The organism is Mycobacterium sp. (assembly GCF_004298145.1).
Classification (GTDB): domain Bacteria; phylum Actinomycetota; class Actinomycetes; order Mycobacteriales; family Mycobacteriaceae; genus Mycobacterium.
In genome coordinates, this window is record NZ_SCRH01000033.1 from 1 (window position 1) to 57,671 (window position 57,671).

42 protein-coding genes and 1 pseudogene are annotated in these 57,671 nt (G+C 67.7%); 25 read left to right on the forward strand and 18 right to left on the reverse strand.

Annotation, left to right across the window (positions count from 1 at the left end; genetic code table 11):
* Positions 1–150 precede the first annotated feature (150 nt).
* The 12 genes from EPN51_RS12510 to EPN51_RS12565 all read left to right on the forward strand — a co-directional run bounded on the left by EPN51_RS12510 (position 151) and on the right by EPN51_RS12565 (position 18,065).
* Complete coding sequence (locus tag EPN51_RS12510) at positions 151–1,557, forward strand: HNH endonuclease signature motif containing protein (protein WP_293042751.1); 1,407 nt, start codon at positions 151–153, stop codon at positions 1,555–1,557.
* A 92-nt stretch (positions 1,558–1,649) separates the two neighbouring features.
* Positions 1,650–2,129, forward strand: a complete 480-nt coding sequence (locus EPN51_RS12515; RefSeq protein ID WP_293042753.1) for a GreA/GreB family elongation factor — start codon at positions 1,650–1,652, stop codon at positions 2,127–2,129.
* 41 nt (positions 2,130–2,170) lie between these two features.
* Complete coding sequence (locus EPN51_RS12520) at positions 2,171–2,593, forward strand: GtrA family protein (protein WP_293042754.1); 423 nt, start codon at positions 2,171–2,173, stop codon at positions 2,591–2,593.
* Positions 2,594–2,625: 32 nt separating this feature from the next.
* Entirely contained in the window at positions 2,626–4,008 is a 1,383-nt protein-coding gene (locus EPN51_RS12525; RefSeq protein ID WP_293042755.1) for an FAD-binding oxidoreductase, read from the forward strand.
* Positions 4,009–4,773: a decaprenylphospho-beta-D-erythro-pentofuranosid-2-ulose 2-reductase gene (locus tag EPN51_RS12530; RefSeq protein WP_293042756.1), complete on the forward strand. Its 765-nt coding sequence runs from the start codon at positions 4,009–4,011 to the stop codon at positions 4,771–4,773.
* Between the two features lie 2 nt (positions 4,774–4,775).
* On the forward strand, positions 4,776–6,674 hold the full coding sequence (locus EPN51_RS12535) for a galactan 5-O-arabinofuranosyltransferase (RefSeq protein ID WP_293042757.1): 1,899 nt from the start codon (positions 4,776–4,778) through the stop codon (positions 6,672–6,674).
* Between the two features lie 6 nt (positions 6,675–6,680).
* A complete protein-coding gene (locus tag EPN51_RS12540; RefSeq protein WP_293042758.1) occupies positions 6,681–9,983 on the forward strand; it encodes an arabinosyltransferase domain-containing protein in 3,303 nt (1,100 codons plus the stop codon).
* 46 nt (positions 9,984–10,029) lie between these two features.
* Complete coding sequence (locus tag EPN51_RS12545) at positions 10,030–10,353, forward strand: metalloregulator ArsR/SmtB family transcription factor (protein WP_293042759.1); 324 nt, start codon at positions 10,030–10,032, stop codon at positions 10,351–10,353.
* Positions 10,350–10,838 carry an SRPBCC family protein gene (locus EPN51_RS12550; RefSeq protein ID WP_293042761.1) on the forward strand — a complete coding sequence of 163 codons (489 nt, stop codon included), beginning with the start codon at positions 10,350–10,352 and terminating at the stop codon, positions 10,836–10,838. Before EPN51_RS12545 ends, EPN51_RS12550 begins: the two co-directional genes overlap by 4 nt.
* Complete coding sequence (locus tag EPN51_RS12555) at positions 10,835–11,458, forward strand: maleylpyruvate isomerase family mycothiol-dependent enzyme (RefSeq protein WP_293042763.1); 624 nt, start codon at positions 10,835–10,837, stop codon at positions 11,456–11,458. The genes EPN51_RS12550 and EPN51_RS12555 overlap by 4 nt, the downstream gene beginning before the upstream one ends.
* Before the next feature lie 74 nt (positions 11,459–11,532).
* Positions 11,533–14,859 (forward strand): arabinosyltransferase domain-containing protein, encoded by a 3,327-nt coding sequence (locus EPN51_RS12560; protein WP_293042765.1) that lies wholly within the window; start codon positions 11,533–11,535, stop codon positions 14,857–14,859.
* Complete coding sequence (locus EPN51_RS12565) at positions 14,856–18,065, forward strand: arabinosyltransferase domain-containing protein (RefSeq protein ID WP_293042767.1); 3,210 nt, start codon at positions 14,856–14,858, stop codon at positions 18,063–18,065. The genes EPN51_RS12560 and EPN51_RS12565 overlap by 4 nt, the downstream gene beginning before the upstream one ends.
* Positions 18,066–18,156: 91 nt before the next feature.
* Here EPN51_RS12565 and EPN51_RS12570 read toward each other — a convergent pair whose 3' ends face one another.
* The gene (locus EPN51_RS12570; protein WP_293042769.1) at positions 18,157–19,278 is read right to left on the reverse strand and encodes an NAD(P)/FAD-dependent oxidoreductase; all 1,122 of its coding nucleotides are present in this window, start codon (positions 19,276–19,278) and stop codon (positions 18,157–18,159) included.
* Positions 19,279–19,468: 190 nt separating this feature from the next.
* Between EPN51_RS12570 and EPN51_RS12575 the strand changes: the two genes are divergently transcribed.
* From EPN51_RS12575 to EPN51_RS12615, 9 genes are all read left to right on the forward strand, one after another.
* Positions 19,469–22,090 carry a LuxR C-terminal-related transcriptional regulator gene (locus EPN51_RS12575; protein ID WP_366509428.1) on the forward strand — a complete coding sequence of 874 codons (2,622 nt, stop codon included), beginning with the start codon at positions 19,469–19,471 and terminating at the stop codon, positions 22,088–22,090.
* 97 nt (positions 22,091–22,187) lie between these two features.
* Positions 22,188–22,394 carry a hypothetical protein gene (locus tag EPN51_RS12580; RefSeq protein WP_293042773.1) on the forward strand — a complete coding sequence of 69 codons (207 nt, stop codon included), beginning with the start codon at positions 22,188–22,190 and terminating at the stop codon, positions 22,392–22,394.
* Positions 22,395–22,576: 182 nt separating this feature from the next.
* The gene (locus EPN51_RS12585) at positions 22,577–22,882 is read left to right on the forward strand and encodes a hypothetical protein (RefSeq protein ID WP_293042775.1); all 306 of its coding nucleotides are present in this window, start codon (positions 22,577–22,579) and stop codon (positions 22,880–22,882) included.
* Complete coding sequence (locus EPN51_RS12590) at positions 22,879–24,147, forward strand: cytochrome P450 (RefSeq protein ID WP_293042776.1); 1,269 nt, start codon at positions 22,879–22,881, stop codon at positions 24,145–24,147. Before EPN51_RS12585 ends, EPN51_RS12590 begins: the two co-directional genes overlap by 4 nt.
* 123 nt (positions 24,148–24,270) lie before the next feature.
* On the forward strand, positions 24,271–24,786 hold the full coding sequence (locus EPN51_RS12595) for a hypothetical protein (RefSeq protein ID WP_293042778.1): 516 nt from the start codon (positions 24,271–24,273) through the stop codon (positions 24,784–24,786).
* Positions 24,787–24,868: 82 nt separating this feature from the next.
* Entirely contained in the window at positions 24,869–25,312 is a 444-nt protein-coding gene (locus EPN51_RS12600; protein ID WP_293042780.1) for an FHA domain-containing protein, read from the forward strand.
* A gap of 7 nt (positions 25,313–25,319) precedes the next feature.
* A complete protein-coding gene (locus EPN51_RS12605) occupies positions 25,320–25,622 on the forward strand; it encodes a cyclic nucleotide-binding domain-containing protein (protein ID WP_293042782.1) in 303 nt (100 codons plus the stop codon).
* Positions 25,567–25,818: a helix-turn-helix domain-containing protein gene (locus tag EPN51_RS28995; protein WP_366509429.1), complete on the forward strand. Its 252-nt coding sequence runs from the start codon at positions 25,567–25,569 to the stop codon at positions 25,816–25,818. Before EPN51_RS12605 ends, EPN51_RS28995 begins: the two co-directional genes overlap by 56 nt.
* A 10-nt stretch (positions 25,819–25,828) precedes the next feature.
* Positions 25,829–27,607, forward strand: a complete 1,779-nt coding sequence (locus EPN51_RS12615; RefSeq protein WP_293042786.1) for an acyl-CoA dehydrogenase family protein — start codon at positions 25,829–25,831, stop codon at positions 27,605–27,607.
* Here EPN51_RS12615 and EPN51_RS12620 read toward each other — a convergent pair.
* The 11 genes from EPN51_RS12620 to glf form a co-directional block, all read right to left on the reverse strand.
* Complete coding sequence (locus EPN51_RS12620) at positions 27,604–29,178, reverse strand: acyl-CoA carboxylase subunit beta (protein WP_293043236.1); 1,575 nt, start codon at positions 29,176–29,178, stop codon at positions 27,604–27,606. The two genes, EPN51_RS12615 and EPN51_RS12620, sit on opposite strands and share 4 nt — an antisense overlap.
* Positions 29,179–29,189: 11 nt before the next feature.
* The gene (pks13, locus tag EPN51_RS12625) at positions 29,190–34,565 is read right to left on the reverse strand and encodes a polyketide synthase Pks13 (RefSeq protein WP_293042788.1); all 5,376 of its coding nucleotides are present in this window, start codon (positions 34,563–34,565) and stop codon (positions 29,190–29,192) included.
* Between the two features lie 13 nt (positions 34,566–34,578).
* Complete coding sequence (fadD32, locus tag EPN51_RS12630; protein WP_293042789.1) at positions 34,579–36,477, reverse strand: long-chain-fatty-acid--AMP ligase FadD32; 1,899 nt, start codon at positions 36,475–36,477, stop codon at positions 34,579–34,581.
* Between the two features lie 305 nt (positions 36,478–36,782).
* On the reverse strand, positions 36,783–37,793 hold the full coding sequence (locus EPN51_RS12635) for a cutinase family protein (protein ID WP_293042790.1): 1,011 nt from the start codon (positions 37,791–37,793) through the stop codon (positions 36,783–36,785).
* 110 nt (positions 37,794–37,903) lie between these two features.
* Entirely contained in the window at positions 37,904–38,815 is a 912-nt protein-coding gene (locus EPN51_RS12640; protein ID WP_293042791.1) for an alpha/beta hydrolase family protein, read from the reverse strand.
* A gap of 153 nt (positions 38,816–38,968) precedes the next feature.
* A complete protein-coding gene (gene ag85A, locus EPN51_RS12645; protein ID WP_293042792.1) occupies positions 38,969–40,012 on the reverse strand; it encodes a diacylglycerol acyltransferase/mycolyltransferase Ag85A in 1,044 nt (347 codons plus the stop codon).
* Between the two features lie 339 nt (positions 40,013–40,351).
* Positions 40,352–42,343 (reverse strand): terminal beta-(1->2)-arabinofuranosyltransferase, encoded by a 1,992-nt coding sequence (gene aftB, locus EPN51_RS12650; RefSeq protein WP_293042793.1) that lies wholly within the window; start codon positions 42,341–42,343, stop codon positions 40,352–40,354.
* The gene (locus EPN51_RS12655) at positions 42,330–43,247 is read right to left on the reverse strand and encodes a decaprenyl-phosphate phosphoribosyltransferase (protein ID WP_293042795.1); all 918 of its coding nucleotides are present in this window, start codon (positions 43,245–43,247) and stop codon (positions 42,330–42,332) included. The genes aftB and EPN51_RS12655 overlap by 14 nt, the downstream gene beginning before the upstream one ends.
* Positions 43,231–43,791, reverse strand: coding sequence for a phosphatase PAP2 family protein (locus EPN51_RS12660; RefSeq protein WP_293042797.1), 561 nt, complete (start codon positions 43,789–43,791; stop codon positions 43,231–43,233). Before EPN51_RS12660 ends, EPN51_RS12655 begins: the two co-directional genes overlap by 17 nt.
* Complete coding sequence (locus EPN51_RS12665) at positions 43,784–45,670, reverse strand: glycosyltransferase (RefSeq protein WP_293042799.1); 1,887 nt, start codon at positions 45,668–45,670, stop codon at positions 43,784–43,786. The genes EPN51_RS12660 and EPN51_RS12665 overlap by 8 nt, the downstream gene beginning before the upstream one ends.
* Positions 45,667–46,875: a UDP-galactopyranose mutase gene (gene glf, locus EPN51_RS12670; protein ID WP_293042801.1), complete on the reverse strand. Its 1,209-nt coding sequence runs from the start codon at positions 46,873–46,875 to the stop codon at positions 45,667–45,669. Before glf ends, EPN51_RS12665 begins: the two co-directional genes overlap by 4 nt.
* Positions 46,876–47,127: 252 nt before the next feature.
* Between glf and EPN51_RS12675 the strand changes: the two genes are divergently transcribed.
* Both EPN51_RS12675 and EPN51_RS12680 read left to right on the forward strand, forming a co-directional pair.
* Entirely contained in the window at positions 47,128–48,093 is a 966-nt protein-coding gene (locus EPN51_RS12675; RefSeq protein ID WP_293042803.1) for a PirG, read from the forward strand.
* Between the two features lie 129 nt (positions 48,094–48,222).
* Positions 48,223–49,872, forward strand: a complete 1,650-nt coding sequence (locus EPN51_RS12680) for an LGFP repeat-containing protein (RefSeq protein WP_293043239.1) — start codon at positions 48,223–48,225, stop codon at positions 49,870–49,872.
* Positions 49,873–49,993: 121 nt separating this feature from the next.
* Here the strand turns inward: EPN51_RS12680 and EPN51_RS12685 are convergent, their stop codons facing one another.
* The 4 genes and pseudogenes from EPN51_RS12685 to EPN51_RS12700 all read right to left on the reverse strand — a co-directional run bounded on the left by EPN51_RS12685 (position 49,994) and on the right by EPN51_RS12700 (position 53,168).
* The gene (locus tag EPN51_RS12685) at positions 49,994–50,806 is read right to left on the reverse strand and encodes an HAD family hydrolase (protein WP_293043242.1); all 813 of its coding nucleotides are present in this window, start codon (positions 50,804–50,806) and stop codon (positions 49,994–49,996) included.
* Between the two features lie 19 nt (positions 50,807–50,825).
* On the reverse strand, positions 50,826–51,611 hold the full coding sequence (locus EPN51_RS12690) for a 1-acyl-sn-glycerol-3-phosphate acyltransferase (protein ID WP_293042805.1): 786 nt from the start codon (positions 51,609–51,611) through the stop codon (positions 50,826–50,828).
* 14 nt (positions 51,612–51,625) lie between these two features.
* A pseudogene (locus EPN51_RS12695) lies at positions 51,626–52,394 on the reverse strand (lysophospholipid acyltransferase family protein).
* Positions 52,395–52,400: 6 nt separating this feature from the next.
* Positions 52,401–53,168, reverse strand: coding sequence for a 1-acyl-sn-glycerol-3-phosphate acyltransferase (locus EPN51_RS12700; RefSeq protein WP_293042806.1), 768 nt, complete (start codon positions 53,166–53,168; stop codon positions 52,401–52,403).
* A 189-nt stretch (positions 53,169–53,357) separates the two neighbouring features.
* On the opposite strand from EPN51_RS12700, the gene EPN51_RS12705 reads away from it, so the two are divergent.
* On the forward strand, positions 53,358–54,908 hold the full coding sequence (locus tag EPN51_RS12705) for an MBL fold metallo-hydrolase (protein ID WP_293042807.1): 1,551 nt from the start codon (positions 53,358–53,360) through the stop codon (positions 54,906–54,908).
* Complete coding sequence (locus EPN51_RS12710) at positions 54,905–55,246, forward strand: hypothetical protein (protein WP_293042809.1); 342 nt, start codon at positions 54,905–54,907, stop codon at positions 55,244–55,246. Before EPN51_RS12705 ends, EPN51_RS12710 begins: the two co-directional genes overlap by 4 nt.
* A 130-nt stretch (positions 55,247–55,376) precedes the next feature.
* On the opposite strand, the gene EPN51_RS12715 is transcribed toward EPN51_RS12710, so the two are convergent.
* Positions 55,377–56,933 (reverse strand): NAD(P)/FAD-dependent oxidoreductase, encoded by a 1,557-nt coding sequence (locus EPN51_RS12715; protein WP_293042810.1) that lies wholly within the window; start codon positions 56,931–56,933, stop codon positions 55,377–55,379.
* 48 nt (positions 56,934–56,981) lie between these two features.
* Entirely contained in the window at positions 56,982–57,629 is a 648-nt protein-coding gene (locus EPN51_RS12720) for a TetR/AcrR family transcriptional regulator (RefSeq protein WP_293042811.1), read from the reverse strand.
* Between the last annotated feature and the right edge of the window lie 42 nt (positions 57,630–57,671).

Below are 57,671 nucleotides of genomic sequence, written 5' to 3' on the forward strand. Positions count from 1 at the left end.
CGATGGGTTCATTAACAGCCACCACCCGAACCCTGGGGCAGAAGTGTCACCACCAAAACCGCCCAAACTATCACCGATGTCCTGACACAGAACTGTCACCGATGTCTTGGTAGATGACAACTCGCGTTTCACGGTGTCGACGACGCCAGCGTGGTGGATCTGGTCACCGCGGCGGCCCGGGCGCAAAACGCGCAGTGCGCGCGGGAGTTGGCGGCGATCGGGGAGTTGTATGCGCGCCGGGCCCCGGCCGACGACGCCGACCGCTTCAATTGGGCCGTCGACGGACACGAGAACGTGGTCGCTGAGGTGGCGGCCGCACTGGGCATCAGTCGCGGCCGAGCGGCCGGGCGGCTGCACCATGCGATCGCGTTGCGTGAGCGGCTGCCCCGGGTCGCTGAGGTCTTTGCTCAGGGAGGCATCGATTTCCGGCTGATGGCGGCCGTGGTGTACCGCACCGAGCTGATCGAGGACCCCGGGTTGATCTCCCGGCTGGACGCCGCCGTGGCCCGGCATGCGCCGAAGTGGATGCGGCTGTCGGGTCCGAAAACGGCTGAGCGTATCGACATGTGGGTGGCGCGGTTCGATCCCGCGGGCGTGCGCGTGCCGGGGATGCGCAGTAAAGATCGCTGTGTCGAGATCGGGCCCATCAGCCCGGGGCTGGCCGGGATCTCGGCAACGCTGCATTCCACCGATGCGGCCGCGGTGGACTGCGCGCTTGACGCGTTGGCCGACTCGGTGTGCCGAGATGATTCACGCACCAAGGCTCAGCGCCGCGCCGACGCGTTCGGCGCGCTGGCCGCCGGGTTGACCGTGTTGCGCTGCGACTGCGGCGGGCCGGATTGCCCGGCGGCGCAGCGGCACCCGGGCACCAATGTCGTGGTCCATGTGCTGGCCGAACCGGCCGCGGTCACCGGCCAGGCGCGCGCGCCGGCGTATCTACCGGGGTTCGGTGCATTGCCGACGGCGTCGCTGCACGACCTGGCCGGTGTCGCGAAGACCAAGCCGCTGTCGCTACCGCCGGACCGCGCGGAAACCGGCTATCGGCCGTCGACCGCGCTGGCCGAATTCATCCGTTTTCGCGATCTGACATGCCGATTCCCCGGTTGCGACACCCCCGCCGACGTCTGCGATATCGACCACACCGTGCCGTTTCCACTCGGCCCCACGCATCCGTCGAACCTCAAGCTGCTCTGCCGCCACCATCACCTGCTCAAGACGTTCCATACGGGCTCCGACGGCTGGCGGGATCGCCAGCAGCCGGATGGCACAGTGGTGTGGACGTCGCCGACGGGACATGCGTACACCACCAAACCTGGTGGCAGCCTCTACTTTCCGGCGCTGGCGGTCCCGACCGGAACGCTGACACTGCCGACCTTGCTGCCCGCACCGCGGCAGAACCGCGGTGTGATGATGCCGGTCCGGCGACGAACCCGGGCCGAGGATCACGCCGCCCGGGTCCGCTGGGAGCGCGGCATCAACGAGGCACGCATCAGCGCCGAGGCGGCACGCCACGCCGAGCGCTCGGCGCCCAACATCAGCGACCCGCCGCCCTTCTGATTTCCGGTTCGCCCGCCGATGGTGGCGGGCTGCCTCATCGTGGTGTCACACTGGTACGCCATCTGAGCACACTGGGCGAAAGGTCCACGGATGTGAGCAAGAAAGTCCAATCGGCAGCCGACGCCGCGCGGAAGAACCTCGAAGCGGAGCTGGACCGGCTACGGCAGCGGCGCGATCGCCTCGAGGCCGAAGTCAAGAACGACCGCGGGATGGTGGGCGATCACGGCGACGCGGCCGAAGCGATCCAGCGCGCTGACGAACTGGTTGTGCTTTCCGACCGGATCAACGAATTGGACCGGCGTCTGCTGGCCGGGCCGCCGGACACCGACGCGTCCGAGACGCTGCCCGGCGGCACCGAGGTGACCCTGCGCTTCGCCGACGGTGAGGTGGTCACGATGCACGTGATCTCCATCGTGGAGGAGACGCCCGTCGGCCGGGAAGGTGAGACGTTGACCGCGCGCAGCCCGCTGGCCCGGGCGCTCGCCGGGCACCAACCGGGCGACACGGTGACCTACTCCACGCCGCAGGGCGAGAAGCAGGTCGAGTTGATCGCGGTCAAGCCGCCCCGCTGACGCTGCCCGGGAGCGCCCGACGGCCCCGTTAGACTCCCCCAATGCTTCCCCCCGAGTCCCCAACCGCGCCGGCGCGCCTGGGCCTGAAGACACAGGTCACGCGTTTCGTCGTCACCGGCGGCCTGGCGGGGATCGTGGACTTCGGCCTCTACCTGGTGCTGCTCAAAGCGGGGCACCTACAGGTCGACCTGGCCAAATCCATCAGCTTCATCGCCGGCACCGTCACCGCCTACCTGATCAACCGCCGGTGGACCTTCCAGGCGGCGCCCAGCACCGCCCGGTTCGTCGCGGTCATGGTTCTCTACGCCATCACCTTCGCCGTACAGGTCGGACTCAACCATCTGTGCCTGGCGTTTCTGCACTACCAAGCGTGGGCGATCCCGGTGGCGTTCGTGATCGCGCAGGGGACCGCGACGGTAATCAACTTCGTCGTACAGCGGGCCGTGATCTTCCGCATCCACTGAGCCGCCACCGGCAGGCGGTACCCTCTTTGACGATGTCGAGCACTGATCCCCTGACCAAGTCCGCCCGGTTGATGGGTTTCGGGCGCACCGCACCGTCGGTGGCCCGGGTGCTCTCCACCCGCGATCCCGAGGTGATCGCCAAGGCGGTGGCCCGGGTGGCCGACTCGGGGGGCCGGGGGGTGATCGCCCGCGGGCTGGGCCGGTCCTATGGCGACAACGCGCAAAACGGCGGCGGCCTGGTGATCGACATGACCGGGCTCAATCGCATCCACTCGATCAGCGCCGACACCCAGCTGGTCGATGTCGACGCCGGCGTCAGCCTGGACCAATTGATGAAGGCGGCGCTCCCGTTCGGGCTCTGGGTTCCGGTGCTGCCGGGCACGCGCCAGGTGACCGTCGGCGGCGCGATCGCCTGCGACATCCACGGCAAGAACCATCACAGCGCGGGCAGCTTCGGCAACCACGTGCGGTCGATGGACCTGCTCATGGCCGACGGCTCCGTCCGCACCATCACCCCCGACGGGGACGATGCCGAGCTGTTCTGGGCCACCGTCGGGGGCAACGGCCTGACCGGGATCGTGTTGCGCGCCACCATCGCCATGACACCGACGGAGACGGCGTACTTCATCGCCGACGGCGTGGCCACCAGGGATCTCGACGAGACGGTCGCCGTTCACCTCGACGGCAGCGAATCCGACTACACCTACTCCAGCGCCTGGTTCGACCTGATCAGCCCCCCACCGAAACTCGGCCGGGCCGCGGTCAGCCGGGGCAGCCTGGCGAAGCTGGATCAGTTGCCGAAAAAGCTCGGCAAGAACCCACTGAAATTCGATGCGCCACAGCTGTTGACTGTGCCGGACGTGTTTCCGATCAGCGCGATGAACAAGCTGTCGTTCATGGCCATCGGGGAGGTGTACTACCGGCTGGGCGGAACCTACTCCGGCAAGATCCAGAATCTGTCGCAGTTCTACCACATGCTGGATCTGGTCAGCGGCTGGAACAATGCTTACGGCCCAAGGGGTTTCGCCCAGCATCAGTTCTTGGTTCCGCCGGACGCGATGGACGAATTCAAGGCCATCATCCGCTGGGTCCAAACCACCGGTCACTACTCGGCGCTGAACGTGTTCAAGCTTTTCGGTCCCGGCAACCGCGCACCACTGAGTTTCCCCATGGCCGGTTGGAACGTCGCGATGGACTTCCCCAACAAGCCCGGGATCAACGAGTTCCTCAACGAACTCGACCGGCGCGCACTGGAATTCGGCGGCAGGGTGTACACCGCCAAGGACTCCCGTGTCAGCGCCGAAACCTTTCACGCCATGTATCCGCGCATCGACGAATGGATCGCGATCCGCCGCAAGGTCGATCCCTTGCGGGTGTTCGCCTCGGACATGGCCCGACGTTTGGAGCTGCTCTAAATGGTGCTCGATGCCGTGGGAAATCCGCAGACCATCCTGCTGCTCGGTGGTACCTCCGAGATCGGGTTGGCCATCTGCGAACGCTACCTGCAGAACGCGCACGCGCGAATCGTGCTGGCCGCCATGCCCAACGATCCGGGCCGCGACGCCGCCGTGGCGCAGATGAAGGCCGCCGGCGCGCGCTCGGTGGAGCTGATCGATTTCGAAGCCACCGACCCCGACACCCACCCGAAGATGATCGAGGCGGCATTCGCGGCCGGCGACGTCGACGTGGCCATCGTCGCCTTCGGCATCCTCGGGGACGCCGAGGAACTGTGGCAAAACCAGCACAAGGCCGTGCAGGCCGTCGAAATCAACTACACCGCCGCAGTTTCGGTGGGCGTTTTGCTGGCCGAGAAGATGCGCGCGCAGGGCTTCGGCCAGATCATCGCGATGAGTTCGGCGGCCGGCGAGCGGGTGCGGCGGTCCAACTTCGTCTACGGCTCTACCAAGGCGGGTTTGGACGGCTTCTATCTGGGACTGGGAGAGGCGTTGCGCGAGTTCGGGGTTCGCGTCCTGGTGATTCGCCCCGGCCAGGTGCGGACCCGGATGAGCGCGCACGTCAAGGAAGCGCCGCTGACCGTCGACAAGGAGTACGTCGCCAACCTCGCGGTGACCGCGGCCGCAAAAGGTAAGGAATTGGTTTGGGCACCAGCGGCATTCCGTTACGTGATGATGGTGTTGCGCCACGTCCCGCGTCCCATCTTCCGCAAACTGCCAATCTGAGTATGCGTAACGCGCTGGCCACCCTCGGCCAGATGGCCTTGGCGGTGCTGGTCGCGGTGGCCGTCGCGGTGGTCTCGCTGACCGCCATCTCCCGCGTGCAATGGCCGGCCTTTCCGTCGTCCAACCAACTGCACGCGCTGACCACCGTCGGGCAGGTCGGCTGCCTGGCCGGTCTTCTCGCCGTCGGCTGGCTGTGGCAGCGCTGCTCGAGTCGGCCCAGGGGCCGGCTGCTCGCCCAATTGGGGGGGCTGGTCTTCGTGTCCGCGTTCACCGTCGTGACGCTGGGCATGCCGCTGGGGGCGACCAAGCTGTATCTGTTCGGCATCTCCGTCGACCAGCAGTTCCGCACCGAATACGTGACCCGGCTCGCCGACAGCCCCGCCCTGCGCGACATGACCTATCTCGGGCTGCCGCCGTTCTACCCGCCGGGCTGGTTCTGGATCGGCGGGCGCGCGGCGGCGCTCAGCGGGACACCGGCCTGGGAGATCTTCAAGCCGTGGGCCATCACCTCGATCGCGATCGCCGTCGCGGTCGCGCTGGTGTTGTGGTGGCGGATGGTCCGGTTCGAGTACGCGCTGATCGTCACCACCGCGACGGCGGCGGTCACGCTGGCCTACAGCTCGCCCGAGCCCTACTCGGCGATGATCACCGTGCTGTTGCCGCCCATGCTGGTGCTGACCTGGTCGGGTCTGCGCTCCGGCGAGCGGTGCGGCGGGTGGGGCGCGGTGCTGGGCGCCGGGATATTCCTGGGCTTCGCGGCCACCTGGTACACGCTGCTGTTCGGATTCAGCGCGTTCGCGGTGGGACTGATGGCGCTGTGGCTGACCGCCGTGCGCTGGCACCGGGACGGGCTCAAAGCCGCCCTCGATCCGCTGCGGCGTCTGGCCGTCATCGCGGGCATCGCCGTGTCGATCGGCAGCACCACGTGGTTGCCGTTCCTGTTGCGGGCGGCCCGCAACCCGATCAGCAACACCGGCAGCGCCCAGCACTACCTGCCGGCCGACGGGGCCGAGCTGACCTTCCCAATGCTGCAGTTCACGCTGCTGGGGGTCGTCTGCATGCTGGGCACCCTGTGGCTGGTGGTGCGGGCCCGATCCTCGGTGCGAGCGGGCGCGCTGGCCATCGGCGTCCTGGCCGTCTACCTGTGGTCGCTGCTGTCGATGCTCACCACGCTGGCGCGCACCACGCTGTTGTCGTTTCGGCTGCAGCCGACCCTGAGCGTGCTGCTGGTCGCCGCCGGGGCATTCGGGTTCGTCGAACTCGCCGCGGCGCTGGCCGCCGCGGGCCGCGATCGAAGCTGGGGCCGCGCGGTCGCCCCGGTGGCCGGCGCCATCGGGCTGGCCGCCGCGATCGCGTTCAGCCAGGACATCCCCGACGTGCTGCGCCCGGACCTGACCATCGCCTACACCGACACCGACGGCAACGGGCAGCGCGGTGACCGGCGACCGCCCAGCGCCGAAAAGTTCTACGCGACAATCGATCACGCCATCACGCAGGTGACCGGCAAGCCCCGTGACCAGACCGTGGTGATGACGGCCGACTACAGCTTCCTGTCCTTCTACCCCTACTGGGGATTCCAGGGGCTCACCTCGCACTACGCCAACCCGCTCGCGCAATTCGACCTGCGGGCCGCGCAGATCAACAAGTGGTCCGAACTCAAGACCGCCGACGAGCTGATCCACGCGCTGGACACCTGCCCCTGGCCGCCGCCGACGGTGTTCCTGATGCGGCGCGGCGCGAACGGTAACTACACGCTGCGGCTGGCCGAGGACGTCTACCCCAATCAGCCCAACGTGCGGCGCTACACGGTCGATCTGCGCGGCGCCCTGTTCGACAGCCCGCGCTTCGTCGTGCGCAGCGTCGGCCCCTTCGTGCTCGCCATCCGCAAGCCGGCGGCGTAACGGCCGATGAGCACCGAGACCGCGCCTCAAACGGGGCCTCAAACGGAGCAAGAACTAGCATCTAGCACCGTGAAAGACAGGGAAGGCAATCACCGGATCGCCCGGCTGGTTGCTTCCGTCGCCGGCCTGCTCGGCGTGCTGCTGGCGATCGCCACCCCGCTGCTGCCGGTCGACCAGACCACCGCCCAGCTCAATTGGCCCCAAAACGGCACCTTCGGCAGCGTCGACGCGCCCCTGATCGGCTACGTCGCCACCGATTTGAACATCACCGTCCCCTGTCAGGCCGCCGCCGGGCTGACCGGGGGAGGCAACGCCGGCAGGACGGTGTTGTTGTCGACGGTGCCCAAGCAGGCGCCGAAGGCCGTCGACCGGGGACTGCTGATCGTGCGCGCCAACGACGAGCTGGTGCTGGTGGTGCGCAACGTCCCGGTGGTGAGCGCTCCGCTGAGCCAGGTGCTCAGCCCGGCGTGTGAGCGGCTGACCTTCACCGCACACGCCGATCGGGTCACCGCCGAGTTCGTGGGGCTGACCCAGGGACCCAACGCCGGGCACCCCGGCTCGCCACTGCGCGGCGAGAAAAGCGGCTACGACTTCCGGCCGCAGATCGTCGGCGTCTTCACCGATCTGAGCGGCGCCATCCCTTCTTACAAGCCGCCGGGGCTGAGGTTCTCGGCGACCATCGACACCCGGTACAGCAGCAGCCCCACCCCGCTCAAGATGGCCGCGATGATCCTGGGCCTGGCGCTGACCGCCGCCTCCCTGGTCGCGCTGCACCGGCTCGACACCGCCGACGGAACCCGGCACCGCCGCTTCCTGCCCGCGCGCTGGTGGTCGATCGGCGGCCTGGACGCCTTGGTCATCGCCGTGCTGGTGTGGTGGCATTTCGTCGGCGCCAACACCTCCGACGACGGCTACATCCTGACCATGGCCCGGGTGTCGGAGCACGCCGGCTACATGGCCAACTACTACCGCTGGTTCGGCACGCCCGAGGCCCCCTTCGGGTGGTACTACGACCTGCTGGCGCTGTGGGCCCATGTGAGCACCACCAGCATCTGGATGCGGTTGCCCACCCTGGTGATGGCGCTGACGTGCTGGTGGGTGATCAGCCGGGAAGTCATGCCCCGCCTGGGTCATGCGGTCAAGCGGAACCGGGCGGCGGCCTGGACCGCGGCGGGCATGTTCCTGGCGGTCTGGCTCCCCCTCGACAACGGCCTGCGCCCCGAGCCGATCATCGCCGTGGGCATCTTGCTGACGTGGTGTTCGGTGGAACGCGCGGTGGCCACCAGCCGGCTGTTGCCGGTGGCGATAGCGTGCATCATCGGTGCGCTGACCCTGTTCTCCGGGCCGACGGGTATCGCCTCGATCGGTGCGCTGCTGGTCGCGATCGGACCCCTGCGCACCATCCTGCACCGCAGGATCAAGCGGTTCGGCGCGCTACCGCTGGTGCTGCCCCTGCTGGCCGCCGTCACCGTCACCACCATCCTGATCTTCCGGGACCAGACGCTGGCCGGTGAGGTCCAGGCCACCATGCTCAAGCGCGCCGTCGGCCCCAGCCTCAGTTGGTTCGACGAACACATCCGCTACGAGCGGCTGTTCATGGCCAGCCCCGACGGCTCCGTCGCCCGCCGCTTCGCCGTGCTGGCGCTGGTTCTCGCACTCGGGGTCACGGTCGCAATGTCGTTGCGCAAGGGCCGAATTCCGGGCACCGCCGCCGGGCCGAGCCGCCGCATCGTCGGGATCACCATCATCTCCTTTGTCGCGATGATGTTCACCCCCACCAAATGGACCCACCACTTCGGGGTGTTCGCCGGGCTGGCCGGGCCGCTGGGCGCGCTCGCCGCGGTCGCGGTGACGGCCGTGGCCATGCGGTCCCGGCGCAACCGCACCGTGTACGCCGCCGTGGTGTTGTTCTTGGTGGCGTTGTCGTTCGCCAGTGTCAACGGCTGGTGGTATGTATCGAATTTCGGTGTGCCGTGGTCGAATGCGTTCCCGGCGTGGCATTACGCGTTTGCCACCGCGCTGCTCGGGCTGACCTTGGTGGTGCTGCTGCTGGCCGCGTGGTTTCACTTCGTCGATCCCGACAACGGCGCACCGAAAACCCGCCTTGGCGCACGAGTAGCCGGAATTGTCCAGTCCCCGTTGGCAATTGCGACGTGGGTGCTGGTGGTGTTCGAGGTGGCATCGCTGACCCTGGCGATGACCGAACAATATCCGGCGTGGTCGGTCGGCCGCTCCAATCTCGAAGCGGTGGCCGGTCTAAAGACCGGTAAGTCGTGCGGACTGGCCGAGGACGTGCTGGTGGAGCAGGACCCCAACATGGGCATGCTGTCGCCGGTGAGCGCTTCGGCCGCCGACGCCCTCGGCGCGGGGCTGTCAGAAGCCTTCACGCCCAACGGAATTCCCGCCGACGTCCGCGCCGATCCCGTGATGGAACGACCGGGTGATCGCAGCTTCGTCAACGACGAGGAGAAGACGGGCAGCAACCAGGCGGGCACCGAGGGCGGCACCACCCCCGCGCCGGGGATCAACGGCTCGTCCGCGCAGCTGCCCTTCAACCTCGACCCCGCGCGCACACCGGTGCTCGGCAGCTGGCGCTCCGGCATCCAGGTGCCCGCTCACCTGCGGTCCGGTTGGTATCGGCTGCCCGCGCGCGATCAGGCGGGACCGCTGCTGGTGGTGAGCGCGTCCGGGCGCTTCGACCCCCGCGAGGTCCAGGTGCAGTGGGCCACCGACGACCAGGCGGCCAGCGGACACCCCGGCGGCTCATTCCAATTCGCCGACGTGGGCGCGTCCCCGGCCTGGCGCAACCTGCGGCTGGCGCTGTCGGCGATTCCGAAGGACGCCACCCAGATTCGGTTGGTCGCCGACGACGAGGACCTGGCTCCGCAGCATTGGATCGCGCTGACACCGCCGCGGATTCCGCAGCTGCGCACGCTGCAGGACGTGGTGGGCTCCGCCGACCCGGTGTTCTTGGACTGGCTCGTCGGGCTGGCATTCCCCTGCCAGCGACCGTTCGGTCATCAGAACGGCGTCGACGAGACGCCGAAGTGGCGCATCCTGCCCGACCGGTTCGGCGCCGAGGCCAACTCGCCCGTTATGGACAACAACGGCGGTGGGCCGCTGGGCGTCACCGAGCTGCTGGTGAAGGCGACCACGATGGCCACCTATTTGAAGGGCGACTGGTCGCGCGACTGGGGCTCGCTGCAACGGTTGACGCCGTATTACCCCGGCGCGCAACCCGCCGACCTGCTCCTGGGGACGGCGACGCGCAGCGGTCTGTGGAACCCGGCGCCGCTGCGCAAGACCTAGGGCGCGCACTTGAGCCCCGCTATCGGTAAGTCTATGCTTACGGTTCGTGGTCACTTACCAAAGCGGTGACGTCTGGCTGGCGTTAGCGGACGGGACGCGGCGCGCCATCGTGGAACGCCTCGCCCACGGCCCGTCGGCGGTCGGCGAGTTGGCCCGCGATCTCCCGGTCAGCAGACCCGCGGTGTCCCAACACCTCAAGGTGCTCAAGTGCGCCGGGCTGGTGCGCGACCGCGCCGCGGGAACCCGCCGCGTCTATCAGCTCGATCCCACCGGTCTCGAGGCGCTACGCGCCGATCTCGACCGGTTCTGGACGCAAGCGCTCGCCGGCTATGCGCAGACCATCGACGAGATCAACGAAGGATCGACATGACGCCGCAGCGGAGTCCCAACGTCACCCACCACGTCGTCGTCAACGCCCCCATCGAGCGCGCGTTCGCCGTCTTCACCGGACGGTTCGGCGCGTTCAAGCCGCGCGAGCACAATCTGCTGGCGGTCCCCATCGCCGAGACCGTGTTCGAGCCCCGCGTGGGCGGCCACATCTACGACCGTGGCGTCGACGGCAGCATTTGCCGATGGGCGCGCATCCTGGTCTACGAGCCGCCGCATCGCGTCATGTTCAGCTGGGACATCGGTCCGACATGGCAGCTGGAGACCGACCCGTCCAAGGCCAGCGAAGTCGACGTCCGCTTCACCGCGCAGGACGGCCAGCGCACCCGCGTAGACCTGGAACACCGCCATCTCGACCGCCACGGGCCGGGGTGGCAATCCGTCGCCGACGGGGTCGACGGCGACGCGGGCTGGCCGCTTTACCTGGGCCGTTACCTGGACCTGGTGAGCGGCGGTGGCCCCGAATGACCGCCGACCTGATGCCCATGGCCCGCGCGGAACGGGCGGATCTGGCCGACTTCCTGGCCACCCTGACACCGCAGGACTGGGAGGCACCCAGCCTTTGCACCCGGTGGAGCGTGAAAGACGTTGTCGCGCATGTGATCAGCTACGAAGAGCTCGGCGCCCTAGGGCTGCTGAGGCGCTTTGCGAAGGGCTGGGTGGTGCGGGCCAACCAGGTGGGCGTCGATGAATTCGCGAAGCTGACCCCGCAAGAGCTGGTGGCGTTCCTGCGCGGTCATCTCCAACCACGCGGACTGACAGCGGGTTTCGGGGGAATGATCGCGCTCGTCGACGGCACGATCCACCATCAGGACATCCGCCGCGCGCTCGACCGACCGCGCGAGGTCCCGCCCGAACGACTCGGGCGGGTCCTCTCCCTGGTGCCGGGCAACCCCAGGCTCGGCGCGGGACGACGGATCAGGGGTCTGCGCCTGCGCGCCACCGACCTCGATTGGACGCACGGCGACGGGCCCGAGGTGACCGGCCCCGGCGAGGCGCTGCTCATGGCGATGACCGGGCGCCCGGCCGCACTCGCCGACCTCGCCGGTCCGGGGCATGCCACGCTGGCGGCCCGGCTCGGCGGATAGCAGCGCGTCCCCGGGACCGCAGCGCGGCCCCGCGTCCTCATCGGACAAAGCCGCGTCGCTTACGATCGAGCCTCGTGCCCCACGACCGTAATGAGCGATCGCAGCGGATCCCCCGGTCGGTGGCCGCCATCGCGGGAATCGTGGGTCTGCTGCTGTGCCTGCTCGTCCCGTTGCTTCCGGCGAAGCAGACCACGGCGACGGTCCTGTGGCCACAGGGCACTGTGGACGGGCACGTCAGCCAGATCACCGCGCCCCTGGTGTCGGGGGCGCCCCGGGCGCTGGACATCTCCATTCCCTGCCCGGACATCGCCACCCTGCCCGCCAACGGCGGTCTGGTGGTCTCGACATTGCCGCCCGGCGGGATGGACGCCGGGAAAAACGGGCTGTTCGTGCGTGCCAACAAAGACGTGGTCGTCGTGGCGTTCCGCGACACGGTCGCGGCGGTGGCGCAGCGCTCGGCCGTCGCCGCCGGATCCTGCAGCGTGCTGCACGCCTGGGCCGACACCGGGGCGGCCGGCGCCGAGTTCGTCGGCATGCCCGGCGCCTCCGGCGTCCTGCCGGCCGAGAAGAAGCCTCAGGTCGGCGGGATCTTCACCGATTTGAAGGTGCCCGCGGGCCCGGGGCTGTCGGCCCGCGTCGACATCGACACCCGATTCATCACCGCGCCCACCGCCGTCAAGGAAATCGTGATGGTCCTGGGTGTCCTGGCCGTGCTGACGGCCATCGTTGCGCTCGCGGTGCTGGACCGCCGCAGCCGGGGCGGTAGCACGCGGCTCAACTGGCGCTCCCCGATCGCCTGGCTCTCCAGATACCGCCCCGGCACGCACCTGGCCAACTGGCGGCGCGTCAGCATCGCGACGTGGATCGCCGACGCCGGGGTGATCGCCACCCTGTCGCTGTGGCACATCATTGGCGCCACCTCCTCGGATGACGGCTACAACCTGACCATCGCCCGCGTCGCCCCCGACGCCGGCTACGTCGCCAACTACTACCGCTATTTCGGCACCACCGACGCCCCCTTCGACTGGTATCTGGCGGTGCTGTCCAAGCTGGCCTCGGTGAGCACGGCCGGCGTCTGGATGCGGCTGCCCGCCGCGCTGGCCGGAATCGGGTGCTGGCTGATCATCAGCCATTGGGTGCTGCGCCGGCTGGGACCGGGCAGGGGCGGCCTGGCAGCCAACCGGGTCGCGGTCTTCACCGCGGGCGCGGTGTTCGTCGCGGCATGGCTGCCGTTCAACAACGGGCTGCGGCCCGAACCGCTGATCGCCCTCGGGGTCCTGGTCACCTGGCTGCTGGTGGAACGCGCGATTGCCTTGGGACGGTTGGCCCCGGCGGCGCTGGCCATCATCGCGGCGCTGCTGACCGCGACCCTGGCTCCGCAGGGCCTGATCGCGGTCGCCGCGCTGCTGACCGGGGCGCGGGCCGTCGCCCAGACGATCCGGCGCCGCCGGGTGAGCGACGGACTGCTGGCCCCGCTGGCGGTGCTGGCGGCGTCGCTGTCGCTGATCCTGGTGGTGGTGTTCCGCAGCCAGACACTGGCCACGGTGCTCGAGTCCGCCCGCATCAAATACAAGGTGGGGCCGACGGTCGCCTGGTATCAGGACTGGCTGCGCTACTACTTCCTGACGGTGGAATCCAACGCCGACGGGTCCATGACGCGGCGGTTCGCGGTACTGGTGCTGCTGCTGTGCTTGTTCGGGATGCTGGTCATCCTGCTGCGCCGCGGGCGCGTGCCCGGGGTGGCCAGCGGCCCGGCCTGGCGGTTGATCGGCACCACCGCCATCGGCCTGTTGCTCCTGACGTTCACGCCGACGAAGTGGGCGATCCAGTTCGGCGCCTTCGCGGGACTGGCCGGGGCGCTGGGTGCGGTGACCGCGTTCGCATGCTCCCGGATCGGCCTGCACAACCGCCGCAATCTGACGCTGTACGTGACGGCCCTGCTGTTCGTGCTGGCGTGGGCCACCTCCGGCATCAACGGCTGGTTCTACGTCGGCAACTACGGGGTGCCCTGGTACGACATCCAACCGGTCGTCGCCAGCCACCCGGTGACCTCGATGTTCTTGACGTTGTCGATCGTCACCGGACTGCTGGCCGCGTGGCAGCACTTCCGGATGGACTACGCCGGCCACACCGAGGTCAAGGACAACCGGCGCAACCGCGTCCTGGCGTCGACCCCACTGCTGGTGGTCGCGACCATCATGGTCGTCGGCGAGGTCGCCTCGCTGACCAAGGGCGCGGTGTTCCGCTACCCGCTCTACACCACCGGCAAGGCCAATCTCGCCGCGATCAGTTCGGGGTTGTCTCCCAGCAGCTGCGCGATGGCCGACGACGTGCTGGCCGAACCCGACCCCAATGCCGGCCTGTTGCCACCGGCGCCGAACCAGACGTTCGGCCCCGACGGCCCGCTCGGCGGCGTCAATCCGGTTGGCTTCAAACCCGGAGGCGTGGGCGAGGAGCTGCAATCCGACCCGGTGGTGACCAAGCCCGGCCTGGTCAATTCCGACGCCTCCCCGAACAAACCCAACGTCGCCTACAGCGACTCGGCGGGCACCGCCGGCGGCAAGGGCCCGGTCGGTGTCAACGGCTCGCACGCGGCGCTGCCGTTCGGCTTGGACCCGGCCCGCACCCCGGTGATGGGCAGCTACGGCGAAAACGCGTTGGCCGCCACGGCCACCTCGGCCTGGTATCAGCTGCCGCCCCGCACCCCGGACCGGCCTCTGGTGGTCGTCTCCGCCGCCGGTGCGATCTGGTCCTACAAAGAGGACGGCACCTTCACCTACGGCCAATCGCTGAAACTGCAATGGGGCGTCACCCGCCCGGACGGCACCACCCAGCCGCTGGCGGAGGTGCAGCCGATCGATATCGGCCCGCAGCCGGCATGGCGCAATCTGCGCTTCCCGCTGACCTGGGCGCCGCCGGAGGCGAACGTGGCGCGCATCGTCGCCTACGACCCGAACCTGAGTTCCGACCAGTGGTTCGCGTTCACGCCGCCGCGGGTCCCGGTGACCGAAACCCTGCAGCAGCTCATCGGGTCGCAGACGCCCGCGCTGATGGACATCGCGACCGCCGCCAACTTCCCGTGCCAGCGGCCGTTCTCCGAACACCTCGGCGTTGCCGAACTTCCGGGGTACCGCATCCTTCCCGACCGCAAGCAGACGGCGGCGTCGTCGAACCTGTGGCAGTCCAGCGAGGCCGGCGGGCCACTCCTGTTCCTGCAGGCGCTGCTGCGCACCTCGACGATCTCGACGTATCTGCGCGGCGACTGGTATCGCGACTGGGGATCCGTGGAGCAGTACTTCCGGTTGGTGCCGGCTGATCAAGCGCCGGACGCCGCGATCGAACAGGGTGTGATGACAGTGCACGGCTGGAGCCGGCAGGGACCGATTCGGGCGCTGCCATGAGCGCGCCGGCCGCGCGCAACGACGTGCGAGTGACGCGCTGGGTGGCGACGGTCGCCGGTCTGATCGGTTTCGTGCTGTCGATCGCCACCCCACTGCTGCCCGTCGTGCAGACCACCGCGACGCTGAGTTGGCCGCAGGGCGGTCAGCTGAACAGCGTTACGGCACCGCTGATTTCGCTGACCCCGGTCGACATGATCGCCTCCGTGCCCTGCTCGCTGGTGCGTGATCTGCCGCCCGACGGCGGGGTGATCCTGTCCACCGGGCCCAAGAAGGGCAAGGACGCCGCGCTCAACGCGTTGTTCGTCGTCGTCAACGGCAAGCGCGTCGACGTCACCGACCGCAACGTGGTGATCGCCAGCGCCTCGCGCGAGCAGGTGGACGGGGGCGCGGGTGCCCCCGGATGTTCCAGCATCGCGATAACCTCCACGCGCGCCGGCACCTTCGCCACCTTTGTCGGGCTGAATGATTCGGCGGGCAAACCGATCGGCGGCGGATTCCCCGACCCGAACCTGCGGCCACAGATCGTCGGTGTGTTCACCGACCTGACCGGACCCGCCCCGGCGGGTTTGACGCTGTCGGCGACCATCGACACCCGGTTCTCCACCACCCCAACCACTTTGAAACTGGTCGCGATGGTGGCGGCGATCCTGGCCACCATCGTTGCGCTGTTCGCCTTGTGGCGACTCGACCAGCTGGACGGACGGCGGATGCGCCGGCTCATTCCGGCGAATTGGCGCACGTTCACCCTCGCCGATGTCGCGGTGATCGGCGGTTTCGTGCTCTGGCATGTGATCGGGGCGAACTCGTCCGACGACGGCTACATCCTGGGCATGGCCCGGGTCGCCGATCGCGCCGGCTATATGTCGAACTACTTCCGCTGGTTCGGCAGCCCCGAGGACCCCTTCGGCTGGTACTACAACCTGCTGGCGCTGATGACCCACGTCAGCGACGCCAGCCTGTGGATGCGGCTGCCGGACCTGTTCGCCGGAATTGTGTGCTGGCTGTTGCTCTCCCGTGAGGTGCTGCCCCGGTTGGGGCCCGCGGTGGCCGCCAGCAAGCCGGCGAACTGGGCCGCGGGCATGGTGTTGCTGACGGCGTGGATGCCGTTCGACAACGGTCTGCGGCCCGAGCCGATCATCGCGCTCGGTTCGCTGGTCACCTACGTGCTGATCGAACGCTCCATGCGTTACAGCCGGCTGACGCCCGCGGCGCTGGCGGTCATCACCGCCGCGTTCACGCTCGGCGTCCAGCCCACCGGGTTGATCGCGGTGGCCGCGCTGGTCGCCGGTGGTCGTCCCATCCTGCGCATCCTGGTTCGCCGCCATCGGCTGGTGGGCACGTGGCCGCTGGTGGCACCCATGCTGGCCGCCGGGACCGTCATCCTGACCGTGGTGTTCGCCGACCAGACACTGTCAACGGTGTTGGAAGCCACCAGGATTCGGACCGCGATCGGGCCCAGTCAGGCCTGGTACACCGAGAACCTGCGCTACTACTACCTGATCCTGCCCACCGTCGACGGTTCACTGTCGCGCCGCTTCGGCTTCTTCATCACCGCGCTGTGTCTGTTCACGGCCATGTTCATCATGTTGCGGCGCAAGCGGGTTCCCGGGGTGGCCCGCGGGCCGGCGTGGCGGCTGATGGGCGTCATCTTCGGCACCATGTTCTTCCTGATGTTCACGCCCACCAAATGGGTGCACCACTTCGGCCTGTTCGCCGCGGTGGGGGCGGCGATGGCCGCGCTGACCACCGTGCTGGTGTCACCGGCGATACTGCGCTGGTCGCGCAACCGGATGGCGTTTTTGGCGGCGGTGTTGTTCCTGATGGCGCTGTGCTTCGCCACCACCAACGGCTGGTGGTACGTCTCCAGCTACGGCGTCCCGTTCAACAGCACGATGCCGAAAATCGGTGGAATCTCAGTCAGCACAATATTTTTCGGGTTGTTTGTGCTCGCCGTCCTGTACGCGATCTGGTTACACTTCGTGTCCCGCGACCACGGGGAGGGCCGGGTGGCCCTGGCGCTGACGGCGGCACCGGTGCCCATCGCGGCGGGATTCATGGCGCTGGTGTTCATCGCGTCGATGGTGGCCGGCATCGTGCGCCAGTACCCCACCTACTCCAACGCCTGGGACAACCTGCGCGAGTTCAGCGGGGGCTGCGGGCTGGCCGACGATGTGCTCGTCGAACCGGACAGCAACGTCGGCTACATGGCGCCGCTGCCCGGCGACTACGGACCGTTGGGGCCGCTGGGCGGCGAGCGCCCGGTGGGATTCACCCCGAGCGGCGTGCCCGAACACACCGTCGCCGAGGCCATTCGGATCACCCCGAACCAGCCCGGAACCGACTACGACTGGGACGCCCCCACCAAGCTGAGCGCACCGGGCATCAACGGCTCGACGGTGCCGCTGCCCTACGGCCTGGATCCCGATCGGGTTCCGCTCGCCGGCAGCTACACCACCGCGGCGCAACAGCAGAGCAGGCTGGCCTCGGCGTGGTACCAGCTGCCCAAACCCGATGCCGGCCATCCCCTGGTCGTGGTGACCGCCGCCGGCAAGATCGCCGGCAACAGCGTGCTGCATCACCACACCGACGGGCAGACCGTGGTGCTCGAGTACGGCCGGCCCGGGCCCGCCGGCGACATCGTGCCGGCCGGACGGCTGGTGCCCTACGACCTGAACGGCGAGCAGCCGAAGGCCTGGCGCAACCTGCGTTTCGCGCGCTCCGACATGCCCGCGGACGCGGTCGCCGTGCGGGTGGTGGCCGAGGACCTGTCCCTGACGCCGGAGGACTGGATCGCGGTGACCCCGCCGCGGGTGCCCCAGATGCGCTCGCTGCAGGAGTTCGTCGGCTCGACGCAGCCGGTGCTGATGGACTGGGCGGTCGGGTTGGCCTTCCCCTGCCAGCAGCCGATGCTGCACGTCAACGGGGTTTCCGAGATCCCCAGATTTCGCATCACCCCGGACTACACGGCCAAGAAGATGGACACCGACACCTGGGAAGACGGCACCAACGGGGGCCTGCTGGGTATCACCGATCTGCTGCTGCGTGCCCACGTGATGTCGACCTACCTGTCCCGCGACTGGGGCCGCGACTGGGGGTCGCTGCGCAAATTCGACACCATCGCCGACGCGCATCCCGCGCAACTCGAGCTGGGCTCCGCGACCCGCACGGGTTGGTGGTCCCCGGGCCAGATCCGCATCAAGGCATAGTCGCGACGAAAGCCATTGCATTTCATTGCCGTTGGTGGTGCGGTGGTGGCATTGGCAGATACATCCCGCGACCCGGACTACCACTGCGGTACTAGCGAAGGCCGTTCGCGATCTCGTTGGCAATGCGGCGAGCGCGCTTGCAGCTGTAGCCGAGTTGTGATGGGCGAGGCAGGAATCCCAGGAATCGCAGGCCCTCGGCGACGGATTCCCCGCGCGGGCACCGCGGGACCCCACGCTCGTCGAGGACCTCGAGGTGGCCGACCAGCGATTCCAGCCCACGCCGATAACCGGTGGCGCAAACCACGACATCGGGATGCAACCGCCTGCCGCCGAGCAGCGATACGGCGCCCGCATCAAACGACTGCGGCGGCTTCACGACCTCGATGTCACCGTCCTTGACGGCGTCAATCACCGCGATGTCGACCAGTGCCGGCGCGACACCTAGCCGCGCCGCTCGCGAGAACGGTCCGTCGTGGGGAATCGGCAGACCGAACTCTGTCAGGTCTCCGATCGCCCGCAGCCGAGCGAGCCGGGCGAGCCCGTCCGCAACCCGCTGCGGCAAGTGGTACAGCGGCGTCGCGATCACATCACCGGGAAGACCGCCGGGACCGCTGCACAGCATGATATTGGGCGGCGTGCGCACTGCCATCCATACACTGGCCGCACCGCCCGTGGCCACGTCGTACGCGATCTCCATGCCGGAGGATCCGGACCCCACAACCAGCACTCGTTTGCCGGCGCAGCGAGTGGGGTTCCGGTATGCGGACGAGTGCAAGAGTTCACCGGTAAACCCCTGCATGCCGGGCCATTCCGGCATATGCGGCGTGTGGTCGTATCCGGTGGCGACGATCACTTGGCGGGCCCTGACGTCACCGGCCGACGTATGCAGACACCAGCCGCCGGGCCCACGGTCGATACGTTCGACCACGGTCTTGAACTGGATGTCCAGTCCGTAGGCAGACCGTTCGATGTGCTCCACTACCTGATCGCGCGACGGGAATGTCGTTGTGCCCCTGGGATATCGACATTTTGGTAGGTGGGAGAACTGCTTTCCGGTGTTGAGCCGCAAGTGGTCATAGCGGTTACGCCACGCCGATGCCACTTTCTCGGTGCTCTCAAGGACGACCGCCTTCACTCCGCGGTTGCGCAGGCTCGACGCGGCGGCAACACCGGCTGCACCCGCACCGACAACCACCACCGGGCATTCCGACACGGCAGTCCTCCTGCCTTGACGCGCCCCTGGATGAGGCCTCGAACCAAACCTCGCTGTGCGCGCACCGTGATCCCGACTGTAGTTCTGCGCAATGGTCCACCAATCCAGGTTCCGCGAAATCGCGAGCTTTGCTACCTTCGATCACTTGTTCATCTAGCAAAGCCGCAGTGGACGCTCGTACGCTTTATCGGTGCACTTGAAGTGGCCTCTGACCGGCCGCGCGGAGGAACTACGCATCATCGAAGCCGCCATATCGGATCCCGACTCCTCCGGGATCGTTATTTGCGGCCCGGCCGGTGTAGGAAAGAGCCGAATCGCCCGTGAAGCCCTGGCTTCAGCGGCTTCGAAAGGCTGCGAAGTTCGCTGGGCGGTCGCGACGTCGTCGGCGCGGGATCTTCCGCTCGGCGCGTTCGCCCCGTGGACTCCGCTAAGCACCGATAACATGCAACTCGTCCGCGGCGTGATCGAATCGCTGACGTCCGCACCAGAGGGCGCCACCGCGGTTATCGGCGTAGACGATGTTCACCTGCTCGACGACCTGTCCGCATTTGTTCTGCACCAGATCGTTCAGCGGCGCGCCGCGAAAGTAGTGATGACGGTCCGCGACGGCGAGGCGATTCCCGCTGGGGTACAAGAACTTTGGACGGGAGGTCAGTTCGAGCGGCTCGACCTGCAGCCGCTGTCCGCCGACGAAACCGCCATGCTTTTGTCCGCGGCTGTCGGTGGACCCATGGACCGAGCCGCCGCGAGTCGCCTGTGGAAGCTGACACGCGGCAACGCGCTGTACCTGCACCACATCGTCGAGCAGGAAGTCTCCGACGGCCGGTTGGTGGAGCAGCAGGGTTATTGGCGCTGGAGCGGCGAGCCCGTCGTTGCACCGGCGTTGATCGAGTTGATCGAGTCGAGGATTGGTGCGCTTCCACCACCTATCGGCGCCGTGATCGATGTGCTCGCGGTCGGTGAGCCGATTGAACTGCGCTCGCTCGCCAGGATCACCGATTCTGCGGCGGTCGAGGAGGCCGACGTGCGTGGCCTGATCACCCTTCAGCAGGTTGACGGCGCCATGGAAGTACGGATCGCCCATCCGCTCTACGGCGAGGTGCGCAAGGAGCGTGCGCCACCTACCCGGCTGCGACGATTGAGGGGACTCGTCGCCAGGGAACTCGCAGTCGGCGATCGTCGCAACGACGCACGAATCGTGGTGCGCCGCGCGACATTGATGCTGGATTCTGACCTTGACCCCGATCCGGAGCTGTTCCTGGCTGCCGCGCGAACTGCGATTCGGGTCGATACGCCGCTGGCCGAGCGGCTGGCTCGGGCCGCCGTGCTGGCCGGCGGCGGCATGGAGTCACAGCTGATGCATGGTTATTGCCTGGTTTGGAGCGCACAAGCCGCCGAAGCCGAGCGCGTGCTGGCGACGCTAGCGGAGCGCGCGACAACTGACCTTCAGCGCGTCCAAATCGCCGAGCAACGGACACACAATCTGTTCTGGACCCTTCGTCGGCCGGCCGACGCCGAAACAATGCTGGACGACACTCTTAGCCAACTGACCGAGCCGGGCGCTCGGCGCCTGCTGGCCGCACCGCGAGCTGCGATTTACGCCGATCTCGGGCGGCCACGGCAAGCGGTAGCGGCCGGCACCGAAGCACTCGCCGAGGCGTCGTTGCCCGACGATCTGGTGGTGCTGGCCAGCTGGGGGCTGGTCGGCGGTCTCGGGATGCTGGGCCGCGCGGATGAGATTGATGCCGTGAGTACCCGGGGCTACGCCGCCGCTGCGCGCACGCCGAATGCCGCGGTGATGCGCATGGGTCTGGCGTATCGCCACATGATCGGCCTGAAGCTCGCGGGCCATCTACACGAGGCCGGACGTATCGCTGTCGAGGCGCGCCGCGAGAGCGAGGACAATTGGTTCCCGCACAGTAGCCATGTCCTACTCGGGCAAGTGGCGCTGGCACAAGGCGAGGTGGGCTACGCCCTTCGGTGGTTGGGCGAAGCCCGCGCCGGCCTGGACCCCCTCGGTGATTATGGAGGTTGGCTGTTCCGCTGCCGGTTGGGTTTGACGCAAGCGCTTGCGATGGCCGGGCAGGTGAGCCGGGCCAAACGAGCCCAGGCGGAGCTGGACGGAAATCGCCACGCAGCATTCGCTTTCCTCGAGCCCGAACTGGTGCTGGCACGGGCGTGGGTTGCCGCGGCCGAGGGGGCGCTGAGCCAGGCACTCGTCCTCGCGCGCCAGGCCGCCGATCTCGCCGTCGACGCCGAACAGCTCGCATACGAGGTCCTGGCCTTGCAGACAGCGGTCGGTTTCGGCGATCGCGGCGCAGCCGACCGGTTGGCCACACTCGCAACCAAGATGCATGGGCCGCGCGCTGGGCTTGCGGCCCGGTTCGCGGCTGCTTTGGAGGCCGGCGACGGGGCTGAATTAGCCACGGCGTCTGAGGAATTCGAGCGGATGGGGGATTTGGTCGCCGCCGTGGATGCGGCCGCGCACGCGGCCATCGCCTATCGCCGACAGAATTTGCTTGGATCGGCATTGGGGTGCTCGACGCGAGCCGAGGCGCTGGCCGAGCACTGCGGTGCTACTACGCCGGCGCTTCGTCAGGCCAGCGAGCGGCTACCGCTGACCGACCGCGAACGCGAGATCGTGATGCTGCTGGGTGAGGGGTTGTCCAGCCCTGCCATCGCCGAGCGCCTCACGCTGTCCGCCCGCACGGTCGAGGGCCACATCTACCGGGCCATGGCCAAGACCGGCACCAACAGCCGCGACGAACTGGCGGCGCTGCTACCCCGACACCAACCGCGTTCCCGTCACTAACCTGCACCTAGCTTTGGTGCGGAGCGTCGACGGCATCGACGATTTCGAGTAACCGTGTACTCGCTTCACGCGGCCAACGCGGACGCAGGCTGCCCAGATGGACGATGAAACCAGCGAGCGCGAGTTGGCGCTGCGCAAGCTGCCCTTGATTTATTCGCTTGCGCTGAGACTGCGCGACGCCGGTGTAGCGCCCGAGGTGATCGGCGAGTACGTCGGCATTGAGGAGACCGCCCTGTGCGGCGTTTTTCGCATCGCTGAGGCAAAACTACTTGCCGCTCGATCTTTGGCGAGAACCCGCGGCTAGGGACCGGTCGGGGGACACCACACCGTTATGTCCCCTGCCTCGGCGAGTAATTCGAGTAACCGGTTACTCAGGTCGTCCACTCGAGAGCGGGCAACGCTTCCTATCAGGGAACGTGACCAGGCGCATCGCCATCCGTTCCAACAGCACCGAGTTGGGAGCTCCAAGCCGTAAGGAGGCTCGAAATGATCGCAACCCCATTCCCCGCCGATCACTTGGATGTCGCACCAGGTGTCGAGGCCACCCTCGAGGCGGCATCCCCGCCACCCACGCTCATCACCGAGCAACAGGTCGCATTCGCAACCGCAGCCGCGGCACCGGTGCCGTCCCCGACCGTGCGCTGGTGGGCCAAGACGATTCACGCTGTCCGCGCGGCCTCCTCGATGCGCCGGACGCCGAGGGCCAAGGCCCACCGGCCGCGACCGTACTATCCGCGGCACTACGGATACCTGGAAAACGCGCGCATGGCACGCGAGATGGACCGGCTATGAATCCTCGTCAAACGGCGAATTTTGACCGATCAAGCTGCCCCAGCGTCTTCGATGCCGGGCTACCCATGATCGATTACGAGCACACCCGGAACCCAGCAGAGGCCCACGCCATCCTCCGCGAAGCGCGGCAGCAGGCGCCGATCGCGCTCGGACCGCATGGGCCAGAATTGTTGACCTATGAACTCGTGCGCAGCGTGTTGCGCGACCCACGATTTCGCGTACCCCAAGGGATGTTCCTTGCCGCCCAAGGCATTTCCTCCGGCCCGCTGTGGGACCGAGTGGCCACCAACCTGATCAGCCTCGACGGCGCCGAACACCATCGGCTACGCAAACTGGTGTCGAAGGCATTCACACCCCGAGCCACCGCGCGACTGCGCGCAACGATCATCGACGTCATCACCGAGCTCGTTGACCGCCGCTCCGGCCATGGGCGCTGCGACGTGGTCACCGACATCGCGCGCGAATACCCGATACCGATTATCTGCGCGCTCCTGGGCGCACCAGCGGAGGACTGGGAGCTCTTCTCGGACTGGACCGAGGACATCTTCAAGGTCTTCAGCTGGGACGCCGCCAATGAGGCACGCACCATCCTGGCGGCCTGGGACCAGCTCGACGCCTACATCAACGACATGGTCGCCCGCCGGCGCCACGCGCTGACCGACGATCTGATCTCCGAGCTGATCCGCGCCGAAGACGACGGCGATCGTCTCAATATCGAAGAGCTGCGCATGCTCGCAGCGGGCCTGCTGATGGGCGGGACCGACACCACCCGCAACCAGCTCGCCGCCTCGGTGCATGTGCTGTGCGATCACCCCCACCAATGGGCACTGCTGGCGGGCCAGCCCGAGCTGGCCATCAGGGCCGTCGAGGAGACCATGCGGCATTCCCCCGTCTCCTTCGGCACATTTCGGACGGCAATCGAGGATGTCGAACTCGCCGGAGTCATGATCCCGGCGGGCGCACTGGTCATCGCCAACACCGCGGCCACCAACCGCGATCCCGCCGTCTGCGACGACCCCGACCGCCTCGACATCACCCGCAGCGGCGCCCCGGCGATACAAACCTTCGGCGGCGGCATGCACTACTGCCTCGGCGCGAATCTCGCCAAGCTGGAACTCGCCGAAGCACTGGTGGTCATGACACAGCGCATGCCCAACGCCCGTCGCATCGGCCCGGCTCCCTGGAAACCACTGACCGGGCTGAGCGGACCGACCACCCTACCCATCGAATTCGACCCGAGGCTCGGCAACCAACAACCGCGCTAGTGCGGGAATAAGAAATTAAATTTACGCTCGAGGCATTTACGGAGAAACGTTTAATTTTGCGCGTGCGCGTCAATTCATTTGCGGCTGTGATCCCGTTCACAGCCGGACAAAGGGGCGGGCCCGATGCGCACACTGACACGGTTGGGAACGTGCACGGCGGCGATCACCATGGTGATCTCGTCGGCGGCGACGTTCGACATCCCCCGCGCGGCCGCCGAGGGCGGCGGCACCACCGTCGTTTTGGACGCCAAACTTCGGCGTTGCGATTTCAGCCTGGTGAGCACCTCGCCGCAGGTGCCGCACCCGTCACTGGGGACGGGTTCCGCCGTCGTCCACACGGCCGGGTCGAAGGTGGTCGCGAACGTCCATTTGGTGGATGCGCCCGAGCCCGGCACCCACTTCGACGTGGGGCTGATCCAGGTGCCCCGCCCCGCCTCGGCCACCTGCGGGCCCGGCGACCCCGGGACCGCCTTCACCGGCCTGGACACCGATGGGGCAGGTAGCGGAGATGCGACCGTGCAAGACAGCATTCGGCCCGGGACGACGGGGGTCTGGGTGATTGCGCAACAACCAAACCCTCACTCGCAGAACCCGGCGGAGTTCTACACGTCCGAGTTCGTGGCGCCGGTGCGAACATAAGGGACTTCGGCCCCTACCCGCCGCCCGGGCCGAATGCTCCGATAGACGCGTCGAAAGACCTGGCGTCGGATGAGAGGCAAGGGTGTCGGCATCACAAGGGGATACAAGCCAGCAGCGAATCGCGGCGAATGACGCCACCGGCGATATCGGCTCCGCGCTTCGTGTCGACGTCCCCGAGGAAATCGACACGTCGTCGGCAGCGGCCGAAGCGGCGGCGCTGGCGCACGGCTCGGCCATGCTCGTGGTGAAACGGGGCCCCAATGTCGGATCGAAGTTCGTCTTGAACCAGCCCGTGATGACCGCCGGACGGCACCCCCTCAGCGATATCTTCCTCGACGACATCACGGTCAGCCGCCGGCACGCCGAATTCCACAACGAGAACGGCGAATTCCTCGTCGTTGACCTCGGCAGCCTGAACGGCACCTACCGCAATCGTGAAGCCGTCGAATCTGCGGTGCTGGCCAACGGCGACCTCCTCCAGATCGGCAATTTCCGGCTGGTTTTCCTCACCGCGCAGACACCCTGACCCGACGATGAACACCTCCGAATTCCGCTCCGGCCAAACGATTTTCACCCAGGGCGACCCGGGCGATCGGCTCTACCTGATCGTCGAAGGCACGGTGAAGGTCAGCCTTCGTGGCCCGGCGGGGCGCACCAGCGTGCGGGCGATCATCGGACCCACGGCACTCTCCGACGTGCGAGCGCTGTGGTTGGACCGCGCCACCGTGCGCGCGTTGATGACGCGGCAGCCGGCGATCGCCGAACAGCTGCTCCGGGCGGATGACCCGGCGGTTGCAGGCCGCCGAACGTCAACTTGTCGAACTGGTTTCCAGTGACGTCACCGCCCGCGTTGCCCGGCAGCTGGTGGGCGCCGATCGGGTATCGGTGAACAAGGCGCTGCGCAGTTTCACGACGCGCGGCTGGATCTCGTTGAAAGGCAAGACCGTTCTGATCGTCAACCCCGAAGCGCTGGCCGTCCGCGCCGGGGACGTCGACCACGCGCTACCGCGTGACGATCGGCTCGGCGCGTAGCGTCTCAACCATGAGCGACTACGCCGCGGAGGCGGTAGACAAGCTGCCGTTCTCCACTGAAGAAAAATCGCAGCGCTACGCGACGGAGAACTACCGCGGCGCCGCCGGTCTCAACTGGTACAGCACCGATCCCACGCTGCAGTTCACGATGGCCTACTACCTGCAGCCCGAGGAGCTGCAACTGGCCGAGCGCCATCTGACGCACATCGGTGAACTGATGGGCGGTCCGGTGGCGCAGTGGGCCGAAGAGACGGACCGCAACCCACCGCGGCTCGAGCGCTACGACCGGTGGGGCCACGACGTCGGCCGGGTGGTCATGCCGACGTCGTTCACGGAGTCCAAGCGGGCCATTCTGAACGCCCAGCGGGCGCTGCGGACCGAGGCGCGCGAGGCGAAGATGAGCTCGTCGCTGACGCTGTTCGCGTCGAATTATCTGCTCAATCAAGCCGATATCGGGATGGGTTGCGCGTTGGGCACCGGCGGCGGCATGGTCCAGTCGCTGGTGGCGGCCTACGCGCCCGCCGATGTGGCCGAACACGTGCTGGCCAAATTCGCCTCCGGCGAGTGGGCCGGCGAGACGGCGCAGCTGCTCACCGAACGCACCGGCGGATCGGACCTGGGCGCGCTCGAGACGACCGCAACACGTCGCGGTGACTCGTGGCTGCTGAACGGGTTCAAGTGGTTTGCGTCCAACTGCGCCGGGGAGGCGTTCGTCGTACTCGCCAAACCCGAAGGCGCACCGGACTCTTCGCGGGGCGTCGCCAATTTCCTGGTGCTGCGCACCCGCCGCGACGGCTCACGCAACGGGGTGCGGGTGCGGCGTCTGAAGGACAAACTCGGCACCCGCTCGGTGGCCTCCGGCGAGGTCGAGTTCGTCGACGCCGAGGCGTTTCTGCTGTCCGGCGAACCGAGCCCCGAATCCGGCCCGTCCGACGGCAAGGGGCTGGGCCGCATGATGGAGCTCACCAACGCCGCACGGCTGGGTATCGCGTCGTTCGGGCTCGGCAATGCCCGTCGCGCCCTGGTCGAGTCGCTGTGCTACGCCGCGCAGCGGCGCGCCTTCGGCGAGGCGCTGATCGACAAGCCGTTGATGCGGCGCAAGCTGGCCGAGATGATCGTCGATGTCGAAGCCGCCCAGGCGCTGGTGTTCGACGGCACCGGCGCCACCAACCATCGTCAGCCGCGCAGCCTGCGGCAGCGCATCGCGGTGCCGGTCACCAAGCTGAAGGTGTGCCGGCTCGGGATCACCGCGGCGTCGGACGCGATCGAGATCCACGGCGGCAACGGCTATATCGAGACCTGGCCGGTGGCAAGGCTTTTGCGTGACGCGCAGGTGAATACCATCTGGGAGGGCCCCGACAATATCCTGTGCCTGGACGTGCGGCGCGGGATCGAGCAAACCCGTGCGCACGAGACGCTGTTGGCGCGGTTACGCGATGCGGTTTCCGTCGCCGACGACGACGAGGCCACCCGGCTGGTCGCGGGCCGGATCGAGGATCTCGACGCGGCGATCACCGCGTGGTCCAAGCTCGACAGGGCGATGGCCGAGGCGCGACTGTTCGGACTGGCCCAATTCATGGGTGACGTCTACGGCGGCGCGTTGCTCATCGAGCAGGCCGCCTGGGAGCGGGCCACCCGCGGCGGTGAGCGCAAGGCGCTGGTCGCACGGCTCTACGCGCAGCGGTATCTCGCCGATCGCGGGGCGCTGCGCGGTATCGACGCCGACTCCGACGAGGCGCTGGAGCGCTTCGACGACTTGGCGGGCGGGGCGTTCAGCGGCGGGGACTAGATCGGGATGAGCCCGTGCTTGCGTGCCGTGCGGAACCACAGTTGCTTGTCCCGCAGCAGCTTCATCGACTTGCGCAGCAGCAGCCTGGTCTGGTGCGGGTCGATGACCGCGTCGATGAAGCCACGCTCGGCGGCGGTCCACGGGATCGCCATGTTGAGGTTGTAGCCCTCGATGAAGTCCTTCTTGATCTGTTGCGCCTCGGGGGTGGTCGGATCGGGGAAGCGCTTCATCAGCAGCTGCGCGGCCCCCTCAGCGCCGATCACCGCGATGCGCGCCGTGGGCCAGGCGAAGTTGAAGTCGGCGGTCAGCTGCCGCGACCCCATCACGGCGTAGGCGCCGCCGTAGGACTTGCGGATGGTGATCGTCACCTTGGGCACATCGGCCTCGACCACCGAGTACAGGAACCGGCCGCCGCGCTTGATGATGCCGTTGCGCTCCTGCTCGGCGCCGGGCAAAAAACCCGGGGTGTCCACCACGAAAACGAGCGGAATGTTGAACGCATCGCAGAACCGGATAAATCGCGCCGCCTTGTCGGAGGCTTCGTTGTCGATCGACCCGGACAGATACATGGGCTGGTTGGCGACGACGCCGACCGGGCGTCCGTCCACCCGGGCGAACCCGGTGATGACGGCCGGCCCGTGCTGCGCGGCGACGTCGAGGAAGTCGCCGTCGTCGAAGATGCGCAGCAGGATCTCGTGCATGTCGTAGGCCATGTTGTCCGAGTCCGGGACGATCGAGTCGAGCTCCAGATCGGTCGGCGTGGTTTCCGGCTCGAGACCGGGGTTGACGATCGGCGGCTCGCTGACGGCGCTCGACGGCAGGAACGACAGGAAATCGCGCACGTACTGGAACGCCTCGGCCTCGGAGTCCACCACCTGGTGGAGGTTGCCGTTGCGGGCCTGCGCGTCCGAGCCGCCGAGCTCGTCGAGGGTGACCTCCTCGCCGGTGACCTCGCGGATCACGTCCGGCCCGGTGACGAAGAAGTAGCCCTGGTCGCGCACCGAGACGAGCAGATCGTCCTGGATCGGTACGTACACCGCCCCACCGGCGCATTTGCCGAAGATGAGGGAGATCCTCGGCACCAGCCCGGAGAGCGACTCCTGGCGGCGGCCCAGCTCGGCGTACCAGGCCAGCGAGGTGACCGCGTCCTGAATCCTGGCGCCACCCGAGTCCTGGATGCCGATGATCGGGCACCCGACCATCGCGCACCACTCCATCAGCCGCGCGACCTTGCGGCCGAACATCTCACCGACCGTGCCCTGGAACACCGTCTGGTCATGGGAGAACACCCCGACCGGCCGGCCGTCGATCATGGCGTGCCCGGTGACGCACCCGTCACCGTAGAGCGCGTTCGGGTCGTTCGGCGTCTTCGCAAGCGCGCCGGTCTCCAGGAAGGTTCCCGGATCGACCAGCGCGTGCACACGGGCGCGCGCGCTCGGGATGCCCTTCTTGTCCCGCTTGGCGACGGCCTTCTCACCGCCGGGCTCTTTGGCCAGGTCCAGGCGAGTGTAGAGCTCGGCCAGCTTCTCGGCCGTGGTGTGCTGGATGGGAGCCGACCCCGAAGCTGGCACGGTCTCCGTCACTACTTGCCCACCTCACTCGTCTGACTGGTTTGCGCCTCCACCTTATTCAGCACGCCGGCCATGTGTGCGCCCACCTTGGCGATGATCGGCTCGTCGATGGCCTGGATATGCTCGCCGCCGATCCGAACCACTTCCAGGTCCGCCACGAACGCGCCCCAGCCGCCGTCGGGCTGGCGGACGGCATACCGCGGCTCGAACTCGATGACGTCATCGTGGTAGCGATCGGCCATGTAGAGGGTCACGTGGCCGTCGTAGGGCTCGATCACGACGGTCTCGAGGGCCCGGTTGTCCAGGTACGAGGTCCGCTGGTGCTCGACGATGCCGCCGGGAATCTGCACGCCGCTCTGCTGGACGATGTCGAGCACGAACTTGACCTGCCCCTCGTCGTCGAGTTCCTCGAGCTGCTCGTAGGGGATCGCGGGAATTTCGACGTTGAAGGTGCGCTCCGCGAACTTCGCGTAACGGTCCCAGCGCTTGCGGGTTTCCTCCTTGGTCTGCGGGATCTCCTCGCCGGCGCGCACCGTGTCGATCATCCCGACAAATCGCACGTCCGCACCGGCCCGCTGCAACCCGATCGCGCACGCGTAGGCCAGCGCACCGCCGAGCGACCACCCGGCCAGAATGAACGGCTTGCCGTCGTTCATTTCCAACAGCTTCGGCACATACTGGGCGGCCCGTTCTCCGATGGTGCCCTCCACGCGCTCGAACCCGTACATCGGTGTGTCCGCCGGCAGCCGGTTGAGCAGCGGCTCGTAGACCACGGTCGATCCGCCGGCCGGGTGGAACACGAACACGGGTACCTGCGAGTCGTTCTCGGGTGCCCGGATGGTGCGCACGAAGCCGTCGATGGTGCCGGCCTCCAGGTAGCCGCGCACCTTTTCGGCCAGCGCCTCGATGGTCTCCGACGTCAGCACGTCCTCGGCGGTGATCGTGCCCTCGGCGCGCTCCGAGAGCCGTTGCGCCATCTTGGCCGCGGTGTCCTCGTCGAGCTTGGGCAACGGGTTGAAGATGCCGCCCGGTGACTTGCCCGTCACGATCGCCCAGGTGGCGAAGGTGACCCGCTCGGCGGCATCGCGCGGCGGCACATCGGAATTGAGCGCCTTGGCCACCGCTTCGGAGCTGAGCGCCCCCGCCAGGTTCGGCTGGCCACCGTTGGTCGCCGCACCCTTCGGTCCCGACGGATCCGTCGGCGGCGGCGGAATCGGCGCGTCCGACGCCGACGGCGGGGCGGGCTGAGTCTCGGGCTGCGCCTGCGGATCCGGTGCGGGCGCGGCGGCCGACGTCGGTGTCGCCCCGCTGAGCAGTTGGGCCTGCTCTTTGGCGATCTCCTCGGGCGTCAGCGTCTTCTGGTGCTCGTGCAGCTGCTCGACCTCGTCGCGGTGCTCGACCGCGTACTCGATCAGCTTCTCGACGGCGTAGAGGTTGGCGTCGCGCACCGCCGTCAATTGGATGGGCGGCATGTCGAAGTCGTACTCGACCCGGTTCTTGATCCGCACCGCCATCAGCGAGTCCAGGCCCAGCTCGATCAGCGGCACCTCCCACGGCAGGTCCTCGGGCTCGTAACCCATTGCCGCCGAGACGATCATGCCCAGCCGCTCGCCGATGGTCTCGCCGGACTCTGGCGTCCACCTGCCGACGTGGCTCGGCAGGTAGCGGTTGGTCAGGCTGTCCGACAACGTCTGGGCGTCGGGCTCCCCGGCGGGAGCGGCGGGCGCCTCAACCGCGGCAGTGGCGGTCGGGGCGGCGATCGTCGCACCGGCGCCGACTGCGGTCGGCAACGCGACCACGCTCTGGCCGGCCCGCGACACCAGCGCGTCGTAGACCAGGGTGAAGGACTCGTCGATGCGGGCGTGCACCTGAACCGAGGCCCCACCCGGATGCCGGGTCATCGTCGTCACCAGCCGGGCGCCCGCCCCGGGCACCGCGCGCTGCTCGGACGCCGCCAACTGGGCATCCGGAAGCACCTGTGTCGCAGCCGATCTCACCAGCGCAGCCAGATCCGTCTCACCGTTGCGCGGCGCGTATTCCCAGACGTGCCGGCCGTCCGGCAACGCGACATGGGTCCCCGGCATGATCACCGAGCCGTCGCCGGAGAAGTGCACGTCCAGCCAGTGCTCTTTGCGCTTGAACCGGGTCGGCGGGATGTTCGCAAAATCCTCGGGACCCCGCGCGCGGCTGAACAGCGTCCGGATGTCCAGATCGTGGCCGTGGACGTAGAGCTGGGCCATGGCCGAGATCATCGACTCGACGTCGTCCTGCTTTTTGGCCAGCGTCGGAATCAATTGGGCGTCATGCAAACCCGCGGCCGCGGTGGTCAAACCGATCTGCATCAGCGCCACCGGGTTGGGCGCCAACTCCAGGAAGGTGGTGTAGCCGCTGTCGACGGCGTTGCGGACGCCGTTGGTGAAGTAGACGGAATGCCGCATTCCCTTGACCCAGTAGGCGACGTCGTGGATCGGCTCGCCGCCGGGCTTGACGTAGCTGCCCTCGTGCACCGTCGAGAAGATCCCGACGGTCGGGGTCAGCGGCTCGATGCCCTGCAGCTCCGCGGAGAACTCACCGAGCAGCGGGTCCATCTGCGACGTGTGCCCGGCGCCCTTGGTCTGCAGCTTGCGGGCGAAGCGGCCCTCGGCCTCGCAGCGGGCGACGATCGCGTCGATCTGCTCGGGTGGGCCGCCGATCACGGTCTGGCTGGGCGCGGCGTAGACGCACACCTCCAGGCCGGGGAAGTCGGCGAAGACCGTCGTCAGCTCGTCGGCGGAGTACTCGACGAGCGCCATCAGGCGGATGTACTCGCCGAACAGCATCGCCTCGCCCTCGCCCATCAGGTGCGAGCGCGAGCAGATCACCCGGGTCGCGTCCGCCAGTGACAGCCCGCCGGAGAAGTAGGCCGACGCGGGCTCACCGAGCGACTGACCCACCACCGCAGCGGGTTTGGCGCCGTGATGCTTGAGCAGCTCGCCCAGCGCGATCTGGATCGCGAAGATGACGACGTTGCTGGTTTCGATGCCGTATTCGTGCGAGTCATCGAGGATCAGCTCGAGCACCGAGTAGCCCCGCTCGTCCTGAATCAGCGCGTCGACCTTCTCGATCCACTCGGCGAAGACCTCGTTGCGCAGGTACAGGCTCTTGCCCATCTTGCGGTGTTGCGCACCGAAACCGGCCATCGCCCATACCGGTCCGCTGGTCACCGGCCCGTCGACACTGAACACGTTCGGCCGCTGCTTGCCCTCGGCGACCGCCCGTAAACCCTTGACGGCCTCGTCGTGGTCGTGGGCCAGCACCACCGCGCGCGAGCGGCCGTGGTTGCGCCGCGACAGCGCCCGGCCGATCGATTCCAGCGACGACGCCTGCCCCTCGGGGCTTTGCATCCAGTCCGCGAGTTCGGCGGCCGCGGCCTTCTTGCGCGACGTCAGAAACGCCGACACGGCGAGCGGGATCAGCGGCGCTGACTCTTCTTGCGCGGCAAGCTCTTCGGCCGCGATCTCTTTGAGGCGCAGGGCCTCCTCGGTCACGCCCGGCAGCTCGTAGGATTCCTCTTCGGCCGCAGAGGCGTCGGGGATGATGTTGCCGAAGTCGTCGAACCGCAGCGAGTGGCTCTCCAGTGTGGGCGCCTCGGTCGCTTCGGCGGCCGGCGCGACAGCCGCGGGCTGCGGTCCGGGCTCGCGCGCCTCCTTTTCCACGACGTCGCGGGGCAGCACCTCGCGCACCACCAGGTGCGCGTTGGCCCCACCGAAACCGAAGCTGGACACCCCGGCCAGCGCGTAGCCTCCGTAGCGGGGCCAATCGGTCGCGTTGTCAACGACTTTCAAGCGCATGCCGTCGAAGTCGATGTAGGGGCTCGGCCCGGCGAAGTTGATCGACGGCGGCAGCTTGTCGTGCTGCAACGCCAGCACCACCTTGGCCAGGCTCGCCGCGCCGGCGGCCGACTCCAGATGTCCCACATTGGTTTTCACCGCGCCCAGCAAAGCCGGGCGGTCGGCGGGACGGCCCCGCCCGACGATGCGGCCCAGCGCCTCGGCCTCGATCGGGTCGCCCAGGACGGTGCCGGTGCCGTGCGCCTCGATGTAGTCGACGGTGCGCGGATCGATGCCGGCGTCCTTGTAGGCCCGGCGCAGCACCTCGGCCTGGGCGTCCTGGTTGGGGGCGATCAGCCCGTTGGACCGGCCGTCGTGGTTGATCGCACTGCCGGCGATCACGGCCAGGATCTGGTCGCCGTCGCGGCGGGCGTCGTCGACCCGCTTGAGCACGAACATGCCGCCGCCCTCGGAGCGGGTGTAGCCGTCGGCGTCCGACGAGAACGACTTGATCTTGCCGTCGGGAGCCAGCACCGCGCCGATCTCGTCGAAACCGAGCGTGACCAACGGCGTGAGCAGAGCGTTGACGCCCCCGGCGACCGCGACGTCGCATTCGCCGTTGCGCAGCGCCTGCACCGCCTGGTGCGTCGCCACCAGCGAGCTCGAGCAGGCGGTGTCCAGCGCCACCGAGGGACCGCGGAAGTCGTAGAAGTAGGACACCCGGTTGGCGATGATCGAGCTGGCGGTGCCGGTGATCGCGTACGGGTGCGCGACGGTCGGGTCGGAGACCGCCAGGAATTGGTAGTCGTTGTTGGAGAAGCCGACATACACGCCGACGGCCTCGCCGCGCAGGCTCGACGCCGGGATGCGCGCGTGCTCGAGTGCCTCCCAGGTCAGCTCCAGCGCCATCCGCTGCTGCGGGTCGATGTTGTCGGCCTCGGTCTTGGCGACCGCGAAGAACTCCGAGTCGAAGCCCTTGACGTCCTTCAAGTAGCCGCCGCGGGTGCGGGCGGTGGCGACGCGCTGGGCGATGCGCGGCTCTTCGAGGAATTCCGACCAGCGGCCCTCGGGCAGATCGGTGATGGCGTCGCGGCCCTCCATCAGCGCCTGCCAGGTTTCGTCGGGGCTGTTCATGTCGCCGGGCAGCCGGGTGGACAGCCCCACGATCGCGATGTCGACGCGCTCGGCCGGGCCGGTGCGGGTCCAGTCCGCCCCGGCGAGGTCGTCGTCGGCAACCTCCGGCTCGCCCTCGATGATGCGGGTGGCCAGCGACTCGATCGTCGGGTGCTGGAAGGCCACCGCGACCGACAGCGTCACACCGGTCATGTCCTCGATGTCGGCGGCCATCGCCACCGCATCCCGCGACGCCAGCCCCAGCTCGACCATGGGCACCGACTCGTCGATGTCGTCCGGTGATCGCCCAACGGCCCTGCCCACCCAGTTGCGCAACCACTGGCGCATCTCGGGGACGGTTAAAGTGCGCCGCTCCTCCTCGCCCGTTTCGTCGCTGCGCGCCCTATCGTCGCCCGCGCGCAGCTCGGCCGTGTTGGCCTCTTCGGGGTGCTCAGTGTCAGCCATGGTCCTAAGAGATTCAGTCTGTTGCGCTGGCGAAAGCGGTCGGGGACCCGACACCGCTGCGCAGGCTGCCGTCGAGGTAGGCGGCGCGGCAGGCACGGTGTCCGATCTTGCCGCTGGAGGTACGCGGAATCGTCCCCGACTGCACCAGCAGCAGGTCACGGACCGTCACGCCGTGGCGCACGGCGATGGCCGCCCGGATGTCGTCGGCGATCGGCTGGTAGTCCAGCTTGTGCGAGCCGGCCGCGCGCTCGGCGACGATCACCAGCTGCTCGGAGCCGTCGTCGGCGTCGTACTTCAGGCCGGCGTGCGGGTTGTCGAACACTTCCTGCGGCAGTTGGTTCGCCGGCACCGAGAAGGCGGCCACGTATCCGGTGCGCAGCGCCTTGCTGGCTTCCTGCGCCGAGTACTCGAGGTCCTGCGGGTAGTGGTTGCGCCCGTCGATGATGACCAGGTCCTTGATCCGCCCGGCGATATAGAGGTGCCCGTTGTGATAGGTGCCGTAGTCGCCGGTCTTGACCCACATGCCGTCGTCGGGGGCACCCTCGGCGTGCGACTGGCTGATCCGCGACTTGAGGATGTTGCGGAAGGTGTCGTTGGTCTCTTCTTCTCTGCCCCAGTAGCCGACGCCCATGTTGTTCCCGTGCAGCCAGATCTCGCCGATCTGACCGTCCGGCAGCTCGCTGGCGGTCTCCGGGTCGACGATCACGGCCCACTCGTCGACGCCGATGACGCCCGCGGATACCTGCGCGACGGCCTTCGGCGAATCGGCGGACACCTCGACGAAGCGCTGCTTGTTCAGCTCGTCGCGGTCGACGTGGATGACCCTGGGCGCCTCGTCCATCGGCGTGGTGGAGACGAACAGCGTCGCCTCGGCCAGACCGTAGGACGGCTTGATCGCCGTCTCCCGCAGACCATAGGGCGCAAACGCCTCATAGAACTTGCGCATGGACGCCGGGGACACCGGCTCGCTGCCGTTGAGGATCGCTTTGACGTTGCTCAGATCCAGCGGCGGCTCACCGTCCTTGAGCACACCGCGGACCGCCGCGTGCTCGAACGCGAAGTTCGGCGCGACGGTGATGACTTCGCAGTCCTCGGCGTCCTCGGGCTTGCGCGCCATCTCGCGGATCCACCGGCCGGGCCGGCGCACGAACGCGGCCGGCGTCATGAAGGTGAACTTGTGACCAACCACCGGTGACAACAGCGCCGTGATCAGGCCCATGTCGTGGAAGAACGGCAGCCAGGACAGGCCGCGGTCGGCCTCCTTGCCTTCCAGGCCGTTGAGCACCTGCAGCACGTTGGTGGGCAGGTTCAGGTGGGTGATCTCCACGCCGGTCGGGGTGCGGGTGGAGCCGGAGGTGTACTGCAGATAGGCGATGGTGTTCTCGTCGGCCTCCGGCGGCTCCCACGTGGAAGCGACCTCGTTGGGTACGGCGTCGACGGCGATGACGCGTGGCCGCTCCTTGGCCGAACGAGCGCGGATGAACTTGCGGACGCCCTCGGCGGCGTCGGTGGTGGTCAGGATCGTCGAGGGGGTGCAGTCGTCGAGCACGGCGTGCAGGCGGCCGACGTGACCCGGCTCGCTCGGGTCGAACAACGGCACCGCGGTCCGGCCGGCGTACAGCACGCCGAAGAGAGCGACGAGGTAGTCCAGGTTCTGCGGGCAGAGCACGGCGATGCGGTCGTCGGGCTGGGTGACTTGCTGCAGCCGGGCGCCCACGGCGCGGTTCCGGGCGCTGAACTCCGACCAGGAGATGTCGCAGGCGACCCCGTCGCGTTCCGTGGAGAAGTCCAGGAACCGGTAGGCGAGCTTGTCACCACGAACCCTCGCCCACTTCTCAACGTGCTTGACCAAGTTCGTGTTGTCGGGAAACTTGATCTTTCCATTCACGATGAACGGGTTGTGGTACACCATGCCGCTCTCCTGTCACACCTGTTATCTAGGTCGGCTGCGCCGACGTTTCGTTCTCTAGCTCTGGTCGGCCACCGCCGACCGTTACATGTCTACGCGCGGGCCAGCCCTCGCACGGCACCCGCTGGGGAACGCCGGTCATGTGTCAGTCCCGGCCGGCATCGACCCCGGCCCGGGTCCGCGACAAAGTCTGGCAGCTCTTAAATTCCTCTTAATGTTACGGGCCTGCCCCACGGCAGACCAAATCACAAGGTACCGCCGATCGCCGCCGGCAACCGCTACCTAAAGCCTGTGTCCCACCGCCCCGATCATCCGTGTTTCGGTTGTGGCGCATTTGCAATCAGGCCGTGAGCCCAGTTCAACGTCCAATCGGTGGCGGGCGCCCCGTCCACGCTCCAGCACTGCGTCGTCGCGTACAGCGCATGGACGGGTTGACCGGCGCCGCCGGCCAACGTGTTCAGCGTGCTCGGCAGGTTGGCGATGCTGAAGGCCTCCTCCGGCGCGGCGCAGATGAGGTCGCCCGGCGCGCAGATCTCATTGGACTTGCCGTTGAGGTCGCCGAAGCCACCCGGACGCGCGCCGGTCATGGTCAGCCCCATCCCGGACAAGATGGGTACCTCCTGCAAGGTGACCTCTGCGCCCTGGCCCGGCGGGTTGGGCCCGATGTCGTTGCCGGCCCCGAGCTGACGGCGCCCGTCGGCGATCAACGTCACACCCAACACCAGGTCGTCGTCGACGGGTCCGCGACCGTTGCCGATATCGCTGGCGATGTCGCCCATGATCACCGCGCCCTGAGAAAACCCCATCAGCACATAGCTGGTCAGCGGGCACTTGGTGTTCATGTCGGTCATCGCCGCAACGGTGGCGCGGGTGCCTTCGGCCCGGCTGGCGTTGTAGGACATCTGCGTGTCGCCGCTCAACGGATTGTGAAACTGCGCGGTGTACGGGGTGGTGTACGCCTGCACCCGCGACGCCGGGAAATCCTGGGTGATGCTCGCAGTCACCTTGTGCAGCAACGCATTCGGAAATTGCAACGGGTTGCCGGGGTCATCCTGCGGGGCGGACTCCCAGGTGCCGGGCACGTTGACCAGCAGCACGTCGGGGCAGGAGGCGTCCTGGTATGCGGGTCGCGGCTTGTGCGGGTGCGACGTCGTCGACGACGGAGGCAAGACGCCGGGCGGCACCGCGCTCGGCTGGGACTCGCGCCCGCGCAGCACGGCGACGACGGCCACGATGACCAACAAGACGACGCCGGCGACCGAAAGGGCGGCAACCCAGGCGAGGGTGCGGCGGCGCTTACGCCGGGCGCTGTTAGCCATGTTCTCCCGCCAGCAGAGTCAGTGGATCGCAGCTTGAATCCGGGCCAGCGGCCCTCCCGACCCCAGCTGCACTCCTACACGGTACCGGCTCGCGCGGTACCGGCTCGCCGCTAGCGGATGGCGCCGACGATGTCGCCCGACATGGCGCCCAACTGCCCCGACCACGAACCCCAGCCGTTGTCGCCGCCGCCCGGGAAGTCGAAGTGGCCGTTGTGCCCGCCGTTGCTGCGGTACTGCTGATAGAACTCCCGGGAACTGCCCATGGCGGCGGCCCCTTGGCCGATCATCGCGGCGTCATCGCCTCCCATATTCATGGGGCTGTAGACCCAGACCCGGGTGTTGTTCTGCGCCAGCAGCGAGGCGTGCACGTAGGGGTCGTGCCACTTCCACCGGCCCAGCTGTGGAGCCCCCCACATGCCGTTGCCGTCCACGCCGCCGAACTGCTGCAGGCCGGCCAGGATGGCGCCGTTGTAGTTGGTGCTCGACGGGTACAGGAACCCCGACATCGAGCCGGCGAAACCGAAGCGGTCGGGGTGGAAGGCGGCCAACGCCATCGCGCCGTAGCCGCCCTGCGAGGCGCCGACGGCGGCATGGCCACCCGGCGCGAGGCCCTTGTTGGCCGCCAGCCAGTCGGGCAGCTCGCTGGACAGGAAGGTGTCCCACTGCTTGCTGCCGTCCTGTTCCCAGTTGGTGTACATACTGAAGGCGCCGCCGGCCGGAGCCACCACCGAGATTCCCTTGCCGCCCAGCGTGTTCATCGCATTGCCGGCGGTGACCCAGTTGCTCACGTCCGGGCCCGCATTGAAGGCGTCCAGCAGGTACGCCGCGTGCGGACCACCGGCGAGGAAGGCCACCGGGATGTCGCGGCCCATCGCCGCCGACGGAACCATCAGGCTCTCGTAGCCCGCCGCCCTGGCCTTGCCGACGGTCGGCGCCGTCGGCAAGACAAACGCCAAGCCGACCGCGAGCACGGCAAAGCAGAACGCCCGAAGAAGCGCTGGCACACCCCGTACGACCGTCATGTCCACCCTCCATCGTCTAGTCGCTGAGAGCACATTAGCCAGCTGCCTGGTTCCCCCGCTCGCCGGGTAGTGAAACAGGTCACACACGCCGCAAACGACTCGCGGCGGAAACCCCGAAGGGTTCCCGCCGCGAGTCGCGATACTTGGCGTGTTTTAGGTGCCCTGGCCGGTTCCGTTACCGGCAGCGGAGGCCGTGGCCGGGCCCGCACCCGGGGTGGCGCCCAGCACCGACTGCAGGTCAGGCTTCATCGCCTGCAGCTGCGCGCCCCAGTAGGGCCAGTCGTGGGTGCCGTTGGCGTCGAAGTTCCACACCGCGTTGTGGCCACCGGCGCCGTTGTAGGCGTCCTGGAACTTCAGGTTGCTGGTCCGCACGAAGCCCTCCAGGAACTTGGCGGGCAGGTTGTCGCCACCGAGGTCGGACGGCTTGCCGTTACCGCAGTACACCCAGATGCGGGTGTTGTTGGCGACCAGCTTGCCGACCTGCAGCGACGGATCGTTGCGCGCCCACGCCGGGTCCTCCTTCGGGCCCCACATGTCGGCAGCCTTGTAGCCACCGGCGTCGCCCATGGACAGGCCGATCAGCGACGGGCCCATGCCCTGCGACGGGTCCAGCAGCGCGGACAGCGAGCCGGCGAAAACGAACTGCTCCGGGTGGTAGGCGGCCAGGATCAGCGCCGACGAACCGGCCATCGACAGACCGACGACAGCGCTGCCGGTCGGCTTGACCTGCTTCTGGCTCTGCAGGTACGCCGGCAGTTCGCTGGTCAGGAAGGTCTCCCACTTGTAGGTGGTACAGCCGGCCTTACCGCAGGCGGGCTTGTACCAGTCGGAGTAGAAGCTGGACTGGCCACCGACCGGCATGGCAACCGAGATGCCGGACTGGTTGTACCACTCGAACGCCGGGGTGTTGATGTCCCAGCCGTTGAAGTCGTCCTGCGCGCGCATACCGTCGAGCAGGTACAGCGCGGGCGAGTTGGCGCCACCGCTTTGGAACTGAACCTTGATGTCGCGGCCCATTCCGGCGGACGGAACCTGTAGGTACTCGACGGGCAGACCCGGGCGCGAGAAGGCCCCGGCGGTCGCCGAGCCCCCGACGGCGCCAATCAGGCCCGTTAGCAGCGCCGCGCTGGCGGCCCCCACCACGAGCCGGCGCGGCATACCCGCCGCGGCGCCGCGCAATCTGTCGACAAGCGTCATCCTTGCTTCCTCATCCTTCTTGCGGCCCCTCGGCGCATTCGTCCGATCGGCCGCTTTCTTGATTGGGTCGAACTGCCCGCGCGCAAGGCGCAGCAGTGCCCGTGTAGTCAACCACACGTCGTACCATTCGGTCGCATCGAGGCGAGCCCACGAACCGCCGAGCGACCCACCTACCCAGGGGTTTTCATGTCGAACATGTGTAGAAAAGGCGATGTTTCCGCATGTGCTTGACCCCCATTGCGAGCTGGTGAGGGGCCAAATGTGATGTTGCTGCCATTTTCTCGCGGCCGGCGGTCGGTGATTGGTTCGAGATCTGCCGAAATTTCTTCTGCGCAGCGCTTACTCGCGAGGCGGCGGTGGGGCTTCTTCGGGTATCGGTAGCCCACACCGGGCGAGTTCGTAACGCGGCACCCGATCGATGCGGTACTTGGTGAACTGGAAGGAGTGCAGCACGTTGGACAGGAATCGGTGCGGGTTCATCGGCGCGCGCACCGAGCCCAGCATCGATTTCGTGTCGGGGCATTGCAGCGCCGAGACGGCCTCGGCGACCCACTGCGCGTCCAAGTAGCCGGGAATTCCCGGATACACCTTCACCCAGGGGCCGTCGGCGATCACCCAGTCCGGGAAGAGGTTTTTGTCATGCCCGATGCGGCCGTGCTTCAGCCGCTCGGTGTGTTGCGCCAGTGGGTTTGCCAATCCGATCTGATCGATGACCCGGACGTCGAGCCCGACATTCATGCCCACCATGCCGAGGTTGGTGAAAAACACTGCGTGCCGGGATTTTTGTGACGACTCGTCGGCGGTACCGCCGGGCTGCGGCTGGACGGGCTGGGCCATCGGCACCAGGTCCCATTGGATGTAGTTGCCCGACGGCAGCAGTAATGCCCCGCCGGGAGTGTTGTTCAGGGCCGTCAGGATGGCCGCCATCCGCGGATAGCCCAGATAGTCCGCGGCGGTCAGCGGATGCGCATGACCGGTGGCCTGGGCGTAGAAGCGCCGTTCGTCGACGATCCCGGAGTAGGTGACGTGGGTGGCGTCATCGCCCATGCCGGGTGAATTCGCCGCCCACAGTGCCCAACCGGCCAGCCCCAGCCACAACGCGGTCGCCGCGCCGGCAACCCAGTTACCGGTCTCGCGCGAATAGTCCTGGCCGTCGGGAACGATGACCGGGACGACGGCCACCGGGGCCAGCAAGCAGAACAGCGGCGCCAGCAACACCCGCGCGTGCATGAAGTCGCCGCCCTGCCGAATCCAGTACAGGGCCTGCAGCAGCCCGCTGATCAGGACCCACGCCACCACCGCCGGCGGGCTGTGCACCGCCCGCGCCACCCGCCCGTAGTCGGGCGCCAGCGCGGGGCGCAGGAACGACGGCCGGCGCCGGGCGGCGAACAGCAGCACGCCGAGCGGAACGAGCAGCACCACAGGTATCCACACCGCGTACGGGCCGTCGAAGTTCGAGAGGTAGATCATGCCCTGGGACCACTTGTCCCCGGCCGCGTCCTTGGCCAGGGCGGTGCCGGGCACCAGCAGGCCGTAGTAACCCATCCGGAAGATCTCGTAGGCGACCGGCAGGAAACCACCGGCGGCCACGATGAGCGCGCGACGCCGCCAGGTCCGGGCCGCGATCAGCATCATGATCAGCGCCAGCCCGCCCATGAGCGCGAGCTCGGGCCGGACCAGGACGCTGAACCCGGCGACAAACGCCAGCGCGCCGACGAACACCTTCTTGTCCGCGCGGTTGCGCACCGGCTGCGCCCAGCAGACCATCATCCACCACAGCAGCCCGAGGTAGGCCAGCGCCAAACCACTCTCCAGGCCGGAGGTCGCGAAGTCACGCGCCGGCGGCAGTGCGATGTAAACCAACGCCCCGGCGGGCAGCATGATTGCCTTGCGGCCGCGCAGGCTGGGTGCGTACAACCGCGCGGCGCCCAACATCAGCAGCACCACACCGAGCACCGAAAGCGCCAGTGCCAGAGCCAAAGCCACGTATTCCATGCGCAGCGGGCCGCCGACCCAGCTGCCGGCGTACATCAGGTACGTCCATGCGGTGGAGGTGTTGGCCTCCACCCGCTCGCCCTGGTTGAAAACCGGTCCGTTGCCGGCGAGCAGATTGCGCACGGTGCGCAGCACGATGAGTCCGTCGTCGGCGATCCATCGCCGCTGCCAGCCACCCCAGGCGAACAGGACGGCGACCACCGCCACGCCGATCCACAGGCTGACCCGCACCATGGTCGTGTACGGGAACACCGGCCAGCCGGGCCGCCTGATCACCGGCCGGCTGCGCATCATGCGCGCTTTGAGCGCCTGCAGTTCGGGGCTAACCGAAGGCAACGGCGGCTCCAATTGTCGCGATCCACGCCACCGCCAGCAGCTGCAGCACCCGGTCCCGCAGCGCGATGTCTTCGGGCTCCCCGGCCAGCCCGCCGTCCACGTCCACCGCGTAGCGCAGGATCGCGATGGTGAACGGAACCATCGACACCGCGAACCAGGACCCCGAGTGGTGGTCGCGCTCGAACGCCCACAGGCCGTAGCAGACCACCACCGCGGTGGCCGACAGCGTCCAGACGAACCTCAGGTAGGTGCTGGTGTAGCTCTCCAGCGATTTGCGGATCTTCGCGCCGGTGCGTTCGGCCAATTGCAGTTCGGCGTAACGCTTGCCGGCCACCATGAACAGCGACCCAAACGCGACGAAGAGCAAAAACCACTGCGACAGCGGTATGCGGGTGGCCGCACCGCCGGCGATGGCCCGGATCAGATATGCCGACGACACGATGCAGATGTCAAGCACCGCTTGGTGTTTGAGGCCGAAGCAGTACGCCAGCTGCATGCCGAGGTAGACGGCCATCACCAGCGCCAGGTTGGGTGTCACCGCCCACGCGATGCCCAGCGAGGCCACGCCCAGCACCACCGCCAGGGTGTAGGCCAGCCACTCGGGCACCACACCGGCCGCGATCGGGCGGAACCGCTTGGTGGGGTGTTCGCGGTCGGCGTCGACGTCGCGCACGTCGTTGATCAGGTAGATCGACGACGCCGCAAGGCAAAACACCACAAACGCCATGGACGCTTCGGTCAACACTTTGGCGTAGTCGTAGTGGACCGGGCCGCCCAACGCGGCTAGCGGCGCGGCCAGCACCAATACGTTCTTGACCCATTGCCGCGGGCGGAGCGCCTTGATCACCCCGGCGACCAGGTTGGTCGGTGGTCCGGCCACCACTTCCTCAGTTTCCTCGGTCATGGTCACCTCTTACAACCTCTTGCACCTGTCCTGCGCGGCGCGCGATCGCCGCGATGACGGCACCCAGCGCGATGCCGCAGGCCACGTCGCTGGGGTAGTGCACTCCCAGCAACATCCGCGACAACGCCATCGGCGGCACCAGGACCGCCGGCAGCGACAGGCCGGTGATCCGGCCCATCAGAATGGCCGCGGCCGTGGTCGAAGTGGCATGTGCGGACGGAAAACTCAGCTGGCTGGGCGTGCCGACGTTCACCACGACGGCCGGGTCATGCGGCCGCTGGCGCCGCACGATCCGCTTGACGACGATGGCGGCGGCGTGGGCGGCGAACGCCCCGGCCCCGGCCAGAAGCCAGTCCCGGCGCCGTTTCGGCGACAGGACCGCGCCGAGTGCGGCTACGGCCACCCAGCCGATGCTGTGCTCGCCGAAGTGGGACAGTGCCCGCGCCGCCGGTAGCGCTCCGGGGAAATCGCCCAGTGCCGCCTGGACGGCGACCAGCGCGGCCACTTCACCGCGCGGGGCCTCTGCGGGAGAGGCCTCAGGCATGTTCTGCAGCTGGCAGCAACGCCGTCTCCCACTTCTGCTTGCTGGACAACACCGGCAGCGCCTCGCGGTACACCCTGCGCATCTCGTCGAACCGGGTGAGCAGCTCACGCTGACGGCGCAGCGATTTGCCCAACAGCGAGAACATCTTTCGCCGGTCCCGCTGCCGGTAGACCACGCCACACCCGTCGGCCGTCGTGACCGTCACGCCGTCAACCGTGCACAGCCGGAACCAGCGCGCATCCTGGGTCGGCACGTTGTACTCCGGGCTCAGGTGGGCCTCGGTGTCGGCCTTGGTCATGTTGTGCAGGATCCCGCGGGCCAACCGGTAGCCGATCGACACCGGGTTCACCGGCGGCTTCATCGCCTTGCTCGGGTAGCGCGGCTGCGGCAGTTCGCTCGCGGCCGGCAGCACCACCGCGTCCGGATACTCCTTGCGCAGGCGATGCACCTCGGGCAGCGCGGATTCCAGGATCGAGAAGATGTGCTCGGGCCCGGCGAGGAAGTCGTCGATGGCCCTGTTCTGGATAGCAACCGTCGAATACTCAAGACAGGCAAGGTGTTTCAACGTTGCCTTGAGGTGGCTGCGAACCAGCCCGGCGATCTCACCGTCCCAGTGCAGCGCGGCGACCACCAGCCGGTTGCGCAGGTGGAAGTAGGCCTGCCAGTCGATGGCGTCGTCCTTGTCGCTCCAGGCCATGTGCCAGATCGCGGCGCCGGGCAGCGTGACGGTCGGATACCCGTGCTCGCCGGCGCGCAGACCGTATTCGGCGTCGTCCCATTTGATGAACAGCGGCAGCGGCTGGCCCAGCTCCTCGGCGACCTGCCGCGGGATCATGCACGTCCACCAGCCGTTGAAGTCGACGTCGATGCGGCGGTGCAGCAACGCGCTCCGAGAGTTCTTGTCGCTCAACGGGAATTCGGCGAAGTCGTGGTCGTACTCGGTGTGCGGTGCGGCGGTCCACATGAAGTTCGACTGGTTGACCACCTCGCCCATGATGTGCAGGTGTGACGGCTCCTGCAGGTTGAGCATCTGACCGCCGATGAGCATCGGTGTCTTGGCGAAACGGTGCATCGCCAGCACCCGCAGGATCGAGTCCGGCTCGATGCGGATGTCGTCGTCCATGAACAGGATCTGTTGGCAGTCGGTGTTTTTCAGCGCCTCGTACATCACCCGGCTGTAGCCGCCGGAACCGCCGAGATTGGGCTGGTCGTGGATCGACAGCCGATCGCCCAGGCCTGCGGCCGCCGCCGGGAAGTCCGGGTGATCGCGCACCTTGCGCACGCCCTGATCCGGGACGATCACCGCACCGATCACCTCGTCCACCAAGGGGTCCGCGGTGAGGTCGGCGAGCGCGTTGACACAGTCGGCGGGACGATTGAACGTGGGGATGCCGACGGCGACGTTGGCCGGGACCGGAGCGGGCTCGGTCGCATACCAGCCTCCGCTCACCACGTTGACCGCGCTGTCGGTGGTGATGTCGAACCAGATCCAACCACCGTCCTCGAACGGCCGCAGCGCCACCTCGATCTCGACGATGGCCGGCTGATCGTCGGTGCCGACGAATTGGCGGCCCTCCACCGAGATTCGCACCCCGGTGGCCTTCGTCCGGTACACGTCGACGCGTCCGGTTCCGGTCAGCTCGACCCGCAGCACCACCGAATCGCAGATGGACCAGCGCCGCCAGTAGCTGGCCGGGAACGCGTTGAAGTACGTGGCGAACGACACCTCTGACTCTTTGCCGATCTCCAGCGAGGTGCGGCTCGTCGCGTGTGCCCGCCGGGCGTTGGTCGTCGACTCCTCCAGATACAGCTTGCGCACGTCGAGCGGCTCGCCGGGACGCGGCAGGATGATCCGGGACAGCAGGCTCACTGCGGTCATCGCGCGCCTTTCTCGTTGTTCTGGGGTTCCGTCAAAGTTGCGCCGTCTCGCAGATGCGGCGCGAGCACGTTGTCGTACATGTTCAGTGCGCTGGCGATGGCCATGTGCATATCCAGATACTGGTAGGTGCCCAGCCGGCCGCCGAAAAGTACCTTCGACGAAGCGGTTTCGGACTTCGCCCTGGCTCGATACGCGGCCAGCACGGCGCGGTCGGACTCGGTGTTGATCGGATAATAGGGCTCGTCGCCGTCCTCGGCGAACCGCGAGTATTCCCGCATGATCACGGTCTTGTCGGCCGGATAGTCACGTTCGGTGTGAAAGTGACGGAATTCGTGGATGCGGGTGTAGGGCACGTCGGGGTCGTTGTAGTTCATCACCGGTGTGCCCTGGAAATCCCCGATGGGTAGCACTTCGAGCTCGAAGTCGAGGGTGCGCCAGCCCAGCCTGCCCTCGGCGTAGTCGAAGTAGCGGTCCAGCGGGCCGGTATAGACAACGGGGGCCGATGGCGACTCTTGGCGCAGGTGATCGCGCACGTCGAACCAGTCGGTGTCCAGCCTGACCTCGATGCGGTCGTCGCCGGCCATGTTCTGCAGCCAGGCCGTGTAACCGTCGACGGGCAGGCCCTCGTAGGTGTCGCTGAAGTAGCGGTTGTCGAAGGTGTAGCGCACCGGTAGCCGGGTGATGTTGGCGGCCGGGAGCTCCTTGGGGTCGGTCTGCCACTGCTTGGCGGTGTAGCCCTTGACGAAGGCCTCGTAGAGCGGGCGGCCGATCAACGAGATCGCCTTCTCCTCGAGGTTCTGCGCGTCGGCGGTGTCGATCTCGGCGGCCTGTTCGGCGATGAGCTTGCGCGCCTCGGCGGGGGTGAAGTACCTGCCGAAGAATTGCGACACCAGGCCCAGCCCCATCGGGAACTGGTAGGCCTGCCCGTTGTGCATGGCAAAGACCCGGTGCCGGTAGTCGGTGAAGTCAGTGAACTGCCGCACGTAGTCCCAGACCCTCTTGTTGGACGTGTGGAACAGGTGGGCGCCGTATTTGTGAACCTCGATGCCGGTGTGTGGCTCGGCCTCCGAATAGGCGTTGCCACCGATGTGCGGGCGGCGGTCCACCACGAGTACACGCTTCCCGAGCTGGGTAGCCACGCGCTCGGCAATGGTCAGTCCGAAGAATCCAGAGCCGACGACGAAAAGATCGAAACGAGCGGTCATCGGTTGCTTAGGGTATCTGACCCCGTCGCCCTAACCCATTTGGCGAGGCCAGGGAGAGGCCCGGCCGTTTTATCCACGGCCGTTGGGACATCCGGGATCCGCGATCACAGTCCTGGTCGCAATTGCCTCACGATTCAATATCACCACTCTAGTAACAAGTCCCCCACTCGTACCATCGACTATGTGTGATTCCTGCCAGATAGGACCGGCGGGACCGCCGACACAACACATAGTCAGACAGAGGAGACTTCCGTGCCGAACCGACGCCGACGCAAGCTCTCGACAGCCATGAGCGCGGTTGCCGCCCTGGCAGTGGCGAGTCCGTGCGCATACTTCCTTGTCTACGAATCGACGGCCGACAACAAGGCGCCCGAGCATCACGAGTTCAAGCAGGCCGCGGTGATGAGCGACCTGCCCGGCGAGCTGATGGGTGCGCTATCGCAGGGGCTGTCGCAGTTCGGGATCAACATGCCCCCGGTGCCCGCCTTGAGCGGGGGTGCGGCCACACCCGGTCTCGCCAGCCCGGGCCTGGGCACTCCGGGCCTCGGAACCCCCGGCCTGGGGACGACGGGCCTGACCAATCCCGGCTTGACCAGCCCCGGCTTGACGAGCCCCGGTTTGACGAACCCGGGAATGGCGCCCATGACGCCCGGGCTCACCGCACCGGGTGCGTTGCCGACCACCCCGGGCGCGGGGATCGCGACCCCGGGCGCCGGGCTCAACCCCGCGCTGTCCAACCCCGGGCTGACCAGCCCGGCGGGGGTCGCACCGGGGCTGGGCAGCCCGACCCTGTCTCCGACCGAAGTTCCGATCGACTCCGGGGCCGGATTGGACCCGGGTGTCGGCGGCACCTACCCGATCCTCGGCGACCCGTCGACGTTCGGTAACGCTTCGCCCATCGGTGGCACTACCGGCCTGGGCGGTGGCTCGGGTTCCGGTGCCAGCGGCGGGCTGGTCAACGACGTGATGCAGGCCGCCAACCAGTTGGGCGCCGGTCAGGCGATCGACCTGCTCAAGGGCTTGGTGATGCCGGCGATCACGCAGGGCATGCAGGGCGGCGGGGCCGCGGGTGCCCTGCCGGGCGCTGCCGCGGGTGCCCTGCCGGGCGTCGCGGGTGCCCTGCCCGGCGCCGCGGCGGGAGCTCTCCCGGCCGCCGCGGGTGCCGCCGGTGCGCTGCCGGCAGCCGCCGGCGCGGTACCGGTACTGCCTCCGGTCTGATCTTTCGCAAACCCTCCACCAGACGGCACCGCAGGATCATCTGCGGTGCCGTCGATTTTCCTCCGAGATTCGGCCTCGCCCAACCTCGTGTCGTCTCATAGATAACATTAGAAACACACGTAACATCGGCTGGTGTCTCGCAGTCGCGCCCCGACGATGTTGCTCACCGCCGTCGCGGCGACCGTCGTCATCGTCTCGTGGGTGGGGGACACGACACGCGATCGCGGCACCTCCAGTCCATCGCCGGCGCGCGGCACCCGACTCGTCGAGCAGCCGCTGATCGGGCTGGGTGCGGGTGTCACGGTTCGCGAAATCGGTCAGGACACCCCTTTTTCTCTGGTCGCGCTGACCGGCGACCTGGCCGGCACGTCGACCCGCGTGCGTGCCAAGCGTCCCGACGGTTCGTGGGGACGCTGGTATCAGACCGAGTACGAAACCGCGGCACCCGACCCGGCGAGGTCGGGCCACCCCACCGGCGCCACGGAGGGGCCGCGCGGCACGGATCCGGTCTTCGTCGGCACCACGACGACGGTCCAGATCGCGGTCACCCGCCCGCTCGATGCGCCGGCGACCCAGTCGCCTCCGGCATCCCCGAGCGACAAGAAGGACTTGGGATACAGACCGGCGTCCAGGGAACAGCCCTTCGGGCAGAACATCTCCGCCGTCCTCATCTCCCCGCCGCAAGCGCCGGCCCAAACGCAGTGGACACCGCCGTCGGGAGTGGTGATGCCCGGGCAAGCGCCCCCCATCATCAGCCGGGCGGAATGGGGTGCCGATGAATCGCTGCGATGCGGTAGCCCGCAGTACGACAACGGGATTCGCGCCGCGGTCGTCCACCACACCGCGGGCAGCAACGACTATTCACCGCTGGAATCAGCCGGGATCGTCAAGGCCATCTACACCTATCACAGCAAGACGCTGGGCTGGTGCGACATCGCCTACAACGCGCTGGTCGACAAGTACGGCCAGGTGTTCGAGGGCAGCGCAGGCGGGCTCACCAAAGCGGTCGAGGCGTTCCACACCGGCGGATTCAACCGCAACACGTGGGGCGTGTCGATGATCGGCAACTTCGACGACGTGCCCCCGACCCCGATCCAACTGCGAACCGTGGGCCGGCTACTCGGCTGGCGGCTGAGCATGGACGGCGTCGACCCCAAGGGCGCGGTGCAACTGGAGTCGGCTGGCAGCCACTACACCACTTTTCCGGCCGGCTCCATCGCGACGCTACCGACCATCTTCACCCACCGCGACGTCGGAAACACCGATTGCCCGGGCAACGCCGCCTACGCCTTGATGGACGAAATACGGGATATCGCATCGCATTTCAACGATCCTCCGGAAGAGTTGATCAAGGCACTGCAGGGTGGCGCGATCTATGATCACTGGCTGGCGATCGGCGGGATGAACAGCGTGCTGGGTGCGCCGACCTCGCCGGAAGACAGCGCGGCCGGTGACGCACGCTTTGTCACTTTCGCCCGGGGCGCCATGTATTGGTCACCCGAGACCGGCCCCCAACCCGTCACCGGCGCCATCTACGACGCCTGGGGCTCTCAGAGCTACGAACGCGGGCCACTCGGATTGCCCACCAGTGCGGAAATACAAGAGCCGCTGCAGATTACGCAGAACTTCCAACATGGAACGCTGAACTTCGAGCGGCTGACCGGAAACGTCACCGAAGTCGTGGACGGCATCACGACACCGCTGGCCACCCAATTACCAAGCGGCCCAACGGTACCTGCCGAACACTTCTCGCTACCGACGCACCCGACGGCGACCTAGCGGCGCTAAAGCCGATTGCGCCGTTCCTCCTCGCGCCCCTGCGCGGCGCGCACCGTCGCGGCGCTAAAGTTGATTGCGCCGTTCCTCCTCGCGCCCCTGCGCGGCGCGCATCGTCGCGGCGCTAAAGCCACCACCGTTCGAGCACCCGTCCCACACCGTCGTCATTGTTGGCGGCGGTGACCTCGTCGGCGGCGGCCCGCACGTCGGGATGGGCGTTGCCCATGGCCACGCCATGACCCGCCCAGCGCAGGATCGGCAGGTCGTTGGGCATGTCACCGAACGCCACCACCTCCTCGCGGGCGATCTCTAGCGGCCTGGCGATCTCGTCCACACCGGTGGCCTTGCTGATCCCCAGCGGCACGATCTCGATCAGGCCGTTGTCGGTGGAGTAGGTGATGTCGCCCTCGATGCCGACGTGCTTGGCCAGTTCGGCAGCCATGTCAGAGCTGCGGGCCCCGGCCCGGCGGATGAGCAGCTTGATCGCCGGGGCACTCAACAGGTCTTCGATCGACACCTCGGTGTTGTCCGGGTTCAGCCAGGCATGCTCGTAGCCCGGCGAGCTGACGAACTGAGGAGTCGCCGTGTCATGGGCGCGCTCGCCGATTCGCTCGACGGCCAGCCCCACGCCGGGGATGACGCGAGTCGCCAGCTCCGCCAGCTCGGCCAGGATGTCGACGGAAAGCGTGCGCGTCGACACCACCCGGTCGGTCGCGGAGTCATAGATCACGGCGCCGTTGGCGCACACGGCGATTGGGGCGAAGCCAAGCGCGTCGACGACGGGACGTATCCACCGCGGCGGGCGTCCGGTCGCCACGACGAACTGCGCACCGGCGTCCACCGCGGCGCGGATGGCGTCGCGGGTGCGGGGGGTGATCTTTTCGTCGTCGTCGAACAGGGTGCCGTCGACGTCGCAGGCGATGAGCGTCGGCTTCATCGTCATCGGGGCCGACCTCTCAATGCAATCCGCTTTGGGTCTGCCCCGGCCGCGTGACGCCGTCGGTTCCGTATGTCTGCATCCGGTCCTGCAACTCCGACAAGCGGATGGCTCGGGAATCCTCCTGGGTGGGCGCGGCACCGCCCAATCGGCGCGGCACCCAGAATTCGTCCTTCGGGTGCGGATATTCCTCCTGCACCCGGTACAGCAGGGCGTTGAGCGCCTCACGCAACGCCGCGTTGAGCTGCTCGGGCGTGCCCAGCGGCGGCAGCGGCCGCCCGGCGACCACGGTGATCGGAACCTTGTTGCGAACCACCTTCTTGGGATAGTCCTTGGGCCAGATCCGATGGGCGCCCCACACGATCATGGGAACGATCGGCACCTGGGCTTCCAGCGCCATGCGTGCCGCCCCGGTCTTGAATTCCCGCAGTTCGAAACTGCGGCTGATGGTGGCCTCCGGGTGCGTCCCGATCAGCTCGCCCTCGCGCATGCGCTGCACCGCCGCGTCGAAAGCGTCGTGTCCCGACTTGCGATCCACCGGGATCAGCCGGGACTGCTTGATGACGTAGTTGACCGCCTTCACGTCGGCCATCTCCGCCTTGATCATGAAGTACGCGCGTCGGCGGCGCTTCCGGACCGCCAGCAGCGTGGGAAGCCAGTCCAAGTAGCTGGTGTGGTTCTGGGCCAGCAGGGCGCCGCCCCGCTCGGGGATGTTCTCGAGGCCCTGATAGGTGAACGTGGTCCCCTGCATGGCGACCATCGGCGGGACGATCCACTCCGCCAACCGGTAGAACGCCTCGGGCATGTCCTCTCCTTCGCCTACTGCGACGGGCGTTCGGCCGGGTTGGCGGCCTCCTTGGCCGATCGGGCCGCCGCCTCGTCGGCCTCGATCCGCGCGGCCGCCGCCCGGGTCGGGGCTCCTCCGCCCAGCCGGTGCGGCACCCAGTACGCCCCGGGCTCGCTCGGATAGTGCTGCTGCGCCCGGTGCAGCAACGTGGTCATTGAGTCGCGCAGGGCAGCGTCGGTCTGCGCAATGTCTTCGCGCACCTGCAACGGTGCGCCTACCTGCACAGTGACAGGTATTTTGGCGCGGCCCAGTTTACGTGGGTGGTCCTTGGTCCAGATTCGCTGTGCCCCCCAGACGATCACCGGGACGATCGGGACCTCCGCTTCGATGGCCATCCGGGCGGCGCCGGTCTTGAACTCCTTGAGCTCGAAGCTGCGGCTGATCGTGGCTTCTGGATACACGCCCACCAGCTCACCTTCACGGAGTCGCTGCACGGCGACCGCATAGGCGCCCGCGCCGGCGCCGCGGTCCACCGGGAATGGTGCGGGTGTGCTTGATCAGGAAATTGACCACTTTCACCCGCTGCATCTCGGCTTTGATCATGAACCGCAGGCGTCGCTCCCGGCGGTATACGGCCAGGGCGGCCGGCAAAAAGTCGACATAGCTCGTGTGGTTGATCGCCACCACGGCGCCGCCCCGCTCGGGAATATGGTGCTCGCCGCTGTAGGTGATCTTGGTGCCGGTGGCCGTCACAACCAGTTGGGCCAGAAGCTCCAGCGCGCGAAAGGTCGGCTCCACCATCGATCACTACTCCGGCGCCCCTGTGGACTGTGCACGACGAGCCGCCCGCGCGGCTGCCTCCTCAGCTTCCAACCGGGCGGCCTCCGCCAGCGAGGGGGCGCCCCCGCCCAACCGGTGCGGCACCCAGAACTCCCCGGCAGGATGCGCTCCGTACATCTCCTGCGCGCGTTCCAGCAGGTGCTGCATCCGGGAGTGCAGCAGGCCCCTCAATTCCTCGATGGCCAACGTCGGCTCAATCGGCTCGCCGACCAGCACGATGATCGGCACCTTCGGCCGCCACAGCTTCTTTGGGTGGTCCTTGGTCCAGATGCGCTGGGCGCCCCAGACGATCACCGGGACGATCGGCACCCCGGCCTCGACCGCCATGCGGGCGGCCCCCGATTTGAACTCCTTGATCTCGAAGCTGCGGCTGATGGTGGCCTCGGGATAAACCCCGACCAGCTCACCGTCTTTCAGGTGCCGGACGGCGGCCTCATAGGAGGCGGCCCCGTTTTGCCGATTCACCGAGATATGCCGCAGGCTGCGCATGATCGGCCCGGTGACCTTGTGGTCGAAGACCTCCTGCTTGGCCATGAATCGCACCTTGCGACCCAGACCCTGCCGGTAGGCGGGCAACCCGGCGAAAGTGAAGTCCAGGTAGCCGGTGTGGTTGATCGCGATGACGGCACCGCCGCTTTTCGGCAGGTTCTCTACGCCCGCGACGGTGATCTTCAGGCCCTGCACGCGCCACACCAAGCGGGCCAGTGCAATGACAGTCCCGTAAACCGGTTCCACAGCTCATCAGCCTAGTGCTCCGGACTGCGCGGTGGCCTCCGGTGCCGAAAATCCGCACCGCCGGCCCGGCGACTACCCGGCTGCGGCACCGAGCCCGGCCCGGTACCTCGCGCTAAGCTCGGGGACTGAAAACCGTCATCGCCGGCCGGGACCGAATCGGTCCCGCCAGCGTCCCCCGGAGAGGCATCAGTGCAGGTCACCAGCGTAGGCCACGCCGGATTCTTGATCGAGACCCAAGCGGGAAGCATCCTTTGCGACCCCTGGGTCAATCCCGCCTACTTCGCATCCTGGTTCCCGTTCCCGGACAACAGCACGCTGGACTGGGACAGCTTGGGCGCCTGCGACTACCTGTATGTGTCGCACCTGCACAAGGACCACTTCGACGCGAAGAACCTGGCCGAGCACGTCAACAAGGACGCGACCGTCCTGCTGCCGGAATTTCCGGTGCCAGACCTGCGAAATGCATTGCAGGAATTGGGTTTTCACCGATTCTTCGAGACCAGCAATTCAGTGAAGCATCGGATCGACGGCCCCAAGGGCGACCTCGACGTCATGATCATCGCTCTGCGGGCCCCCGCCGACGGCCCGATCGGCGATTCGGCACTGCTGGTTTCCGACGGCGCGACAACGGTTTTCAACATGAACGACGCCCGGCCGGTCGATCTGGACGTGCTGGCGTGCGAGTTCGGGCACATCGATGTGCACCTGCTGCAGTACTCCGGAGCCATCTGGTACCCGATGGTCTACGACATGCCGGCCCGCGCCAAAGAGTCGTTCGGCGTCCAGAAGCGGCAGCGGCAGATGGACCGCGCCCGCCAATACCTCGCGCAGGTCGGGGCGACGTGGGTAGTCCCTTCAGCGGGCCCGCCCTGCTTCCTGGATCCCGAGTTACGCCACCTCAACGACGACCACGCGGATCCGGCCAACATCTTCCCGGATCAAATGGTGTTCCTGGACCAGATGCGCACGCACGGGCACGACGGCGGCTTGCTGATGATCCCCGGATCCACCGCCGACTTCACCGGACCCACCCTGCATTCGCTGCACCACCCGCTGCCCACCGACGAGGTCGAGGCCATCTTCACCACGGGCAAGGCCGACTACATCGCCGAGTACGCCGAGCGGATGGCGCCCGTCGTCGCCGCGCAGCGGGCCAGCTGGGCCCCCGCGGCCGGGGAGCCGCTCCTGGAACCGCTGCGCGCCCTGTTCGAGCCGATCATGTCGCAAAGCGACGAGATCTGCGACGGGATCGGCTACCCCGTCGAACTTGCGCTGGGGCCCGAGACCGTGATCCTGGACTTCCCGAAACGGGCGGTACGGGAACGGATTCCGGATGAGAAGGTCCGCTACGGCTTCGCGATAGCACCGGAGTTGGTGCGCACCGTGCTGCGCGATCACGAACCGGACTGGGTCAACACCATCTTCTTGTCCACCCGTTTCAGGGCATGGCGCGTCGGCGGCTACAACGAATACCTCTACACCTTCTTCAAGTGCCTGACCGACGAACGGATCGCTTACGCCGACGGCTGGTTCGGCGAAACCCACGACGACTCGGCGTCCGTCACGCTGGATGGCTGGGAGATTCAGCGCCGTTGTCCGCACCTCAAGGCTGATCTATCGAAATTCGGTGTGGTAGAAGGAAACACGTTGACCTGCAACCTGCATGGGTGGCAGTGGCGGTTGGACGACGGGCGCTGCCTGACCGCACGGGGCCACCAACTGCGGAGCCGCCGGGCGTGAACGACTCCTACGGCTCCTACGATGACGGCCTGGTTCAGCTGGATCGCGCGGCGATCACGCTGCGCCGCTACCACTTTCCGTCGGGCACATCGAAGGTCATCGCGCTCGACACGATCCGCGGGTACAAGGCCGAAAAGCTGGGGCTGTTCACGCAGCGGTTCCGGATTTGGGGCAGCTCGGACTTCCGCCGCTGGCTCCCCCTGGACGTGCAACGGCCGCTGCGGTCGACGTTGATCACCCTTGACGTGCCGGGAACCTGGCCCACCCCCGCGTTCACGCCGGCGCGCGCGGACGAGTTCACCGCGCTGCTCGACGAATTGATGAGCGGGCGCGGCTAGCCCTAGGTGGCCGGCGGCCGGTTCCCGGCGGCCGGCGCGCGGCTCGCGGCGGCTGGCGGCCAGCGCCGAACGTGCACTGATGGCGAATTCTGGTGCGATTTCTCGCACTGGTTACACGCTGGACGACGCGTCAGCGCGCGTCCAATGCCGCGCGCGCCGCGTTGTAGCCCGGGATGAACGTGATCCCGGGACCGCCGTGACAACCCGCGCTGCCCAGGTACAGACCGTCGATCGGGATCGGCTGGCCCAGGTAACCCCTCGGGCCGGGCCGGTTGGGGCCTATCTGGTTCGCATTCAACAGGCCGTGGCAGTAGTCGCCGCCCGGCGCCCCGAACATCACACCCATGTGCTTGGGCGTGAAGGTGGTGTGCCGAACGATGCTGCGTTCGAAATTCGGTGCGAGCCGGGTGATCTTGTCGATCACCCGCTGACCCATCTCGACCTTCGCCTGCCCGTAATCCACGTCGCCCTCGATCGGGAAGAACAAGGCGAATGCCGACGCGGCGTGCTTGCCTTGCGGGGCGAGGTCCGGATCGTTCTGCGAGGGGATCTGCAAGACCACCGTCGGGTCGGCCGGAACGATCCCGCGGCGAGCGTCCTCCCATTGCCGCTGGACTTCCTCCGGCGTGCAGAACAGGCCGATCGAGGCCTGCATGGCCGGCTCGTTGAGGGCCTCGTACGGCGGCGTGAAGGCGGGCGCCTCGTCCAGCGCGAAGTGCATCTGCAGGTAGCTGCCGCGGTGGTCGATGCGCGCATAGCGCTCCCGGATGTCGGCGGGCAGCGCGCCGGGATCGATCATTTCGTTAAGGGTGATGTCCGGGGCGATGCCGGAGACGACGATCGGGGCGTTCAACGTCTCGCCCGCCTCGGTGCGCACTCCGGTCACCCGCCCGTCCGCGACCAGGATCTCGGTCACCTTGGTACGCAACCGAACTTCGCCGCCGTGGCTGGCCAGCACGTCGCACAGGTGCGAGGTGAGCGCGCCGATGCCGCCGCGCAGCTTCTTCATCTGCATGGTGTCGCCGTCGGGAACCCCGAGGCCGAAGGCGAGCGCGGCCGCACTGCCCGGCGTGGACGGGCCACGGTACAGCGTGTTGACGGCCAGCACGGTCATCGAACCGCGCAGTGCGCCATGCTTCTCGCGGTCCGGCAGATACCGGTCCAACACGTCGGTGACCGAGCCGAACAACATGTCATCGATCGCCGAGCGCTCGAATTCGTTTGTGGCGCAGGCATACATCTCGTCGATACTCTTGGGCGGTGTTCCGGCTTCGAACCGGCCCAGCGCGCGTGTCGGGCCTTGGCTCCACGCCATCAGCCCCGCCATTCCGTTGACGGCATCGGCCCCGTGCACCTCGTTGAGGTGGGTGAACAGCTTGACGGGGTCGCTGTACTGAACCAGCGGATCGTCGCCGACGCCGCGCACCGCCACCGACATCACGTCGAGGTCGATCGTCGGCAGGGTGTCCAGACCCAGCTCGTCGACCACCACCTGTGACGTCGGGAACTGCACCGAGCCGGCGATCTCGAACCGGTACCCGTCGAAAAGCTCCACGGTGGAGGCCATCCCGCCGGCGTAGAGCTTGGGATCCAGGCACACCGTCCGCAGTCCGGCCTTGGCCAGCAGCACGGCCGCGGTCAGCCCGTTATGTCCCGCACCGATAACGATCGCGTCATACCCAGTCATGTCCTGCCCTCCGAAAAGGAGGCTCGCACGACGACAAAGTTTTGTCAATTATGACGAAACTTGCCGGGTTGTCGCCGTGATCCAGGAGTCGGTGATCCCCGCTCGCAGCGACTCCAGCGCCGCGTGACACAACCGCGCGAGTTCGCCGAGAGAGCGGTCGTCGCCGACCATCCAGACCTCCATCGCGCCGAACACGGCGGCGGCGATGCACCGCGCGGTCACCGCGGTGCGCACCCGTTGGTCGGCTGTCGGCTCCGCGGCACCGTCGGTCCCGCGGCCACGCCGTTGCAACTGTGCCGCAATGGCGTCGGCGAAGTCGGCCTGGACCTCCCGGATGTGGCGGACGATGCGGCCGGGGTCGAGTTCGCCTTGGCGCAGTGCGGCGATCTTGGTGACCGCGTCGACGTCATACGGGAACGAGAAGATGGCCGACTGCACCGAGTCGATGATCGGTTCGTCGGCCGGCCTGGCGTCCAGGGCCGCGCGAAACCAGTGCAGCCCGGTGTAATCGGCGAACAACAGATCGTGCTTCGAGCTGAAGTGGCGATAGAACGTCCGCAGCGACACCCCGGCGTCGGCGGCGATCTGTTCGGCGGACGTGTCTTCGACGCCCTGGGCCAGGAATCGCACCACGGCGGCCTGGCGCAACGCCTCGCGGGTGCGTTCGCTGCGCGCCGTCTGGGCGGGCCTGACCATCTCAGTAAGGTAGCAAGAATTCTTTTGACAATATTGACAAAA

Coding starts and splice junctions, on each gene's coding strand:
- EPN51_RS12520 (WP_293042754.1), top strand. CDS start 2,171: ATGCTTCCCCCCGAGTCCCCAACCGCGCCGGCGCGCCTGGGCCTGAAG.
- EPN51_RS12525 (WP_293042755.1), top strand. CDS start 2,626: ATGTCGAGCACTGATCCCCTGACCAAGTCCGCCCGGTTGATGGGTTTC.
- EPN51_RS12530 (WP_293042756.1), top strand. CDS start 4,009: ATGGTGCTCGATGCCGTGGGAAATCCGCAGACCATCCTGCTGCTCGGT.
- EPN51_RS12535 (WP_293042757.1), top strand. CDS start 4,776: ATGCGTAACGCGCTGGCCACCCTCGGCCAGATGGCCTTGGCGGTGCTG.
- EPN51_RS12540 (WP_293042758.1), top strand. CDS start 6,681: ATGAGCACCGAGACCGCGCCTCAAACGGGGCCTCAAACGGAGCAAGAA.
- EPN51_RS12550 (WP_293042761.1), top strand. CDS start 10,350: ATGACGCCGCAGCGGAGTCCCAACGTCACCCACCACGTCGTCGTCAAC.
- EPN51_RS12555 (WP_293042763.1), top strand. CDS start 10,835: ATGACCGCCGACCTGATGCCCATGGCCCGCGCGGAACGGGCGGATCTG.
- EPN51_RS12565 (WP_293042767.1), top strand. CDS start 14,856: ATGAGCGCGCCGGCCGCGCGCAACGACGTGCGAGTGACGCGCTGGGTG.
- EPN51_RS12580 (WP_293042773.1), top strand. CDS start 22,188: ATGGACGATGAAACCAGCGAGCGCGAGTTGGCGCTGCGCAAGCTGCCC.
- EPN51_RS12585 (WP_293042775.1), top strand. CDS start 22,577: ATGATCGCAACCCCATTCCCCGCCGATCACTTGGATGTCGCACCAGGT.
- EPN51_RS12590 (WP_293042776.1), top strand. CDS start 22,879: ATGAATCCTCGTCAAACGGCGAATTTTGACCGATCAAGCTGCCCCAGC.
- EPN51_RS12595 (WP_293042778.1), top strand. CDS start 24,271: ATGCGCACACTGACACGGTTGGGAACGTGCACGGCGGCGATCACCATG.
- EPN51_RS12605 (WP_293042782.1), top strand. CDS start 25,320: ATGAACACCTCCGAATTCCGCTCCGGCCAAACGATTTTCACCCAGGGC.
- EPN51_RS28995 (WP_366509429.1), top strand. CDS start 25,567: ATGACCCGGCGGTTGCAGGCCGCCGAACGTCAACTTGTCGAACTGGTT.
- EPN51_RS12615 (WP_293042786.1), top strand. CDS start 25,829: ATGAGCGACTACGCCGCGGAGGCGGTAGACAAGCTGCCGTTCTCCACT.
- pks13 (WP_293042788.1), bottom strand. CDS start 34,565: ATGGCTGACACTGAGCACCCCGAAGAGGCCAACACGGCCGAGCTGCGC.
- fadD32 (WP_293042789.1), bottom strand. CDS start 36,477: ATGGTGTACCACAACCCGTTCATCGTGAATGGAAAGATCAAGTTTCCC.
- EPN51_RS12635 (WP_293042790.1), bottom strand. CDS start 37,793: ATGGCTAACAGCGCCCGGCGTAAGCGCCGCCGCACCCTCGCCTGGGTT.
- EPN51_RS12640 (WP_293042791.1), bottom strand. CDS start 38,815: ATGACGGTCGTACGGGGTGTGCCAGCGCTTCTTCGGGCGTTCTGCTTT.
- ag85A (WP_293042792.1), bottom strand. CDS start 40,012: ATGACGCTTGTCGACAGATTGCGCGGCGCCGCGGCGGGTATGCCGCGC.
- EPN51_RS12655 (WP_293042795.1), bottom strand. CDS start 43,247: ATGACCGAGGAAACTGAGGAAGTGGTGGCCGGACCACCGACCAACCTG.
- EPN51_RS12660 (WP_293042797.1), bottom strand. CDS start 43,791: ATGCCTGAGGCCTCTCCCGCAGAGGCCCCGCGCGGTGAAGTGGCCGCG.
- EPN51_RS12665 (WP_293042799.1), bottom strand. CDS start 45,670: ATGACCGCAGTGAGCCTGCTGTCCCGGATCATCCTGCCGCGTCCCGGC.
- glf (WP_293042801.1), bottom strand. CDS start 46,875: ATGACCGCTCGTTTCGATCTTTTCGTCGTCGGCTCTGGATTCTTCGGA.
- EPN51_RS12685 (WP_293043242.1), bottom strand. CDS start 50,806: ATGAAGCCGACGCTCATCGCCTGCGACGTCGACGGCACCCTGTTCGAC.
- EPN51_RS12690 (WP_293042805.1), bottom strand. CDS start 51,611: ATGCCCGAGGCGTTCTACCGGTTGGCGGAGTGGATCGTCCCGCCGATG.
- EPN51_RS12715 (WP_293042810.1), bottom strand. CDS start 56,933: ATGACTGGGTATGACGCGATCGTTATCGGTGCGGGACATAACGGGCTG.
- EPN51_RS12720 (WP_293042811.1), bottom strand. CDS start 57,629: ATGGTCAGGCCCGCCCAGACGGCGCGCAGCGAACGCACCCGCGAGGCG.